This window comes from Rothia sp. HMSC061E04, from assembly GCF_001813685.1.
In the GTDB taxonomy this organism is placed as follows: Bacteria; Actinomycetota; Actinomycetes; order Actinomycetales; family Micrococcaceae; genus Rothia; species Rothia mucilaginosa.
Genome location: NZ_KV813690.1, coordinates 1 through 57671 on the forward strand (window position 1 = coordinate 1; position 57671 = coordinate 57671).

General features: G+C 60.3%; 46 protein-coding genes (1 of these 46 running past the window's edge). 21 read left to right on the forward strand and 25 right to left on the reverse strand.

Annotation, left to right across the window (positions count from 1 at the left end; all coding sequences use genetic code 11):
- Positions 1-259 precede the first annotated feature (259 nt).
- The 4 genes from HMPREF2927_RS09345 (at position 260) to HMPREF2927_RS00580 (ending at position 4046) form a co-directional block, all read left to right on the forward strand.
- Entirely contained in the window at positions 260-685 is a 426-nt protein-coding gene (locus HMPREF2927_RS09345) for a metal-sensitive transcriptional regulator (protein ID WP_070684671.1), read from the forward strand.
- A 63-nt stretch (positions 686-748) separates the two neighbouring features.
- Complete coding sequence (locus tag HMPREF2927_RS00570) at positions 749-964, forward strand: heavy-metal-associated domain-containing protein (RefSeq protein ID WP_070684673.1); 216 nt, start codon at positions 749-751, stop codon at positions 962-964.
- Between the two features lie 29 nt (positions 965-993).
- Positions 994-1380 carry a chorismate mutase gene (locus HMPREF2927_RS00575; RefSeq protein WP_070684675.1) on the forward strand — a complete coding sequence of 129 codons (387 nt, stop codon included), beginning with the start codon at positions 994-996 and terminating at the stop codon, positions 1378-1380.
- A gap of 146 nt (positions 1381-1526) precedes the next feature.
- Entirely contained in the window at positions 1527-4046 is a 2520-nt protein-coding gene (locus HMPREF2927_RS00580; RefSeq protein WP_070684677.1) for a heavy metal translocating P-type ATPase, read from the forward strand.
- A gap of 287 nt (positions 4047-4333) precedes the next feature.
- Here the strand turns inward: HMPREF2927_RS00580 and HMPREF2927_RS00585 are convergent, their stop codons facing one another.
- From HMPREF2927_RS00585 to HMPREF2927_RS00595, 3 genes are all read right to left on the reverse strand, one after another.
- Positions 4334-4990 (reverse strand): NAD(P)H-dependent oxidoreductase, encoded by a 657-nt coding sequence (locus tag HMPREF2927_RS00585; protein ID WP_070684679.1) that lies wholly within the window; start codon positions 4988-4990, stop codon positions 4334-4336.
- Between the two features lie 213 nt (positions 4991-5203).
- Positions 5204-6652 (reverse strand): MATE family efflux transporter, encoded by a 1449-nt coding sequence (locus tag HMPREF2927_RS00590; RefSeq protein ID WP_083311132.1) that lies wholly within the window; start codon positions 6650-6652, stop codon positions 5204-5206.
- A gap of 88 nt (positions 6653-6740) precedes the next feature.
- Positions 6741-7133, reverse strand: coding sequence for an RNA-binding S4 domain-containing protein (locus HMPREF2927_RS00595; protein WP_005504266.1), 393 nt, complete (start codon positions 7131-7133; stop codon positions 6741-6743).
- Between the two features lie 292 nt (positions 7134-7425).
- On the opposite strand from HMPREF2927_RS00595, the gene HMPREF2927_RS00600 reads away from it, so the two are divergent.
- Positions 7426-8253 carry a UDP pyrophosphate synthase gene (locus HMPREF2927_RS00600; protein ID WP_070684681.1) on the forward strand — a complete coding sequence of 276 codons (828 nt, stop codon included), beginning with the start codon at positions 7426-7428 and terminating at the stop codon, positions 8251-8253.
- Between the two features lie 132 nt (positions 8254-8385).
- Here the strand turns inward: HMPREF2927_RS00600 and HMPREF2927_RS00605 are convergent, their stop codons facing one another.
- Entirely contained in the window at positions 8386-9603 is a 1218-nt protein-coding gene (locus tag HMPREF2927_RS00605) for an ABC transporter permease (protein ID WP_233992306.1), read from the reverse strand.
- A gap of 158 nt (positions 9604-9761) precedes the next feature.
- Here HMPREF2927_RS00605 and HMPREF2927_RS00610 point away from each other — a divergent pair, with 158 nt between their 5' ends.
- A complete protein-coding gene (locus tag HMPREF2927_RS00610; RefSeq protein WP_070684683.1) occupies positions 9762-10385 on the forward strand; it encodes a TetR/AcrR family transcriptional regulator in 624 nt (207 codons plus the stop codon).
- Between the two features lie 113 nt (positions 10386-10498).
- Positions 10499-11659, forward strand: coding sequence for a sucrase ferredoxin (locus HMPREF2927_RS00615; RefSeq protein WP_070684685.1), 1161 nt, complete (start codon positions 10499-10501; stop codon positions 11657-11659).
- Positions 11660-11831: 172 nt separating this feature from the next.
- Here HMPREF2927_RS00615 and HMPREF2927_RS00620 read toward each other — a convergent pair whose 3' ends face one another.
- From HMPREF2927_RS00620 to HMPREF2927_RS00630, 3 genes are all read right to left on the reverse strand, one after another.
- Complete coding sequence (locus HMPREF2927_RS00620; protein ID WP_070684687.1) at positions 11832-13499, reverse strand: NAD-dependent succinate-semialdehyde dehydrogenase; 1668 nt, start codon at positions 13497-13499, stop codon at positions 11832-11834.
- Between the two features lie 419 nt (positions 13500-13918).
- Positions 13919-15523 (reverse strand): glycerophosphodiester phosphodiesterase, encoded by a 1605-nt coding sequence (locus HMPREF2927_RS00625; RefSeq protein ID WP_070684689.1) that lies wholly within the window; start codon positions 15521-15523, stop codon positions 13919-13921.
- Positions 15524-15913: 390 nt separating this feature from the next.
- A complete protein-coding gene (locus HMPREF2927_RS00630; RefSeq protein WP_044150002.1) occupies positions 15914-16426 on the reverse strand; it encodes a PTS sugar transporter subunit IIA in 513 nt (170 codons plus the stop codon).
- Positions 16427-16764: 338 nt separating this feature from the next.
- On the opposite strand from HMPREF2927_RS00630, the gene HMPREF2927_RS00635 reads away from it, so the two are divergent.
- A complete protein-coding gene (locus tag HMPREF2927_RS00635; RefSeq protein ID WP_044150000.1) occupies positions 16765-17346 on the forward strand; it encodes an arsenic metallochaperone ArsD family protein in 582 nt (193 codons plus the stop codon).
- A gap of 183 nt (positions 17347-17529) precedes the next feature.
- Here the strand turns inward: HMPREF2927_RS00635 and fbaA are convergent, their stop codons facing one another.
- Complete coding sequence (fbaA, locus tag HMPREF2927_RS00640) at positions 17530-18555, reverse strand: class II fructose-bisphosphate aldolase (RefSeq protein ID WP_070684691.1); 1026 nt, start codon at positions 18553-18555, stop codon at positions 17530-17532.
- A gap of 263 nt (positions 18556-18818) precedes the next feature.
- On the opposite strand from fbaA, the gene HMPREF2927_RS00645 reads away from it, so the two are divergent.
- The 3 genes from HMPREF2927_RS00645 to HMPREF2927_RS00655 all read left to right on the forward strand — a co-directional run bounded on the left by HMPREF2927_RS00645 (position 18819) and on the right by HMPREF2927_RS00655 (position 22435).
- A complete protein-coding gene (locus tag HMPREF2927_RS00645) occupies positions 18819-19205 on the forward strand; it encodes a cobalamin ABC transporter ATPase (RefSeq protein ID WP_070684693.1) in 387 nt (128 codons plus the stop codon).
- Positions 19206-19511: 306 nt separating this feature from the next.
- Positions 19512-21107 carry an amino acid permease gene (locus tag HMPREF2927_RS00650; RefSeq protein WP_070684695.1) on the forward strand — a complete coding sequence of 532 codons (1596 nt, stop codon included), beginning with the start codon at positions 19512-19514 and terminating at the stop codon, positions 21105-21107.
- 275 nt (positions 21108-21382) lie between these two features.
- Positions 21383-22435, forward strand: a complete 1053-nt coding sequence (locus HMPREF2927_RS00655; protein ID WP_005504242.1) for an ornithine cyclodeaminase — start codon at positions 21383-21385, stop codon at positions 22433-22435.
- 231 nt (positions 22436-22666) lie between these two features.
- On the opposite strand, the gene HMPREF2927_RS09175 is transcribed toward HMPREF2927_RS00655, so the two are convergent.
- The 7 genes from HMPREF2927_RS09175 to HMPREF2927_RS00685 form a co-directional block, all read right to left on the reverse strand.
- Entirely contained in the window at positions 22667-22918 is a 252-nt protein-coding gene (locus tag HMPREF2927_RS09175) for a hypothetical protein (RefSeq protein ID WP_246827311.1), read from the reverse strand.
- Between the two features lie 176 nt (positions 22919-23094).
- Complete coding sequence (locus HMPREF2927_RS09180) at positions 23095-23505, reverse strand: hypothetical protein (protein ID WP_246827312.1); 411 nt, start codon at positions 23503-23505, stop codon at positions 23095-23097.
- A gap of 88 nt (positions 23506-23593) precedes the next feature.
- Positions 23594-24409 (reverse strand): hypothetical protein, encoded by an 816-nt coding sequence (locus tag HMPREF2927_RS00665; RefSeq protein ID WP_070684697.1) that lies wholly within the window; start codon positions 24407-24409, stop codon positions 23594-23596.
- Between the two features lie 266 nt (positions 24410-24675).
- Positions 24676-25422, reverse strand: a complete 747-nt coding sequence (locus HMPREF2927_RS00670) for a TrmH family RNA methyltransferase (RefSeq protein WP_141754860.1) — start codon at positions 25420-25422, stop codon at positions 24676-24678.
- 123 nt (positions 25423-25545) lie between these two features.
- A complete protein-coding gene (pyrE, locus tag HMPREF2927_RS00675) occupies positions 25546-26127 on the reverse strand; it encodes an orotate phosphoribosyltransferase (protein WP_005504234.1) in 582 nt (193 codons plus the stop codon).
- Between the two features lie 65 nt (positions 26128-26192).
- The gene (locus HMPREF2927_RS00680; RefSeq protein WP_070684699.1) at positions 26193-27797 is read right to left on the reverse strand and encodes an anthranilate synthase component I family protein; all 1605 of its coding nucleotides are present in this window, start codon (positions 27795-27797) and stop codon (positions 26193-26195) included.
- Between the two features lie 27 nt (positions 27798-27824).
- Entirely contained in the window at positions 27825-28157 is a 333-nt protein-coding gene (locus tag HMPREF2927_RS00685; protein WP_070684701.1) for a rhodanese-like domain-containing protein, read from the reverse strand.
- A gap of 308 nt (positions 28158-28465) precedes the next feature.
- Here HMPREF2927_RS00685 and HMPREF2927_RS00690 point away from each other — a divergent pair, with 308 nt between their 5' ends.
- From HMPREF2927_RS00690 to HMPREF2927_RS00715, 5 genes are all read left to right on the forward strand, one after another.
- On the forward strand, positions 28466-29926 hold the full coding sequence (locus tag HMPREF2927_RS00690; RefSeq protein WP_070616250.1) for a peptide MFS transporter: 1461 nt from the start codon (positions 28466-28468) through the stop codon (positions 29924-29926).
- A gap of 332 nt (positions 29927-30258) precedes the next feature.
- Positions 30259-31449, forward strand: a complete 1191-nt coding sequence (locus HMPREF2927_RS00695) for a Fic family protein (protein WP_070507411.1) — start codon at positions 30259-30261, stop codon at positions 31447-31449.
- Between the two features lie 247 nt (positions 31450-31696).
- A complete protein-coding gene (locus HMPREF2927_RS00700) occupies positions 31697-32221 on the forward strand; it encodes a DUF4242 domain-containing protein (protein WP_070684703.1) in 525 nt (174 codons plus the stop codon).
- 30 nt (positions 32222-32251) lie between these two features.
- A complete protein-coding gene (locus HMPREF2927_RS00705) occupies positions 32252-33337 on the forward strand; it encodes an acyl-CoA dehydrogenase family protein (protein ID WP_070684705.1) in 1086 nt (361 codons plus the stop codon).
- A gap of 1324 nt (positions 33338-34661) precedes the next feature.
- The gene (locus tag HMPREF2927_RS00715; RefSeq protein WP_070684709.1) at positions 34662-35993 is read left to right on the forward strand and encodes a uracil-xanthine permease family protein; all 1332 of its coding nucleotides are present in this window, start codon (positions 34662-34664) and stop codon (positions 35991-35993) included.
- Between the two features lie 290 nt (positions 35994-36283).
- Here HMPREF2927_RS00715 and HMPREF2927_RS00720 read toward each other — a convergent pair whose 3' ends face one another.
- The 3 genes from HMPREF2927_RS00720 to HMPREF2927_RS00730 form a co-directional block, all read right to left on the reverse strand.
- Positions 36284-37096: an HAD-IIB family hydrolase gene (locus tag HMPREF2927_RS00720; protein ID WP_070684710.1), complete on the reverse strand. Its 813-nt coding sequence runs from the start codon at positions 37094-37096 to the stop codon at positions 36284-36286.
- A gap of 92 nt (positions 37097-37188) precedes the next feature.
- Complete coding sequence (locus HMPREF2927_RS00725) at positions 37189-37734, reverse strand: YbhB/YbcL family Raf kinase inhibitor-like protein (protein WP_070684712.1); 546 nt, start codon at positions 37732-37734, stop codon at positions 37189-37191.
- 83 nt (positions 37735-37817) lie between these two features.
- On the reverse strand, positions 37818-38753 hold the full coding sequence (locus HMPREF2927_RS00730; protein ID WP_070684714.1) for a carbohydrate kinase family protein: 936 nt from the start codon (positions 38751-38753) through the stop codon (positions 37818-37820).
- A 288-nt stretch (positions 38754-39041) separates the two neighbouring features.
- Here HMPREF2927_RS00730 and HMPREF2927_RS00735 point away from each other — a divergent pair, with 288 nt between their 5' ends.
- On the forward strand, positions 39042-40478 hold the full coding sequence (locus HMPREF2927_RS00735) for a glyceraldehyde-3-phosphate dehydrogenase (RefSeq protein WP_070684716.1): 1437 nt from the start codon (positions 39042-39044) through the stop codon (positions 40476-40478).
- Positions 40479-40751: 273 nt separating this feature from the next.
- Here HMPREF2927_RS00735 and HMPREF2927_RS08860 read toward each other — a convergent pair whose 3' ends face one another.
- The 4 genes from HMPREF2927_RS08860 to HMPREF2927_RS00755 form a co-directional block, all read right to left on the reverse strand.
- A complete protein-coding gene (locus HMPREF2927_RS08860; RefSeq protein ID WP_246827313.1) occupies positions 40752-41009 on the reverse strand; it encodes a putative glycoside hydrolase in 258 nt (85 codons plus the stop codon).
- Positions 40951-42696, reverse strand: a complete 1746-nt coding sequence (pelF, locus tag HMPREF2927_RS00745) for a GT4 family glycosyltransferase PelF (RefSeq protein WP_070684720.1) — start codon at positions 42694-42696, stop codon at positions 40951-40953. Before pelF ends, HMPREF2927_RS08860 begins: the two co-directional genes overlap by 59 nt.
- A 33-nt stretch (positions 42697-42729) precedes the next feature.
- Positions 42730-44085 carry a hypothetical protein gene (locus HMPREF2927_RS00750; protein ID WP_070684722.1) on the reverse strand — a complete coding sequence of 452 codons (1356 nt, stop codon included), beginning with the start codon at positions 44083-44085 and terminating at the stop codon, positions 42730-42732.
- A gap of 375 nt (positions 44086-44460) precedes the next feature.
- On the reverse strand, positions 44461-49350 hold the full coding sequence (locus HMPREF2927_RS00755; protein WP_070684724.1) for an NAD-glutamate dehydrogenase: 4890 nt from the start codon (positions 49348-49350) through the stop codon (positions 44461-44463).
- A gap of 240 nt (positions 49351-49590) precedes the next feature.
- Here HMPREF2927_RS00755 and HMPREF2927_RS00760 point away from each other — a divergent pair, with 240 nt between their 5' ends.
- On the forward strand, positions 49591-50505 hold the full coding sequence (locus tag HMPREF2927_RS00760; protein ID WP_070684812.1) for a shikimate dehydrogenase: 915 nt from the start codon (positions 49591-49593) through the stop codon (positions 50503-50505).
- A gap of 84 nt (positions 50506-50589) precedes the next feature.
- Here HMPREF2927_RS00760 and HMPREF2927_RS00765 read toward each other — a convergent pair whose 3' ends face one another.
- The gene (locus tag HMPREF2927_RS00765; RefSeq protein WP_070684727.1) at positions 50590-51882 is read right to left on the reverse strand and encodes an MFS transporter; all 1293 of its coding nucleotides are present in this window, start codon (positions 51880-51882) and stop codon (positions 50590-50592) included.
- Between the two features lie 236 nt (positions 51883-52118).
- Here HMPREF2927_RS00765 and HMPREF2927_RS00770 point away from each other — a divergent pair, with 236 nt between their 5' ends.
- The 3 genes from HMPREF2927_RS00770 (at position 52119) to HMPREF2927_RS00780 (ending at position 55330) form a co-directional block, all read left to right on the forward strand.
- The gene (locus HMPREF2927_RS00770) at positions 52119-53105 is read left to right on the forward strand and encodes a glycosyltransferase family 2 protein (RefSeq protein ID WP_070615769.1); all 987 of its coding nucleotides are present in this window, start codon (positions 52119-52121) and stop codon (positions 53103-53105) included.
- Positions 53106-53167: 62 nt separating this feature from the next.
- Positions 53168-54160 (forward strand): glycosyltransferase family 2 protein, encoded by a 993-nt coding sequence (locus tag HMPREF2927_RS00775; protein WP_005507972.1) that lies wholly within the window; start codon positions 53168-53170, stop codon positions 54158-54160.
- A 54-nt stretch (positions 54161-54214) separates the two neighbouring features.
- Entirely contained in the window at positions 54215-55330 is a 1116-nt protein-coding gene (locus tag HMPREF2927_RS00780) for an acyltransferase (protein WP_210399815.1), read from the forward strand.
- A 105-nt stretch (positions 55331-55435) separates the two neighbouring features.
- Here the strand turns inward: HMPREF2927_RS00780 and HMPREF2927_RS00785 are convergent, their stop codons facing one another.
- Entirely contained in the window at positions 55436-56821 is a 1386-nt protein-coding gene (locus HMPREF2927_RS00785; RefSeq protein ID WP_005507974.1) for a hypothetical protein, read from the reverse strand.
- Positions 56822-56937: 116 nt separating this feature from the next.
- Positions 56938-57671: the 3' portion of a glycosyltransferase family 2 protein gene (locus HMPREF2927_RS00790; RefSeq protein WP_070684729.1), read on the reverse strand. It continues 142 nt past the right edge of the window; only the last 734 of its 876 coding nucleotides appear in the window; the start codon falls outside the window, past its right edge — the gene reads right to left on this strand; it ends in the stop codon at positions 56938-56940.

Below are 57671 nucleotides of genomic sequence, written 5' to 3' on the forward strand. Positions count from 1 at the left end.
CTTCTTTGGTGGCTTCTCGAAACACATGTGGCTTTTCGCCGTTCATAGGGGAGGGTCGGGGGAACTTTCGATAGGTTAGTGTCTTTGGTCGTAGTTAAAAGCCATGGCAGAAGACGCTAAACCATGGCACAAATTCTGCACGGGTTACAGCCCCATAGCGAAAATTTTCGGCGTAAAAAGTCTCGGCATGAAAACCCTCACCGCGTAACAACTCGTAACACCCCTTGCGGTATACCCCCCTAGGGTATACACTTAAGCCATGGAAACCACTAGCAACCAGTGCTGCCACAGCACATCCACCCAGGTCAGCACCGCATCCGGAGCCCCCACTGAGGACCCCACCAAGGCACACACCAGCGCATGCTGCGGCGGCGAGGCGCCCGAAACCCAGTACGGTTACGCCTCCAACAAAGAGGCGCACCTCAAGCGCCTGCGCCGCATCGAAGGGCAGGTCCGCGGCATCGCCCGCATGGTCGACGAAGACAAGTACTGCATCGACATCCTCACCCAGGTTGCCGCGGTCTCCAAGGCGCTCCACGCCGTCTCCCTGAACCTGCTCGAAGAGCACATCGGCCACTGCGTGACCGGCGCCGCCGTCGAATCCGAACGCACAGGCGACCCGACCATCGCAGAGGCCAAGGTCAAAGAGGCAACCGCCGCGATCTCCCGCCTCATGCGCAGCTAAACGCCCCATACCTAAACACCGGGCGGCCCCAAGTTTTCAACCCATTACCGAAAGGAAATCATCATGAGCACCACCACCGTTAAGGCAACCGGCCTGACCTGCAACCACTGCGCTATGAGCGTCAGCGAAGAGGTCCGCGAAGTTCCCGGCGTGACCGGCGTGACCGTGGACGTCGTCAAGGACGGTGTCTCCACCGTGACCATTGAGCACGAGGGCACCCTCAACACTCAGGCTGTCGCAGACGCTATCGTAGAGGCTGGCTTCACCCCCGCTGTCTAGCGCGGCAGTCGGCTCGATTAGGAGTCATCATGGCTTACCCTCCGCAGTACATTGCGATGGTTGTTGGCGCGGTCCGCACCCTTGTCGGCACCGAAAATATGCACCTGCGCGACGCGATCACCCATGTGGCCAGGCAGATGAATCTGGATGCGATGCTGGTCGATTCGTGGGTGAAGCAGAGCCCCGAATATACGGCGCGTGAGGATGCGCCCGGTGCGGCACGACGTAGCGGCACGAGCGCGAATAAACGTTCCGCCGAGCACGAGCAGGGCGTGAAGGCGCGTGAGAAGGCGAATGCTTCGCCGTTCCCGCGGGCTGCCGTGAAACGTGCCTACGGCGTGTCTGATCGTGGCGCGAAGGTGACCGGTATTCGCCCACGCACGAGCAGGCCGGATGGGTTGCCCGGCGACCACTGAGCCGCCGCAGCTTTCACCCTCGCGCGCTCTCGACGCCGCGTCCTAATACTGCACCATACACCGTCCGGGGCGGGGTCCTTCGGGGCCCCTCCCCCGGCTTGGTGCGTGCTTTTTTCTACCCTCCCGTTTTTGAGTTTTGAGGAAATATTGTGTCTTCTACACAGCCTTCACCAACCACCCGTGAGCCCTCATTACAGAGTGAGCGCTCTCTTTTTAATTCCACCGGAACGACCGTAAAATCAACGGAGTCAACCCGAATCATCCACGTGAATATTCAGGGTATGACCTGTGCATCCTGTGTGGGTCGTGTGGAGCGTAAGCTCCGCAAAATCCCCGGCGTTGACCCGGCGGTGAACCTGCCGCTGGAGTCGGCGCGCGTCATCGTGCCCGATGGTGTGAGCGACGAACAGATCGTTGAGACCATCAACAATGCCGGCTACACGGCGCACCTCAAGAACGGGCCACGCGCGGGCGCTGGAACGAACGCGAGCGCATCCGGCGGCGGCAACCAGCACAGCACCCCGAGCATGAACGGCGGCTTCACTGACCGCATTATTTATGCGGCGATTTTGGGTGTGCCCATCTTCCTGATTTCCATGTTCCCGGCGTTCCAGTTCCCGAACTGGGGCTGGGTCGTGGCGATTCTGACCGCGCCGGTCGCGTTCTGGTGCGCCGCGCCGTTCCACCGCGCCGCGCTCATCAATGCCCGTCACGGCTCCTCCACGATGGATACGCTCGTGTCCCTCGGCGTGGTCGTGGCGTACTTCTATTCGCTGGCGCAGCTGCTCATGAACCCGGCGTTGACGGCGCACGTGCACCATGCGGGCGGCAGCTTCTGGTCGATGTTTACCGGCCACCATGCGCCGCTGTACTTCGATTCGGCGTCCATGGTGACGCTGTTCCTGCTGATTGGCCGCGCAATTGAGCACCGCACCCGCCACCGCTCCTCGGATGCGCTGCGCACCCTGCTGAGCATGGGCGCGAAGGAGGCGACCCTGCTGCGCACCGATAAGCAGGGCGTGACCAAGCAGGTGCAGGTTCCGGTGGAGGACCTCATGCCGGATGACCTGTTCCTGGTGCGCCCGGGCGAGAAGATTGCCACGGACGGCGTGGTGGTCGAGGGTACCTCCGCGGTGGATGCGTCCCTGCTGACCGGCGAGTCCGTGCCGGTTGAGGTGCATCCGGGTGATGCGGTCACGGGTGCGACGGTGAATACGTCTGGTTCGTTGACGGTGCGTGCGACCCGCGTGGGCGCTGAGACGACTCTGGCGAAGATGGGTGAGCTGGTGGCGAGCGCGCAGGAGACGAAGGCTCCGATTGCTCGTCTGGCAGACCGTGTTTCTGCAGTGTTTGTGCCGGTGATTTTGGCGATTTCGGCGCTGACTCTGGTCGGTTGGTGGCTGGTGTCTGGTGATGGTGCTGCGGCGTTTAATGCGGCGGTGTCGGTGCTGGTGGTGGCGTGCCCGTGCGCCTTGGGTTTGGCGACTCCGACGGCGCTGCTGGCGGGTACGGGTCGCGGCTGGCAGTTGGGCATTTTGATTCGTAATGCGCAGGTGCTGGAGGCGACGAGCACGGTTGATCGTGTGGTTCTGGATAAGACCGGTACCGTGACGACTGGTGAGATGTCTGTGGCGTTCTACGGCACTTTTGACGACTATGAGTCGGCGGGTGACTTTGCCGGTATTTCGCCGGAATCCGCAGATTCCAAGAATGAGCGTTCCCTGTCTGTTCTGCGTGATGCCGCCGCCGTGGAGGCGCTGAGTGAGCACCCGATTGCCCGCGCGATTGCCGGTTTTGCCCGTGAGCAGGGTGTGCTGGCTGAGGGTGCTTCGGCGCCGAGTGTGAGCGGCTTTGAGGGTGTTCCCGGAGGCGTGCGCGGCGTGCTGAGCGGCGCGGGTGACGGTGCCAAGGAAAGCACCGAGAATGGCGCCTCCCGACTGGTTGTTGTGGGTACTCCCGAGTACCTGCAGGCGGCAGGTGCGCAGCTGAGTGAGGGTCAGTTGGCTCTGCTGGATCAGGCTCGCCGGGCGGGTCTGACGACCGTGGTGGTTGCCCGCGGTGAGGCACCTGATGAGGCCCCGAACACCACCTCCTCTCTGCAGCCGGTCGGCATGATTTCGGTTGCCGACACCCCCAAGCCGGAGGCTGCAGAGACCATGGCACAGCTGCGTGAGCTCGGCCTGGAGCCGATCCTGCTCACCGGTGACGCCCCGCAGGTTGCGCAGGCGGTCGCCTCGCAGGTCGGCATTTCGGCTGAGAACGTGTACGCCGGCGTGACCCCGGAGGGTAAGTCGCAGGTGGTTGAGAAGTTGCAGGCCGCCGGTCACCGCGTGGCGATGGTCGGCGACGGCGTGAATGACGCCCCGGCGCTGGCTCTTGCGGAGCTGGGCATTGCGATGGGTTCGGGCACGGACGTTGCCGCGGAGGCTGCCGATATTGTGCTGACCCGCTCGGATATTGCCTCGGTGGTGACGGCGCTGCGCCTCTCCCGCGCTACGCTGCGCACCATTAAGTCGAACCTATTCTGGGCGTTCGCCTACAATACGGTGGCTATTCCGGTCGCCGTGGCGGGCCTGCTGAACCCGATGATTGCGGGTGCGGCAATGGCGTTTAGTTCGGTGTTTGTGGTGCTGAATTCTATGCGTCTGACGGCGTTTAGGAAGTAGCGAAACATAACGCGAAATTGCCCAAACATTAGCTATTGAAATAGCCTGAACGAAAAATTCAAAAGCATATCTCGCCGTGCTTTTCGCACGGTAAAAGATATAAAGAAATGCACCGCCCGTGTAAAGGCGGTGCATTTCTTTATATTCAGTTTTCACGGGCGGCGGCTTGAACGCCTAGCTTGAACAACGAGCTCAAAAGCCTGGCTCAAACGCCTCGCCCGAAAGCCCGAGCTCAACAGCACGAGCTCAGCAGCCCGGCAAAACCTCGCCGAGAACCGGGCAGAACCTTAGGCCCAGGTCACCAGGTCCTCGATGGAGCGGCGGCTCTTCGGGGCAATCTCGCGGGCACGGTAACCGAAGGTCACAGCAACGGACACGCCGTACTCCTCCGGGTCGAACAGGCCGGCAGAAGTGAGCAGCTCGTTCACTGCCTCGTAGTTCATACCCTCAATGGGGCAGGAGTCGATGCCGAGCATTGCGGCGCCGGTCATCATGTTGCCCAGGGCGATGTAGGTCTGCTTGGATGCCCAGTCGAAGAGCGCGCGGTCGCTTTCCAGGACCTTCATGTCGTTCTTCTGGAAGTTACCGTAGCGTTCGAGTGCGGCCTCCATCTGATCCTCGGTGAGATTGCGGCTTTCGAGGGTGCGGCGCATCCACGGGGTGTCGTAGCGCAGGCCCTTCTTCGCCAGCAGTACGACCAGGTGGCTTGCGTCGTCGAGGGCGCCCGCCATGCCCCAGGCGATCGGCTTGAGCTTTTCGCGCAGTTCGGGGTCCTGGATGACCAGGAACTTCCACGGCTCGGTGCCGACAGAGCTGGGCGACAGGCGCGCAAATTCGAGGATTGCGGCGAAGTCTTCGTCGCTGATACGGCGGTCGGGGTCGTAGGCGCGGGTTGCGCGGCGGCGGGCGAAAATTTCGAGGGCTTCTTCGCGGGTTACGGTCACGGTTTCATCCTTTGCATGAGGGTTTCAATACCCTGTCATGCTACACCCGCGGAGGGTGCGGGCGGCGGAAAATGTGATTAGTTACGCCCGCAGGAAATACGCCCGCGAGCGGCGGGACCGTATTGCCGGTGTCGTATTACAGGGTGTACGAAGCCGGTGGGCTGGTACCCAAGGCGCCCAGAGCGCACCTGCCCAGCACCTCCTATGATGCCCCTACTCGGCACCGGCTTTCATCCACACATCCGAGCGGGCGCGGCGGCCGAAAATGACCGCGCGGATTCCCTGGAAGTACAGAATATACGCCGCCCACAAGCCGCAATACCCGGCGAGCGCATCCATGGCACCGGCGCCAACAGCCCAGTGCAGGCCGAGCATGACCGGCACGTACATAACCAGCATGATGAAGCAGCCAATCGCCAGGTATTTCACGTCCTGCGCGCCCATGAGGATGCCGTCCAGGGTGAACACGTAGGCGGCGATGGGCTGGCCGAGGGCGATGATGACGGTGGCGATGGTGAAGAGGAACGCCACCTGCGCATCCTTAGTGAACAGCCAGGAACCGAAGAAGCCGATGAGAGGGCAGATCAGGCCGGTAATAACGCCGTAGATGAGGCTCATGCGCAGCAGCCGGTTTTTCAGCTGACGCACCTTCACGCGCTCGGATTCTACGTTCAGGTCGCGTTCGCCGAGTTCTTTGCCGAGTAGCGCCTGGGCGGCGATGGCGAGGGAGTCCAGGGCGTAGAGGAAGAGGTTAAACACGCCCATGCCGAGCTGGTAGGCGGCGGTGTGTTCGGTGCCGAATCGCGCCACAACGAACACGGTCAGCAGGGAGGCGATGCGCATGGATAGGGTGCGCAGCATGAGCCAGGAGCCGAGCGAGAGCACCGAGCGCATGCCGGCTACGTCGGGTGCCCAGCGGACGGCGTGCTCGCGGGTGCCGCGCATCATGACCACGCCGAGGGCGGCAGCCATGCCCCACTGGGTGAGGGAGGTGCCGGTCGCCGAACCGGCAACGCCCCAGCCGACCGGGTAGATGAGCAGCCAGTTCAGCACAATGTTCACGAGCGTGCCGACCGTGGCGACTTTGAGCGGGGTGACGGTGTCTTGCAGCCCGCGGAGCGTGCCGACCTGCGCGAGGATAATCATCATCGGCGGGATGCCCCAGAGCGAGTGGTGCAGGTAGTCGAGGGCGTAGCTGATGGTTTCGTCGGTCGCGCCGAGGCCGCGTAGCAGCGGGTCGGCGAAGGCGTATCCAGCGATCATGAGGAGCATGCCGAGGCCGAAGGCGACCCACACGCCGTCCACACCGATCTGCCAGGCGCGGCGCAGGTTCTTCTCGCCGAAGGCGCGCGCCACGGCGGGCGTAACGGAGTAGGCTAGAAAGTTCATGAGACCCACGACCGTGGTGACGAGCGTGGCGGCGATGCTCATGCCCGCGAGTTCTGCTTTGCCGAGTTGGCCGATGAGGGCGGAGTCGGTGAGCACGAAGATGGGTTCGGCGATGAGCGCACCGAAGGCGGGTACGGCGAGGGCGAGGATGCGTCGGTTCAGCGAAGGCTCGGCAGTATTCTTCACGGGCGCGCCGGGCGCAGTGCTACCGGGTTCGGTGCCGCCGGGTTCGGTACTACTGGATTCAGCCATAAGGTGCTTCTGTGTGCTCATCCTTCTAGGCTACTCCCCGCCGCCGCGGCGGGTGCCTGCGCGCGGGGCGGGGTGCACTCTACGAGATGGGCGTGCGAGACGGGCGCTGTTAGGCGCCTCGGCCGCGTAGTTCGTCGAGGGCGCGGCGTTCCTTCTTGGTGGGGCGGCCGCTGCCTCGTTCGCGTTTGGCGACCGGCGGCATGGAGAGGTAGGCGGGGCGCGGGCCGGAGAGGTCTTCGTAGCAGGTGACGGCAATGGGCGCGCCTACGCGTTTGACGAGGAGTTTTTCGACTTTGAAGACGCGTTCCCAGCCGGGGTAGCGGACCTTGACGATGTCGCCTTTTTTGAGTTTTTGGGAGGGTTTGGCGGGGGCGTCGTTGACGCGTACGTGGCCGCCTTTGCATTCGTCGGCGGCGAGGGAGCGGGTTTTAAAGATGCGCACTGACCAGAGCCAGAGGTCGAGCCTGGCGCTGGTTAGTGCGTTGGTGTCTTCTGCGGTCATGTGTTCATTGTGGCGCGAGGCGGGCGGGGCACCAAATCAGGTGCGCCCACCTATCCTGCGCAATCTCACCGTAATCTCACCAGGCAAATCCGCAACCGGCACCAAACCTGCCATGCGGCAGAAAATTTTCTGCTGCACGCACCAGCCTATTGAGCACAAACCCGCATCCACTAGGGGTATTGTTAAGTCACCTTCTCAAGAAGTGTTCTCAAGGCCACCTAGTTCGCGTGGTCTACGGGGGGGGTTGTGGCCGCGACGCCACGGGCTCCCCGTAACAGATTGGATATACACCATGTCAGCTTTGAAAAAGCTCCTGGCGGCTGCCCTCATCAGCACCATGCTGTCCTCTTGCTCCTTCGGTCCCACGTTGGAGAAAGATGAAAGCGCCCGCGCGATTTTCGACGTAGAAAATGATCGGGTGATTCTACCCTTGGACGCATACGACACCACCGGCAAGGACGAATACTACACCAAAGCCCTTGAGCTCGCCCGTAAAAAGTGCTTTGCCGAACACGGGCAGCACTACAAGATGTTTGTCCGCACCGAGGGGGCCGGCAGGAACTTCGGTAGGACCTACGGAATCTGGAACGTTGAGTACGCCCAAAAATACGGCCTCCACGAGCCCAATGAATCGAATACGCTGGACCTCTCCGCCCCTGCACCCTCATCCGACCCCGGGAAGGATGTCAGCACCGAATGCTATCAGCGAGCCAGCGATGAGATGAAGCAAATTGGAGAGATACCATTCGGCTCCGCCACGTATAGGCGTGTGGAGAACGACGTTCGAAACGCCGCTGGGGATAGACAGCTCAAAAAGTCCCTCGACGACGAATGGAAGCGATGCGTCAAGGATAAAGGCCTCACCCCCGATAGTGAGATGACCGTCAAGGAAGAAAAGAATATTCCTCAGAGCACCACCCCCTCAGAAGAGGAAATTCGAATCGCCGTCATCCAGGCGCAGTGCAATCAGGATGTAGGCCGTTCACAGAAGCTCTACGACCTGGAGGCGCAGTACCAGAAACCGCTCGTCGACAAGAACCAGGCAGCCCTGGAGAATGAGCTTAAAGAATTCAAGCGCCGGGACGAGCAGTTCAAGCAGTACGTCCTCGACAACCAATAACAGCGAATAACAGCCGGTTGGCCGACAGAAAAGGGTGTGTGCCGTGTTCAGTGAACACGGCACACACCCTTCATACGTTGCACCGGCCATATTGTGCCGGCTACGTTGCGCCGGTTATCCAACCCGCGGTGGTTATGCCTCCACCGTTGCGGTGCGGCGCTCCTTGAGAGCCCAGCCAATCACGCCGGTCAGCAGACCGAACGCAATCCAGGAACCAAGCACCAGCCACTGGTCACTCGTTGCAACCTCCGGGAAGTACGCAATCGAACGCAGCAGAGTCGAGGAGGCACCCGGCACCAACATCTGACCAATCTGCCCCCACACACCGGGCAGGAACACGCTCGGCATACTTGCGCCCGAAATCGGGTTACCAATGAACATGGTGATGACCGCGCCTACTGCGAGACCAATCAGCGGCGAAGACAGTGCACCCACACCCACAATGAAGAAGGCGGTCGCCAGGTAGGTAGCGCCGAACGCAGCCCACAGGGTTGCGAAGTCGCCGGGGATGATGCCGAACCAGACGTTCAGAATCAGGGCGGTCAGTGCACCACCGATGACGGAGTACAGGGTTGCGGTGGCGAAGCGGCGCCAGGTGCCGTTCACGCGCAGTACGGAGAAGGAACCGCCGAGAATACCGCCAATGACCAGCGGAAATGCGGAGATAGCGATACCGGAACCGGAGGAGTCATTCTCACTCAGGGGTACCACGACGGTGGTCTTCACCGCCATTGCGGATGCCTGCTCGGCCTGCACCTTCATCTGCTCCAGCTGGGCGGCGGCCTGCGCACCCTGTTCACCGCCCGTCTGCACCGCCTGGGTGAGGGCTTCCGTCTTAGCGGCGAGTGCCTTCTGCTGAATCTGCGCGTTCAGCTGGGTGGCAACACCGTTGAGCATCTGGGTTGCTGCGGCGTTTGCGGCTGGTGCGGTCAGCACTTCGGGGGCGGCGCCTTCGGTGAAGATGATTGCGCCGTAGGTTTCGCGCTGCTTGATTTGCTGTTCAGCCTCTTTGCGGGAGGATGCCTGCTTCAAGTCGAAGGTTTCAATACCTTGGTCTTTGAGGGACTGTTCAAACTGACTGACGGTCACCTCGGGGCCTGCGATAGAGACGGGCAGGTTCTTTGCTTCCATGGTCTTGGTGGGCCAGGTGAAAGCTAGGACGATGAGTGCTACCACCAAGGATGATAGTACGGAGGTGGTGATGACCTTGAGCCAGGAGGAACGGTCGGTGGTTTCTTGCGTGCTTGTTTCTGCAATGCTCTTTGCCGCGATCTTCTGGGATGCGGCAGCTTGGGTGGCTGCGGCGGTCACTGCTTCTGCGGTGACTGCGGTGGCGGTTTCGTTGTTCATGACAATCTCCAAACAAAATGCTTATTTCGTTTACGAGTCAGAACTCTACTCTCGATTTTTACCGAGTGCAAACAAAATAGATATTTTGTTTGTAAAGTCACAAAAAGAATCAGTGTTGTGTTTACGCGTTCTTTAGCCCCACCCCCTAGACTGGAACCATGCCCCGACTAACAGACGCCACCAAAGCCGCACGCCGAGCCCAAATCATCGAAGCCGCCATTAGCTGCTTCCTCGAAAAGGGCTACACCAACACCTCCATGAGCGACATCATCAAAGCCTCCGGACTGTCCTCCGGGTCCATCTACTCGCACTTCTCCGGCAAAGAAGACATCCTCATCACCGCCATCAACGAGCGCCTCAACAACGTCAAGGAGCTCTACGAAACACTCCCCGAAGGCGCAGGCCCCCAGGATATTCTCGAAACCATCCACACGAACCAGCTGGTAAACGACAATTTCTCCGCCATGCTGCGCATCCGCGCCAAATCGCTCCACGCACCCGAAATCGCCAGGGCAACCGCAGACACCATGCCTCTATTGCAGGGCATCATCGTAAAGACCCTCACCCCCTGGGCAGCCGAACAGCTCAGCGTTCTACACGAAATCAACCCCAATTCAGTGCAGCGCACCCCCGAACAGGAGGCGCTCATCGCCGACTACGCCCGCGACACTGCAGACGCCTTCATGATGGTCTTCCAGGGGTACATGCTCCGCTCCTTCTTCGGCACCCCCAAGGAAAAGGACCGCCTCTACCGCGTCGCCTCAGCACTTCTTCCTGAGTAGTTGACCGCCCGCTAGTCCCCAAAAATCACCCTTGAGCGGTTGTTTTTCAGCATTTAGACCATACAGGGGCAACATAGGTCATTCACATCCTGCAGGCGTAGAATCAAGGAACCATGACTGAATCCTGCACCCCCGCAACCCCCGAGCCGCGCGCCACCAACCCCACCGAGCTGAACAACCTGCGTGCCGCACACGCCGATGAGCTCTCTTCACGCACCCGCGCCACGAGCATCCCGACGGATTCCTGCTCCCTCTACGACGACGAGGCTCTCGGCGGCACCGCCGGACGCGCCACCGCTTGGCTGGCTCTCGAGCACGTGGGCCAGTGGGGCCGCGACGTGCTGGACGGCTCCGCCCTCGGCGAGGAGCTTTCGGAGGCGTTGGGTGAGGCAGTCTCGCAGGCGGGGCTGAAGTTCCTGCTGATCCGCCAGACGGGCAGGGCGGGCCGCGTGCTGCACGGTGCGCCGGATGCATCCGGCAACCCGACCCACCGGGTGCTCTACGCGCTCTGCACCCCGGGTGAAGAGAAGCTCTACTCGTTCAGCGTGAGCACCCCCGAGCAGCTCCTCGACCTACCCCTGGGCAACCCCCAGGAGTTGATTCAGGTGACCGGCGCGGAGCTCATTGATTCCCCCGCCATTCTCGTGTGCACCCACTCCAAGCGTGACCGCTGCTGTGCCCTGCGCGGTCGCCCCATTGCGGCGCACCTGGCGGATATCCTGCCGGCAAACGCGGTCTGGGAGTGCTCGCATACGGGCGGTCACCGCTTTGCCCCGGTCGGCATTATGCTGCCCACCGGCTACACCTACGGTCGCCTCTCGGAGCCTTCGGCACTGGCGGCGTACCTGTCACTGGCGGGTCGCTCCATTCCGTCGCTGCACGGCCTGCGAGGCCGCAGCACGGATACTCCAGTGGAGCAGGCGGCGGAGGTTGCCGTACGCCTCGAGCTGGAGAAAAAGGGCGAAGAAGTAACCTCTGGAGGTTTGGTTTCACGTGAAACATCGGGGCGGGAGGCATTCATTGCGCTCCGCGAGGCGGGCATCGATGTGAACGTTGAGACAAGCACTGAGTTCTCCCCTGAATTTTTTGCGGCGTTCTCGCCTAAAGATTTCTCCGAGCACCCCACCATGGAGGCGGCACTCACCTCCCACACCGACGGACGCACCTGGGTCACCTTCTTCGAGCGGGTCACCCTTGAGCCGCGCCCCAACTCGTGCGGCAAGGGTCCCGCAGATGCTTTCAGCCGCGAGCTGCTCGCGCTGCATCAGATATAAACCCTGTGCCAGCTATAACCCCTGCCCCAGCTCTAGCACCCGCGCATGATGTAGACAGCGTAAAGCCCCGGCGGGCACCTTCTCGGGTACCCGCCGAGGCTTCGCCGTATTCAGGGTTCGACATATCCAGGGTTCGGCGTAGCTGACATCTCGCCGCCCCCGGCAAACTGGCTTATCCGGCGAACGGGTTCGGCGTGCCGATGTACTGCAGCTCGGTGTACTCCTCCAGTCCCTCGGGGCCGCCCTCGCGGCCCATGCCGGACTGCTTCACGCCACCGAAGGGTGCCGCCGCGTTCGAGATCACGCCGGAGTTGTAACCGATCAGGCCGAATTCCAGCCCAGCAGCCATGCGCGTAAAGCGCGGGTGGTTGCTCGTGTACACATACGCCGCCAGGCCGTACTCGGTGTCGTTGGCGAGCTTCAGGGCGGTGCGTTCGCCCTCCTCGCCGTAGCCGCTGAACGTGGCAATCGGGGCGACGGGGCCGAAGATTTCCTCACGCCACACGCGCATCGAATCGGTCACGCCGGTCACCACGGTGGGGCGAATGAAGTTGCCCTTGTTGAGGTTCCTGGGCATGCCGCCGGTATCGCTCGGAACGTTCTCCTCAAGCTCGGGAATGTACCCGCCGCAGGCGAGGAGCGCACCCTTGCCCAGGGCGTCTTCGACCATAAAAAGCATGGATTCAACCGCTGAAGGTTGAATTAGCGGGCCGCATTCGGTTCCGTCGATGGCTCCGTCACCCACGACGGTCGCCTCCATGCGCTCCACGAAGGCGCGGGTGAACTCTTCAGCAATGTCCTCGTGCACAATGAATCGGTTGGCGGCGGTACACGCCTCGCCCATGTTCCTCATCTTCGCTGCGTAGGCGCCCTCCACGGCGGCGGGGATGTCCGCGTCCTCAAAGACGATGAACGGTGCGTTACCGCCCAGCTCCATGGAGGTGCGCAGAACGTTCTGCGAGGCCTGCGCGAGCAGGGTGCGGCCCACGGCGGTGGAGCCGGTGAACGAGACCTTCCGCAGGCGCTCATCAGCCATCAGCGCCGAGACAACCTCGCCGGTGCGGGAGGTAGTCACCACATTCAGCACGCCGTCCGGCAGGCCCGCCTCATGCATCAGGGACGCGAAGTACAGGGAGCTGAGCGGAGTCAGGGAGGCGGGCTTAAGCACCGCGGTGCAGCCCGCCGCGAGCGCCGGGGCGACCTTGCGTGCCGCCATGGCGAGCGGGAAGTTCCAGGGGGTAATCAGCAGGCAGGGGCCGACGGGGCGGCGTACGGTGGTGATCTGCAGCCCGGATTCGGGGGCAACGGCGGTGCGGCCGAAGTTGCGGGCGGCTTCTTCGGCGTACCAACGCAGGTAGTTTGCGGCGTAGGCGACTTCGCCGCGGGACTGGTCGAGGGGCTTGCCCATTTCGAGGGTCATGAGCCGGGCGATGACTTCGGTGCGCTGCATCATGAGCGTGTAGGCGCGGTTGAGGATGTCGGCGCGTTCGCGGGCGCTGGTTGCCGCCCATGAGGTGCGGGCGTCGCAGGCGGCATCGAGGGCTTCGATGCCCTGTTCGACGCTGGCGTCGGCAACGTGCGCGAGGATTTGGCCGCAGGAGGGGTTGTGCACGGGGAAGGAGCCGTTGTCACCGGTGACCCAGCTGCCGCCGATGAGCAGGTCGGTGGGCACGTAGAAGAAGGGGTAGGAGGGCCGCTCGTAGGGGTCGATGGGTTCGCGCTGCGGCATGTTGATGCTTTGCATGTGCGGTTCGGTGCGGCCTCGCAGCTGGGCGGATTTCGCGGCGGGCTTTGCGGAAGCGGAACTCTCGGCGGCGGAGCTTTCGGGTGAGGTGGTCATGGCGTGCCTTTCGGGTTGGGGCGGCCGGTGCGGTCGACTCTGACGCTTTTAATTCTAGTCCTGCACGCTCCCCTACCCCTCAAACCTGCTCCGCGCGCCTACACGCCCTTGCGTGCCTCGAACCGACCCAGCGGCTCTCTCCCCTGCCCCGCGCGCCTACACGTCCCCGCTCGCCCTCTCCCCACCCAAAAGACCGCAGGCACGCCGAAGGGGGTCGCCTCCGCTGTGGATACGACCCCCTTCAGGTGGATTCTTCAGGTAGATTCTCGCTCGGTGCGCGAGAGTCCTAGCTGGGGATTATGGAAGGCGTTGCCCGGAAGGGATGCTCGGTGTTGCATCCGCTCTGCCCGGTACCCGTGCTCTCGCCGCTTAGCGAGCGGTGAGGCGGGCACCCAGGTGGACTAGGCCCACCGGTTCTCTCAGATCCAGGACTGACGTGCTTCGATTCGAGTCAGCTCCAGGGGACCGCCATCGTTGGTGCCGTGGAAGCGGCCGAAGTGTACGTACGGACCGCGGTAGGCACTGTGGTTGATGGGGCTGGAGTACTGGCCGTTGACCGTGTAGTAGAAGCTGTTCTTGTTCAGCACGATCTTGCAGTTCAGTGCCTGGCCGGTGGTGACCTTCTGGCGCAGCTTCATGGTGTGCAGTACGCGCGGGCTGGTCTGCTTGGGTTCGAAGCAGAGGATCTGCGCTACGGAGTTACCGCGGTAGTTGGGGCGGATGGCGAGCACGTAGGTGCCGTCTTCCTGGTTTGCGGCGAACTTCTTGCCGATGCCGAAGGGGCCGTCGTGTTCGCGACCGAACGCAATGTAGCCGTAGTGGCCCGCCTGCTGCGGCAGTGCACCGGTCCACTTCATGGAGAAGTCGAGGGTGTACTTTTCGCGGGTGGTGTAGTTCGCCAGCGGGCCGAGCAGTACGGATTCGTCGTAGCGCTGGTTGTGCACGATGGCGGTGCCGGTCAGGTCGGGCATGTCCGCTGCGACGGAGGGGTCGGCAGGCAGCATGCCGTGGGGGCGCTTGCCGGTCTTGATCTTGACGCTGGAGTCGAAGGGGTCACCGATTACCCAGTAGGGGTCGGGGCACATGAAGCCCTTCACGCCCAGTGCCTTGTACTTTTCGTAGGCGGAGCGGCGGTGGATTTCCCAGACAATGACTGCCTTGCCGAGGCCGGTGAGAGCGCGTACGTTCTCTTCGCTCATGGAGCCCTGGGAAGCGCCGGTCGGCTTCTCGTAGTAGGGTACGCCGATGGCGTCCACGTTTTCGTGGCGTGCCATTGCGGAGATCTTGTCGATGGGGTCGCCACCGTCGAAGTAGCACCAGGTGGCGCAGCCTGCGGAGTTGGCAAGCTTCAGGTAGCGGGAGGTGGGCTTGAAGCCGCCGCTGCCGTCGCGGTACATCTTGATGACGGTGCGGCGCTGCAGGCCGCGTTCGGTGATGAACTTGACGAGGCCTGCCTGTGCGGGGCCGTCCTTCGCTTCGAGGAACAGTACGACCTTCTTGCCGCCGACGGAGGCATATTCGCCGCCTGCGGGTACGGCGTCAACGGCTGCGATGGCTTCTTCGAGGGTGGGGATGTTGTACAGGTCGGTCTTTTCGCCCAGGTTCTTGCGCATGTTGACCTTGTGCTGGCGCAGTTCGGCGAGGGTGTGGCCGCGCACGTCCATGGATGCGCCGGTGGTGCGCTTGATGTTGGTGTCGTGCATGCAGACGAACTGGCCGTCGCTGGTGGTGCGTACGGAAATTTCGACGGCGAGGGCGCCGCGGCGTACGGACTCTGCGTAGGCGTAGGCGGTGTGCTCGGGGCTGATGTTGCCGGCACCGCGGTGGGCGATGAAGAATTCATCGGTCTTGTAGAGCAGCTGATGTGCGGGGGAGCCGCTGTGTACTGCCGCGAGCTGTGCGCGGGTGTTGGCTGCGGCGTGGGCTTCGCCTGCCTGGAGCATGAGGGCGGCGGGCGCCAGAGTGGAGGCGCCAATGAAGCCGCGGCGGCTCAGATTCTTGGAGATCTTCGGGAATGCAGTCACCGTAGTGGTCCTTTTTTCGTTTATGAGTTGAGCGTAATGTGTGTGGTTGGTCATTGAAGTTTTGGTTTATAGCTGAGGGTCCGGATTCTCTCAACTCAAACTGCAACTTCTATGTAGGATAACGATTTTTTATCGGTGATTCACTGCGTTCACAAGCAAATAGGGTATTATGTGCGCCTCATTCTTACCCGCTGTGCAATGCGGGTGAATGTGTTCCTCCTTTTCCGCCGCTTTTAATAGCGGCATTTCATGCGGCGTTAAAAAATTTCTCGTGTAACGAAAAAAGCCGCGCCTGTAGCCCGATTGAGCCTGCAGGACGCGACCTTTTGCGTTAAGTATTTTCGCGGGTTTTCACCGCTGTTGAAGCTGAGCTATTTTCGCTGGTTCAGCTTACTTCTTGGATGCCTGAGCGACGCGGTCACCGGCTGCAACGGGGCGGCGGGACTCAGAGTCCTTGGAGATGTTGAACTTTGCGGTGTTGGTAATCATCACCATGGTTTCCTTGGAGGGGATGCGACCCTCGATAGCTGCCCAGTCGACCTCGATAATGGGTGCGCCTGCCTCAACCTTGTCACCTACGTTAGCGAGCTTGGTGAAGCCGTCGCCGCCGAGCTCAACGGTGTCGATACCGATGTGGACCAGTACCTCACCGCCGTTTTCGGTGCGGAGCATGAATGCGTGCAGGGTGTCCTGAATCAGTGCAATGGTGCCTGCAACGGGTGCGACGATGGTGCCTGCGGTGGGGTTCACTGCGTAGCCGTCGCCCATAACGCCCTGAGAGAAAACGGGGTCGGAGACTTCGCTCAGCGGCAGGTACTCGCCGGTAGCAGGTGCGACGTAGACGTCTGCGGACGATGCTTCCTGTGCGGCAGCTTCCTTCTTCTTCTTGCCGAAACCGAACATGTATGCTCCTTCTGGTCGTGTTGCGCTATGAATAGCGTGTATTTGTAGCGCTGATGCGTCCGCGTCGGATGCGGGCGTCGTTGCCTTCTTGGTTTCACACCGGGCGGCGCCTGCCTGAATTGCAGGGTTCGCACACTCCGGTGCATATGCACTCAGAATACAACACCTAAACCCGTAGCTCACGAGCTGAGGGTCATTCGACTCGAATTCTGCAAATATTCCGCAAATCTGGAACTTCAACTCACACTTCTGCACTCTTGAGGTCGCGAGTACACTTAGTGAAGGACTGGCACCCCTCCCCCGAGCCGGTGCCCATAAGAGAGAAAAGGCTGAAACTGATGACTGAAGCGGCTGAGACCGTTCTTGAAGTATTTATTCCGGGTCCCGGCGAGAACCCGGAGGATCCGCAGGATATGGAGCGCTCCGAGTTCCTGGGTGCCGCGCAGGAGGCGCTGGATTCGGGCGTGGACATTGAGGTGTACTCCACCGACTCCTACCCTTCCGCATTTGAAGAGTGCGCACCCGTGGCGGAGCAGATTGAGATGAACGGCCGCGAGGTTCTGCCGCTCATGCTCGTCAACGGTGAGGTGAAGGTGTCCTTCTCCTACCCGACTGCCGAGCAGATTAAGCGATTCTCCCGCGCACACCTGGTCGCCCAGCCGAAGGCGAACGCGGCAGCGGCTGCGTGCGGCCCGTCCGGTTCCCCGGCGGCGTCGATGATCCCGAACCTGAGCGGCGAACCCGCCGGTTTCGCGGCAACCCTGGCGGGTAAGGCACCCCAGCCGGTCGGCGGCCCCGAGATTGGCAACCGCGTGAACCTCATGGGTGGCGACACCGGCGACGGTATCCCCACCTCCGGTTCGGTGGCTGTGAAGTCCGGCGGCTGCGGATGCGGTGGTTGCGGCTGCGGCGGCAAGTAAACCCACCCCTGCCGGCAACGAGCGCCCGACTCACCCGGTTCTAAACTGCGCACCCAAAGAACTGCATAAACAAAGAGCGGTGCCCGCCTCCTCATGATGAGGAAGCGGGCACCGCTTTCGCTTAACGAAGCTTAGGTTCACACCCGGCAGCACCTACGGGAGCTGCGGCGGGCGAACAGCACCTTACTTGATGGAGGTACCGACGGAACCGAGCTGCTGGCAAGCCTCGACCACGCGTGCGGCCATGCCTGCCTCTGCAGCTGCACCCCAAACGCGGGGGTCGTAGGTCTTCTTGTTGCCGACCTCGCCGTCAACCTTCAGCACACCGTCGTAGTTGCTGAACATGTGGCCAGCAACGGGGCGGGTGAATGCGTACTGGGTGTCGGTGTCGATGTTCATCTTGATAACACCGTAGGACACTGCGTCTGCAATCTCCTGCTCGGTGGAGCCGGAGCCACCGTGGAAGACCAGGTAGAAGGGCTTGTCGCCCTTGCCGTACTTAGCGCCGACCTCGGTCTGGATTTCCTTGAGCAGCTCGGGGCGCAGGTGAACGTTACCGGGCTTGTACACGCCGTGAACGTTACCGAAGGTCAGAGCAGCCATGTAGGTGCCCTTCTCGCCCAGGCCGATTGCCTCAACGGTCTTGATTGCGTCTGCAACGGTGGTGTACAGGGAGTCGTCGATAGCGCCTTCAACGCCGTCTTCCTCGCCACCAACGGCACCAATCTCAACCTCGAGAACGAGCTTTGCCTTGGAGGTACGCTCGATCAGCTCAGCAGCAATCTTCAGGTTCTCGTCCAGGTCGATTGCGGAGCCGTCCCACATGTGGGAGTTGAAGATGGGGTCTTCACCGCGAGCAACAGCCTTCTCGGACTCTGCCAGCAGGGGCAGGACGAAGCCTTCCAGCTTGTCCTTGGGGCAGTGGTCGGTGTGCAGTGCAATGTTCACGTCGTACTGCTTAGCAACTTCGCGTGCGTATGCTGCGAAGGCCAGGGAGCCAACGACCATGTCCTTCTTGGAAGCGCCGGACCAGTATGCTGCACCACCGGTGGATGCCTGGATGATGCCGTCCGAGCCAGCCTCTGCGAAGCCGCGGATAGCAGCGTTCAGGGTCTGGGAGGAGGTCACGTTCACTGCGGGATACGCGAAGCCCTTTTCCTTCGCGGTCTCCAGCATTTCTGCGTAAACTTCGGGGGTTGCAATAGCCATATGCTGACTCCTTGGATAGATGCGACCGGTTACCGATGTTGGGCCGGTTCACCATTTTTTGTTGGCGCGCGAGACGCCTCCTACTCGCACTATTTTACCAAGATACGACTTATTTATCGTTAATTTTTTGTGGGTTTTTTTGGGTTTACTGCAGCGAAATTTCCGCGAAATACCGCGGTAAAGTAGAGGTGTTAATGACTTGATGTCTTCTGTGCGTGCAGGCCAGCGTACACATCACCCGGACGCGACGAAAGGATCCTCCTATGAGCAAGGCGAGCGCTAAAAATAATCCGAAACAGCTCGACGCAAAACGTGAGAAGCGTGCCCGCCAGGCACAGCGTCGTGCTGAGCGTGAGCATCCGAATGCGGCGGCTATTGCCCCGGTGCGCGCCCAGTTGGATGAGGTTCTGGAGCGTAAGAGTCTGCATGTTTTGGGGCATGGCGATATGGCGAAATCCCTTGAGTTGATGGAGAAAATGCGTGATGAGGGTGCGAGTGACCACGAGATTGATGTGGCGCTTGCGGAGGCGAAGCTCCCCTCGGTGGTGCAGGTGGGCCGTAAGTCGTTGATGCGTTGGCCAAGCTGGTGGTGGTTGAATCGTCGCGAGCGTGCATTGCGGGCGAAGATTGATCGCCTCATGGATGGCTAGACCTCCGTTCTGAATAGGTTGTGAGAGCACCCCGTTGTGGGTGCTCTTGTGCTGTGTACTGGTGGGGGAATTGATTTTTTGGACTCAGAGTTCAATTAATCTATTTCACAAAACAATGAAAACCACACAATACAACATGAACCAAATATATTCATAAGATATGCATTATATGTATATAAATTATTACGTGATGTGAGTTATATTTACCTAAATTACCGTGCTATAGTCATTACAACCCATAGACGTGTTCCCAACCACATTTCGTGTAGCACGTGCTTTAGACGTAACTATCCAAGGAGGTATAGCGTGAGCACCTCACCGAACAAGAACCCGCAGACTTCTGCAGCGGATCAGTACACTAAGCCCCCCACAGATGACCCGTTCGCACACGAGCAGGAAGGCTTCCACAAGGGGCTTGGCGCACGTCAGCTCCAGATGATTGCCATCGGTTCCGCTATTGGTACCGGCCTGTTCCTGGGCACCGGTAGCCGCCTGCAGGACGCAGGCCCCATGCTCGCCGTCATCTACGCCGTCATCGGCTTCTTCGGCTACCTGATCCTTCGAGCCCTCGGCGAGCTGATCCTTCACCGCCCCTCCTCGGGCTCCTTCGTCTCCTACACCCGCGAATTCTACGGCGAAAAGGCCGCATTCGTATCCGGATGGCTGTACTGGCTGAACTGGGCAATGACCGCCGTTGCAGACGCCACCGCTATCGCCATCTACATCAGCTGGTTCGGTCGATACAACCAGTTCTTCGCAGACATTCCCCAGTGGCTTAGCGCATTCATCGTCGTTATCATCACCGTGGCTCTAAACCTCATCTCCGTGAAGCTCTTCGGTGAGCTGGAATTCTGGTTCGCACTCATTAAGATTCTTGCCCTGCTGTCCTTCATGGCGGTAGGTATCTGGTACCTGGTCTTCGGTGAGCCCATCAACGGCGTCACCCCCGGCCTGAGCCTTATTGCAGCCAATGACGGCTTCTTCCCCAACGGCATTCTTCCCGCTCTTATCGTGGTTCAGGGCGTTGTGTTCGCCTACGCCGGTATTGAGCTGGTCGGCACCACCAGTGGTGAAACCAAGAACGTTGAGAAGGTTATCCCTCGCGCTATCAACACCGTGATCTGGCGTATCGCGATCTTCTACGTTGGCTCCGTGGTTCTGCTCTGCCTGCTCATGCCCTACACCGCATACAAGGACGCAGAGTCGCCGTTCGTGACCTTCTTCGACGCTATCGGTATTCAAGGCACCGCACCGATTATGCAGCTGGTCGTTATTACCGCGGCTGCTTCCTCGCTGAACGCTGGCCTGTACTCCACCGGTCGTATCCTCCACTCGATGGGTGTTGCAGGTTCGGCACCGAAGTTCACCACTAAGGTGTCCCGCTCCGGCGTTCCGGTGGCAGGTATTCTGCTGACCGGTGTGATTGGCCTCTTCGGTGTTGTGCTGAACTTCTTCGTTCCCGAGCAGGCGTTCGAGGTCGTGCTGAACATCGCCTCGGTGGGCACCATGGCTAGCTGGGCGGCTATCGCAATGTCGCACCAGAAGTACCTGAAGCTGGTCGGCGAGGGCAAGTACAAGCGCCCCAACTACCGTGCACCCGGCGGTCGTTTCAGCGACTGGGCTGTGATGGTCTTCCTGGCTGTTGTGCTGGTGCTGATGGCACTGGATTACCCGGTCGGCACCTACACCCTGGCATCGCTGTTGCTGGTTATCCCGCTGCTGATTATCGGCTGGTACACGGTTCGTGACCGCGTCAACGAGATTGCTCGCGTCCGTGAAGGCTACACCGGTTCCGTGCCCGTGATTGCTGCCCGCCCCGTGGTGAAGAAGCTCGTTTCGGAGCCTCGTACCCACATTGACCTGGGTGACCTTGAGGACGAGGGCAAGCCGAAGGGCAACTAACCCGACGGCAACCTCCGATCCCGTGATATCCCAGTGAAATCCCGGTGAAGGCGAATGAGGGGGTTCTAGACCCTAGCCCTAGACTCTAGAGCCCCCTCCCTGCACGTCTTTTCGTGTTCGCTTCCGTATTACATCCGTGTAATACATAAAGCAAAGTACATATCTACAGCATTTCTAATACGGTGTGTCCTGCAATATATTTTGAGATAATAGATATCCGCAGTGACCACCAGATGCACAAAGAAGTTTTGTGCAGATATTCAAAGGAGAAAATCATGACTGAACGTCCTAGCGCACACGCGGTGGAATTTGTTGACGTCGCCTCGATGGCGAAGTGGATTCAGAAGGACGGCGTAGGCAACATCATTGCCGGCATGGTCGACTTCCTCGAAGAAGACTTCAAGAAGTGGCAGAGCTTCGACAAGATCCCGCGCGTCGCCTCCCACACCCCCTTCGGTGTAATTGAGTTGATGCCCACCTCCGACAACATCACCTACTCCTTCAAGTACGTGAACGGCCACCCGTCGAACCCGGCACGCGGCTTCCAGACCGTGACCGCGTTCGGTTTGCTCGCTGACGTGGACAACGGCTACCCCGTGTTCCTGGCTGAGATGACCCTGCTGACCGCGCTGCGTACCGCTGGCGTGTCCGCCATGGTTGCTAAGCACCTGGCACGCAAGGATTCGAAGAAGATGGCGATGATTGGTACCGGCTCGCAGTCTGAGTTCCAGGCGCTGGGTATGCGCGCTGTGCTCGGTATTGAGGACCTGTCCGTCTACGACGTTGATCCGCACGCGATGGAGAAGTTCCGCCGCAACCTGGAGCCGCTGGGCTTCCGCATCCACCTGGCTAAGGACGTGGACGAGGCTGTTGAGGGTGCCGACATTATTACCACCTGCACCGCCGATAAGCAGCAGGCGAAGGTTCTGCTGGACCGCCAGGTAAAGCCCGGCGTGCACCTGAACGCTATTGGTGGCGACTGCCCCGGCAAGACTGAGCTGGAAAGCGAAATTCTAGACCGTTCCACCGTGTTCGTTGAGTTCCCGCCGCAGACCCGCATTGAGGGCGAAATTCAGCAGAAGGACCCGGACTTCCCGGTGGTGGAGTTCTGGAAGGTTCTGACCGGCGAGGAGCCGGGCCGCGTGTCGGATGAGCAGATTACCCTGTTTGATTCGGTGGGCTTCGCGATTGCTGACTTCTCGGGTCTGCGTTATGCCCGTGCGGCCACGCAGGACACCGACCTGCAGCAGTTCATTGACCTGGTTGCTAGCCCGGATGATCCGAAGGATCTGTACTCGCTGGTGAACGTTAACGTTCCGGTGGGCTAAAGGGCTCAAGTAACCTAACGCTGAGTGGCTTTGAGCCGGCGAGCCTGTAGGTGCGCTGGCATGGGCTGCGAGGTTGAGAGTGAATAAAGTGAGGGCCGGGGAGTGGTAACACTCCCCGGCTCCTTCTTATGAAATTTTCGTATGCACGGATTCTTGTGCGCGGATTTTCTTATGGGCAACTTGTGAGCATTCTGCGGCTGGTTCACCCGTTCTACCCTTCAGCGGGTGTGGCTACTGGCGGGTGGCAATAATTTCGCGCGCCTTCGCCACACGCTTTTCTTTCTCTTCTTTCAGCTGGTTGAGCTTCGCCTGATTCTTCTCAATCAGCGGCCCCTGGTAGGACGCCTCAAGATCACCCAGACGCTGAGCCATACCCACTTTCTGGTTACATTCAGCTTCGATGGTTGCGAGGCGAATTTCCTCCGGCTTAGATTCTTCGTTATCTTGGGAGGAAGCCATGAGATGTGCGCTTTCTTCGGACATCCAGTCACCTTCTCCTTCTCTGGGGGTTAGCCCGCGTTCACGCAGGCAGATCCACCATTCTGAGCGAATATTTTTCCACTCATCGGTTTGGGAGGCGTAGGTGTATGCCTGTGAGTTTAGCTCTCCTACAAACCGGTATTCTTTTTCGTCCAGTTCGACGTCAGAGAATGCGGTTTTCACCTCTTCTTGGCACCGGGCGTTGATGTCGTCTGATGCTGAATCGTCTGGGCCTCGGGAGATGCTGAATCGTCTGGGCCTCGGGATTCCTTCTGGGAGTACCCGTACTTTTTGGCGTACTCGACGTTCCAGCTACCGTATAGGCCTCCCGGTTGCGGGGTGTCTATTGAGGGCACAGCGTAGGACTGCCCGTGGTGCGCGTAGCATTCGGACATGAGCGTGTGCCACGCCGTGCTCACCGTACGGACTGTTAGTTCATCGAAGGCATACTCGTCCAGTGGAAGATGTATATAGTTCTTTGAATAATCGAGAACAGCTTTTCGTGAGGTGTCCCGCTCGGCGCTGTTGGAGCAGGACACGCACGCCCCCAGCAGGCAGAATACTGCTACCGCAGAGAGAGCCTTACGCATAGGCTTTTCCTCCTCCATACCTCGTTGTAGCGTTCAAACGGAGTTACCCCAATTATCCCAAGGGCTGCTATCTGCTTGTTGCTGATATCTACTGGTGGGTGGCGATAATTTCACGCGCCTTCGCTATCTTCGCATCACGATAGGCCTTCAAATCATTCAGCAGCGCCTGATTCTTCTCAATCAAAGGACCTTGATAGGACGCCTCAATATCACCCAAACGCTGAGCCAACCTCACCTTCTCACTACATTGAGCTTCAATGGTCGCCAGGCGGATAACCTCCTCCAACACTTTGGGATCATCAGCATTCAGACTGGCCAATTCTTTACTCGTCCATTCACCGTCCCCGGTGCGAGGCGTCAACCCTTCCTCACGCTGACAGTCCCACCAATCTGAGCGGGCTTTCTTCCATTCAGGGTCACCCTGCGCACGCAGGTACGCTTCACTACGGATACGACCGACAGGGCGGTACTTTTCCTCATCAGCCACATCAAAATAGAGCATATCCAGCTCTTCCCGATGCTCTTCGCGGCAGCTGGCCCTGACGTCTTCAGGGATGCTCTTATAAATCCTATCCTGCTCTTCTCCGACTTTGAGGAACGTAAAATGATTCGCCACATGCTTCACATTCCAGAGGCCGTACTGGGCGGCCTTGCCAGAAACCCAGCCATTTTCTAGAATTTCAAAATCGTATCCTTTTTTCGCGTAGCACTCTTTACGAATCAACAAATGCGCTCTATATGTTATATCTTGGGCCTGGTCACTCATGTCGTATTCGTCGAGCGGAAGAGTAATATAGTTATTTTCAAAATCCAGCTGGGCTTTGAGGCTAGTATCTTTAGGCGCAGCGGCGCAAGAACTTAAAGCTAAAGCAAAGCAGGCGAACAGAGCAGCAGATTTCTTCATTGTTACCGACTCCTTTCAGGGGAATGACGTCGCGGTCATTCATATGCACAACCCGCAACCATTGGCGAGCCGAAGCCAGGAAATCCATCGCATACCCTAAACCGAAATTGAGAGTGCGATTCTCACATCTCCTGTGATTTGCGTTAACACTAACACGCCTAGGTAATTCCATGCGTGGTTTAAGCCACCCCAACCCCCAACAAAAAAGGTTCCGACGCGCACACAACGCATCGGAACCTTTAAACACCTCATAAACAGCCGCCAGGCTACGACGGAATCTGGCCAAACACATGGCGGCGAACCCACGCATGCATCGCAATACCCGCAGCCGTCGCCGCATTCATCGAACGCGTTGACCCAAACTGCTCAATCGACAGAGTATCCCTAGCCGCTGCATGCAACTCCTCCGACAAGCCCGGGCCCTCCTGACCAAAGACCAGCACACACTTCTTCGGCAGGTCATAGGTCTCCAGGGGCACCGAATCCGGAAAAATATCAATACCAATAATCTCCAGGCCCTCAGCCTGCGCCCACGCCACAAAATCCCCAATCGTCGGATGATGACGCACATGCTGATAACGATCCGTCACCATCGCACCACGACGATTCCAGCGGCGACGCCCAATAATATGGACCTCCTTCGCCAACATCGCATTCGCAGTACGCACCACCGTGCCAATATTCAAATCATGCTGCCAATTCTCAATCGCCACATGAAAATCATGGCGGCGCGTATCCAGGTCAGCAATAATCGCGTCCATCGACCAGTAACGGTACTTATCCACCACGTTACGGCGGTCGCCCTCACGCAGCAGCTCCTCATCCCAGTGGTCGCCCTCAGGCCACGGGCCCTCCCACGGGCCCACACCCACCTCAAAACGGGCAGTACCCTGCTCAGTACCCTCAACAGCCTCAGCTACAGCCGCCTCCGCAGGTACAGCCTCAGCCGCCTCACGATTCTCAACCATCACAACCACCTTCACGCCAACAACCAGCGCCACTCCGGCGCCCACAGAGCCATCTTACAGACAAAAACCCGCGCCACCAGCCACACACAGTAGCCAGCGGCACGGGTTCACCCGCCGCAACGGGATCGTCTTAAAAATTCACGAGGTCCTAGTCCAAGCCAGTAGAGACTAGTCCAGGCCCAGCTCGTCCTTCGAGTACGCGTACAGGCACGGAACGCCCGCAACCTCTTCCACATGCTCCTTAGCGCCGGTCGCACGGTCAACAATCACAGCAACCGCCACAACCTCAGCACCAGCCTTACGCAGCGCCTCAACAGCGGTCAGCGCAGAACCACCGGTCGTGGAGGTGTCCTCAACAGCAACCACGCGGCGACCCTCAACGCTCGGGCCCTCCACCTGACGGCCCATGCCGTAAGACTTCTGAGCCTTACGCACCACAAACGCGTCAATCGCACGGTCCTGATCGCCAGCGGCACGCATAATCGCGGTACCCACCGGGTCAGCACCCATGGTCAGGCCGCCAGCAGCCTCAAACTCGATGCCGTTCTTATCCAGCAGGTCCAGCATGACCTGACCCACCAGGCGAGAAGCCTCGTGGTGCAGAGTGATGCGGCGCAGGTCAACGTAGTAGTCGGCTTCCTTGCCGGAGGCGAGGACCACGTGCCCGCGCACCACAGCCAGCTCCATAATCAGCTGGCGCAGGCGTTCACGGGCTTCTTCAATGGGGAGGTTTTCAGAAAGCTTAGTCATAGTTCAAGTGTAGCGGCTCACGTGCAGGCGGCGCAGGCTATTCCCTGTGCTATTCCAGCGCTAGGCTATTCCACCACGCGGCCCACCGACGGCGGCAACGCGGCGCGCAGCTTCGTCAGCATCTCCTCATACTCGGCGGCAGGATCCGAATCGGCAACCACCGCACCACCGGCGGCAAGAGTCACCGCGCCGTCATCGTGCGCCACAAGCGTGCGAATCACAATCGACAGGTTCGCCGAACCATCCGCCGACACAAAGCCCAAAGCACCCGAATACACGCCGCGAGCGCGACCCTCCAGGCCCTCAATAATCTGCATGGTCGAAGGCTTCGGGGCACCCGTCATCGAACCGCCCGGGAAGCACGCCCGCGCGGCAGCCACCGCGCTCACGCCCTCACGTAGACGCGAACTGACCGTAGACACCAGCTGATGCACCGTCGAATAGCTCTCCACGCCCATGAGCACGGGCACGCGCACGGACGCCGGGTCAGACACCGTGGACAGGTCATTACGCAGCAAATCCACGATCATGAGGTTCTCGGCGCGGGTCTTCTCATCGGTACGCAACCAAGCTGCGGCCGCGGCGTCTTCCTCCGGGGTGGCCCCGCGCGGCACCGTGCCCTTAATCGGCTTCGTCTGGGCATTACGCTGCTCATCCACGCTCAAAAAACGCTCCGGCGAGGAAGAAAGCACCGAAAAATCACCGCACCGCAAATACGCCGCATACGGCGCCGAATTGTGGGCGCGCTGGCGGCGGTACAGCTCAAAGAAAAGCTCCGGGCTCGGGTTGGGGATGCGCGCGTTCGTCTGCGCGGTCAGGCACACCTCATAGCTGTTACCCTCGTAGATTTCGTGCTGACTAGCACGAACGGAGTCCATGTAGGCTTCCGCGGCGGGTGCCGGGAAGAGCAGAAGCTCGGCAAGCTCAGGGGCATTGACGGGGGCGTTGACGGGAGCATTTTCGGAGGCGCGCTCCCCCGCCACAGTCAGAGCCGCATTCAGCACCGGAGTCAGCGCCACGCTCAGGATCTGTTCTGCCGCCTCACACCATGACTCATCACCCACCAGCCAGCTACGCGCCGCAGCCCCCGGGCGGGCATGCTCATGCACCAGGTAGCGGACCGCCGGCAACCACAGAGAATCCGGGGTCGGCGCCTCATGCGCCGGCAGGTAGCCCAGTACCGGGTGGCCGTGCTCCAGACCCATGGCGGCACGCGCCTCATATCCGAAATAGCCCACGTAACCGCCGCGCAAACCCTCGGGCAGACCGGTTGCCGCCGCGGTATCCGGGTGCACGCGCGGTGCGCAGGCGAGCGCCGCCTCCAGCTGGGCGAAGGGGTCTTCCCCGCCGGACTCAGCCGCCGCACGCGCCGAATCCACGCGCAGGGGCGACAGCTGCGCCGGAACCACACCCACATACGAGGCAACCGACATGGGCGACTCCTCGCGCGCGGAATCCAGCCAGAAGGAATACTCAGCGCCACCGCTCAGCAGCGGGTACGCCTCCTCGCAGTTCACCGCGAAAGGAAGCGGGCGCACGATAAGCTCCCGCGTCTGCGCATCCCACGGGATGCTCTGCAGAGTACTCGGCAGGGCATTCGGGGAGGCAGATGCGGGAGCGTTCGGGGTAGAAAAAATACGGTCCGCGGAAGTTTTAGTCACGGACTCCATTGTATGGCGTGCAGACGAATTGGCGGTTTAGTGAACGACTGCGGGTGCTTCGCCGTTTTCGCTGGTCATCGGCAGGCCGGCAGCAAACCACGCACTGGTGCCGCCTGCAATGTTGTGTGCGGCGTAGCCGTGCTCACGCAGGAAGGTTGCCGCGCGGTTCGAACGGCCGCCACCGTGGCAGATGATGTAGAAGTCCTCACCGGGTGCGGGCAGCTCAGCCAGACGCTCAGTAATGGTGCCGAGGGTGATGTGCTTGGCGCCGGTCGCGTGGCCACCCTCCCACTCGTAGTCTTCACGCACGTCGATGATGGTTGCGCCTTCGGGAACGTCGCGGGGGTCAACCTGGGGTACAGCAGTCATGATTTTCTCCTTTGAATTGAACTAGAACGAGCCGGTCGGCACGGCGGGGTGCCGGGTGGGCATAGTTGTGGTTCTACTCTAGCGCTTTGGGGGTGCGTGGCGCATCTAGCCCGGTATGTGGGGGTGTGTGAGATTCGGAAGTGGTGCATACGAAAAAATCGAAATGGTTTTTCATGCACTACTTAGGAGGTAATCATACGTAATACAAGAACATTCATGTATACATATACACCTATAAGGGTATAGACTTAAATACATATTGTCCGGGTCACACAGAACCCCAGGCTTACACAGAAAAGATTTCCGCCATGTCTCACACCATCACAGGTGCCGAACCCAAGGAAACCAAGACCTTCTTCGGCCACCCGCGTATGCTCGCAAACCTGTTCACCGTAGAAATGTGGGAGCGCTTCTCCTTCTACGGCATGCAGGGCATCATGATCTACTACCTGTACTACACCGCCGACAAGGGCGGCCTGGGTCTCGACCAGGCCCTCGCCACCGGCGTTATCGGCGCGTACGGTGCAGTCGTGTACCTCATGGCAATTCTTGGCGGCATCCTCGGTGACCGCCTCCTCGGCCCCGAGCGTACCCTCTTCTACTCCGCTATCGGCATCATGGCGGGCCACATCTCCCTCTCCCTCATCCCCGGCATTCCGGGTGTGGTGATTGGTCTGCTGCTGGTCGCTATCGGCTCCGGTGGTCTGAAGAGTAATGCCTCCGTGCTGGTCGGCTCCCTCTACTCGGACAACGACCACCGCCGCGACGCGGGCTTCACCATCTTCTACATCGGCGTGAACACCGGTGCACTCATCGGCCCGATTCTGACCGGTTGGGGCTGGAGCACCGGCGGTTTCCACCTCGGCTTTGGCCTGGCTGCTATCGGTATGGCAGCAGGTCTGATTCAGTACTCGCTGACCCGCAAGAACCTGCCCGCCTCCGTACACCACGTGGGCACCCCCTTCACCAGCGCTCAGAAGCGTAACTTCTTCCTGGCACTGGTGGGTATCGTGGTCGTTCTCGGTATCCTGCTGGCAACCGGCCTGATGACCGCAGACAACCTCAAGAACTGGGTCATGGGCTTCATCTTCATCGGCGCTATCGCCCTGTTCGCTCAGCTGCTGACCGCTAAGGACGTCACCGCTGATGAGCGTTCCCGCGTCACCGCATTCATTCCCCTGTGGATTGCAAACGCCGTGTTCTGGGCACTGTACCAGCAGCAGTTCACCGTCATGGCGGTGTACTCGGATGAGCGCCTCAACTGGAACATCCTGGGCATGGAACTGAGCCCGAACCTGGTCAACTCCATCAACCCGATTTTCATCATCGTCTTCGGCATGATGTTCTCCGCCCTGTGGACCAAGTGGGGTGACCGCCAGCCGGTCACCACCCTGAAGTTCTCCGCAGCGCTGATTATTATTGGCCTGGCGTTCTGGATCTTCCTCGCTCAGGCGGGCGTTCAGAGCGTGAACGTCGGCTGGATTGTGCTGATTCTATTCGTCTGCACCATCGCTGAGCTGATTATTTCCCCGGTGGGCATTTCGCTGGCGACCAAGCTCGCACCGAAGGCGCACCGCGTGAACATGATGGCGCTGTACTTCACCTCCGTGGCAATGGGTACCGTGCTGTCGGGTTGGTTGGCTCAGTTCTACAGCATGGAAACTGAAGTTCCCTACTTCACCTGGATGGGTATTATCACCATCGCGACCGGTGTGCTGCTGTTCCTGGTGCACAAGCCGGTTCAGAAGATGATGCGCGGCGTGAAGTAGCCACAAAGTTGCTTATCTACACTGCCAACTCGCTGCTTCGGGCAGCGTGAGCGTGTAGATGTGAGGGCCCCAAATCCTTGAATTACCAAGGGTTCAGGGCCCTTGCTGTACGCCCTGGTACATGCTCCAGTGTATGCCCCGGTGTATGCTCCCGGCAGTCGGAGCCCCGGAATGTCGAGGGGGGTTCAGGAGGGGCGTTCGGAGCATGTTCCTTAATGAGACAATCCGCGCAGATTTTCTTATTAAGCGCCTTAATAAGAAAATTGAAGTGTATTGTCTTATTAAGACCCCTCAAGCACGACCAGCATTAACGACACCCAGGAGGAGGAACCATGCCCTCAGCCACCACCTGGCCCGCCCTCACATGGGAGCCGCAAACCCCCTGGGTTCACCGGGACGCCCTCGCCTCCCGACGCGCAACGCGCCGCAACTCCGGCACCTTCTCCAGCGCCGTACCCGCTTCCATTGCCGCACTCAACGTCGAACTCAGCCCCGCACTGCGAGCGCGCCTCCAGGAGAACGCCACCGCAATGACCCGCTTCGATGAGCGGCTCCACCACATCGGCGGCATCCCCTTCTCTGCGGTTCTTCTGCGTGGCGAATCCGCCTCCAGCTCGCAGATCGAAAACCTCACCGTTAGTGCCCGCAAGCTCTCACTGGCTGTCCTGGGTGCAAGCGGGTCGAAAGTTGGCGTTAACGCCGAGCTGGTGGCACGCAACGTTCACGCCATGCGTGCAGCCTTGAACACCGCAGAAAACATTAGCGTCGATAACATCCTCGCGATGCACCGCGAACTGACCCGCGGCCTACAGCAGGACTCCGGCGTACTCCGCACCCAGTGGGTGTGGATTAAGGGCGATTCGCCGGTAACCGCCGACTATGTGGCGCCGCATCACGAGAGGGTTCCTGCCGCCCTCGAAGACCTTGTAGCCTTCATGAACCGCCGCGATATTGACCCCCTCGCGCAGGCGGCTATCGCGCACGCCCAATTTGAAACGATTCACCCTTTCACTGACGGCAACGGCAGAACCGGGCGAGCCCTCATCTCCGCGCTCCTGCTCGCCTGCGGCGTCACCCGCCACGTGATTCTGCCCGTCTCCTCCGGGCTGTTGCACGATACCGATGGGTACATTCAGGCGCTCACCGACTACCGTGCAGGCGATGCCGAGCCCATCATCGAGCTCTTCATCGACGCCACACAGAAGGCAATTACCAACGCAGAAATCCTGGCGCAAGACATTGAAACCCTGCGCGATGAGGTGCTGTCCATTGCCCAGCGTAAAACCCCTCTCCTGCGTTCCCTCACCGACCTGTGCTGTACCGAGCCCGCCTTCACCGCACGCATGGTGGAGGAACACACGCGGGGGTCCCGGGCTAGTGTGTATCGCCTCCTCAACCGCATGGTGGAGTTGCAAATTCTGCGTGAAGAACGCGTCAAAATTCAGGGGCAAAAAGTGTGGACTGTCCCCGCTCTCAACCGCGCCCTCGACGACTTTGCAGCACGAGCGGGACGGCGCGGATAGATGCGCCTCCGGGTTCGATAACCCACGCGAAAATTCTGCGGCTGTAGGCGGGTTCCCATGCACGGAACTGTGACGATTTATGTCTCCGCATGAACACACATGACGAACATTAGAGTCAAAAAGGACGTATTAAGCCACGAACAGAAATCTACTAGACAGCCCTCAACCACGGGTCTAAGGTGAATCCATAACAAACCGGAAGGCCCCTTCCGGAACAACCCTTCAACCCTAAGCCGAGGAGAACATCATGGCACTTTACCTGGTAGAACTGACCCCCGCGCAGCCGTCCAAGGACGAAGCAACCGCACTCATCGAGACCGTCAACTCGTCCCTGAGCCACGGCGCAGAGCTCATCGAAACCCAGGTCTCCGCAGACCACAAGATTGTCTTCGTCATCGTCGAATCCGAGAACACCGCATTCGGCCCCGACCTCACCGCAGCCATCGGTGAGCGCGCAGCCGTCGCAGGCCCCGACGCAGTCCGCCTGGTCGGCGCAGAGCTCGAAGACATCAAGAAGCTCAAGAAGGACGCAGACTACCTGGTTGAGTGGGACATCCCCGCAGAAATCACCATGGAACAGTACCTGACCCGCAAGAAGGCAAACGCCCCCAAGTACGCTGAAGTACCCGAGGTTTCCTTCCTGCGCACCTACGTTCGCGAAGACACCGCAAAGTGCCTCTGCTTCTACGACGCACCCGACGAAGAAGCTGTTGTTCGCGCCCGTAAGGCCGTCAGCACCCCCATTGACCGACTGTTCAAGCTGCACGCATAGATGTGACACTCCCCGCTTAGGAGAAACCCCATGTCCGAGTTCACTCTCGAACCCCTCTACGACTACCCCCAGCGCGAGCAGGTGCTCGCACTCGCCCGAACCCACGCTAGCGCGGTTGACCGTGGCGAGCGTTCCCCCTTCGAGAACCTGCGCGAAATCGCTAAGGACGGCCTGATTACCCTGGGCCGTGACGGCGGCTCCCTGGTCCCCCAGGTGTCGGTAGCGTTCGACCTTGCCACCGAGGATGCCTCCACGGCGTTCTCCCTGTGGGCTCACCGCTCCACCATCGCGTTCTTTGACGCTGTGGGCCGCGAGCTGCCCGAGGGTCTGGCGGATGCAACCGTCAGCGGCACCACCGCGATGGCGGCAGCGTACAAGGAGGCTTCGGGCCTGGCACCGATCAAGGTGGAGGGCACCCTCGTTGAGGGCGGTCTGAAGCTGAACGGTTCCGTGTCGTGGGCGTCGAACCTGTACCCGGGCGGCGTGATTGTTCTTCCGGTGGCTGTGCAGAACGCCCCGGAGAACCACCCGAACCGCTACATTGTGACTGTCCGCCAGAACGTTGAGGGTCTGAGCGTTGACTACCACCGCAACCTGCTGGCACTGAACGGCACCGAGTCTGGCACTCTGAAGTTCGAGGACGTTTTCGTTCCGAGCGAGGACATTCTGAGCGACAATATTGAGGCGTTCCTGCACGATGTGACCGCGCCGTTCCTGCTGGTTCAGTCGTCGTTCTGCCTGGGTCTTGCCGCTGGCGCCCTGCAGGAGGCTGCTAAGCACCTGGACGTCTCGCAGGGCGTGTTCCGTCCTGAGTTCCCGCTGATTCTGGCGGAGTACCAGAGCCTGCGTGAGGAACTGGTTCGCCTGGCCTCTGAGCCGGAGCGTGCTGAGCGTCGTGACCTGCTGAGCTTGCGTTTGGGTGTTTCGCACTTTGCAACCATTGCTACTCACTTTGAGCTGCAGGTTGTTGGAGGCGCCGGTTACGTGGCTGACTCCCCGACTGCTCGTCGCCTGCGTGAGGCGTCGTTCCTGCCGGTTCAGTCCCCGACTGAGGGTCACCTGCGTTATGAGCTCTCAAAGTACGACCACTTAGAGGATTTGCAGGCAGCGCTGTAGCGGTTCCCCTTTGCTAAATAGGCTCTTGGTGTGAATAAAGCGGTGAAAATCCGTTTATTCACACCAAGAGCCTATTTATCCATTTTTTACACACGTGTATACATCATGAATTCTTTGCTTTACCTATTCGCAATGCTGTGAAGATATATCCAGTAGGAGCATCCCGGGTTCGGCACGGGGTAAACCTGACCCTTGAACCCGGCGAGTCTAGCGCTGGGTATCGGCTGGGTTATTATTGTCCGGGTTGAAATGCTCGGTATTTCCACCGGCCTGGGCTACGAGATTCTCAACGCCCGCTGAAATGCTCACAGCGACCCTGGTGATCGGACTGCTCGACATTATTCTGGATGCGCTTGCCTCCCGCCTGCTACGCCAGTGCCGAAGGCAGTAAATTCTTCTAGCTGATTCTCCCCGCCTATTTAATTTGAAACTCGCATACTTTTACCCCTATATATATTTAAGAATGAAAGCTTTTTCATAAGGAAGGTAGGCATCATGAAAACCGAAAAATCGAAAGAAATTTTCTGGAGCATCATCTCAATTCTCGTAGGCGGAGTAGCCTGGCTAACCATGCAGAATATTTCATGGGGTGTAGTAGACCCTGCGAAAGTCGGTTTCGTATTCGCAGTAATCGGCCTCATTTCGCTTATCTGGGCTCTCTTCAATAAAAACTCAGATAGCTCACGAGCGTACGAGACTATACGTAACGCCAATAGGTCAAAGGAGGATTAAGGAGGGTTATTCATTAGGGGTATAACACCCCAACCGCCTAACCACTCTTCACCACACCGAAAAACAACGGCCCCTCACCTCTTGTCCACGTATGATGGTGAAATACAAAAAACCAACCACCAACCATACACGCACAGGTAGGAACCGTTGCCTTCTCACCGTACTACCTGCCTGACCCCAGCACAATTCACGACCCTCCTAGCACTCCTGCTACTCACTTTGAGCTGCAGGTTGTTGGAGGCGCCGGTTACGTGGCTGATTCCCCGACTGAGGGTCACCTGCGTTATGAGCTGGCGCGTTACGATCACCTGGATAACCTGCGTGACGCTCTCTAAGCCATTGAGCTGTGTGTAGCGAGTGTTTTTATTCGCTCTTTGCATTAATACCCCGTATATGCCTAGAACTGCATATACGGGGTATTAATGCATTCTGGGCTATATATTAGGGGTTTGGGGCTCATTATAAGAGAATATATGCCCCACTCAACGTATCCCTGCTCATATTTATAGCCGTTTAGCTGTGACCCACACCCGCATACGCGTAGAATTATGTGGAATTTTATACACCACCACATTCACCTCAGGAGCTCCCTTTGAGCATCTCTAAACTTCTCGGCTTTGACTGGTTGATTCACGGTGATGGCCGCACCGTCAAGCCCGGTTCTGTTGTGGCACCGAGCGAACGCCTCGCATGGCCGATCACCATCGGTATCGGCGCGCAGCACGTGGTTGCTATGTTCGGCGCAACCTTCCTCGTGCCGCTACTGACCGGTTTCCCGCCGGCAACCACCCTGTTCTTCTCGGGTATCGGCACGGTCCTGTTCCTGCTCATTACTCGCGGGCGCGTCCCCTCCTACCTGGGTTCTTCCTTCGCGTTCATTGCACCCCTCGCCGCTGCGGGCTCCTCGCACGGCCCGGCGGGTTCGCTCGGCGGCATTGTCATGGCAGGTATCGCCCTGTTCCTGGTCGGTCTGATTGTTCAGTTCGCTGGCACCGGCTGGCTGACCAAGCTCATGCCCCCGGTTGTGACCGGTTCAATTGTGGCGCTGATTGGCTTCAACCTGGCACCCAGCGCTAAGGACAACTTCATGAAGGCACCGATTACCGCACTGGTGACCCTGTGCTCTATCGTGCTGATTTCGGTGCTGTTCAAGGGCATCATTGGTCGCCTGTCCATCCTGCTGGGTGTGGGCATCGGCTACATCACCGCTGTGATTCGCGGCGAGGTGGACTTCTCCACCATCCACAAGACCGTTGAGACTCAGGGCATCATTGGTCTGCCGCACTTCCAGACCCCCGAGTTCCACTGGGAGCTCGCTGGCCTGTTCATCCCCGTGATTCTGGTGCTTGTGGCTGAGAACATTGGCCACGTGAAGTCCGTTGCGTTGATGACTGACACCAACCTGGACGACTACTCCGGCCGTGCCCTCATGGCGGACGGCCTGGCAACCACCATCGCCGGTTTCGGTGGCGGTTCGGGTACCACCACCTACGCTGAGAACATCGGCGTGATGGCAGCGACTAAGGTGTACTCCACTGCGGCGTACTGGGTGGCGGCTATCTTCGCAATTGGCCTGTCCATGTTCCCCGCGTTCGGTGCCGCTATTGCTACCGTCCCGGCGGGCGTTCTGGGCGGTGCCGCAACCGTTCTGTACGGCATGATCGGTATGCTCGGTGTTCGTATTTGGAGCGAGAACCGTGTTGATTTCTCGAACCAGATCAACCTGACCACCGCTGCTGTGGCACTGATTGTTGGTATTGCGGACTACACCTGGGTCTTTGAAGAACTGTCCTTCGCAGGTATTGCTCTGGGTACCGCAACGACTCTGATTGTTTTCCACTTGATGACCTTCATCGCGAAGTACACGAAGGCTGCTGGCGATCCGTTGGAGCCTTTTGACCCGTCGAAGTCTGAAGGACACTAGGTTTTAGCTCCTCACGCTTACGTCCGTTGGGAGTGATTCTCTCCTGAGGCGTAGGGTGTAAAAAAGCGGCCCGGATGGATTGGTTTCCATCCGGGCCGCTTTTGCCTCTTCTGGACGTTACATACAACTGCCACCCTGCTTAAACACAAATCAGATATAAATCAGACTCAAATTTTTTATGTGTAGACATAAAAGTTTATGTCTGAGTTATGTCTGCGGAGGCTCACCCAGCCGCTAGCGCTGGATAGCTAGCACCGGATGGCTCGTGCTGGATAGCTAGGGCTAGGCGGCTAGGACCGTTCGGCGAGCATCGCCTCAATCGTCTGCGCTACACCGTCCTCATGGAAGGGCGGGCAGGTACGGCCCACCTTCGCAATGAGCGCCGGCTGACCCGAGGCCATGGCGAAGCCCTCTCCCGCCCAGCAGAGCATCTCCGCGTCATTCGGCATGTCACCAAACGCCATCACCTCGTGCGCCTCAATGCCGTGGCGTGCCGCGAACTTCTCCAAAATCCGCCCCTTATTCACGGTCTTAGAGCCCATCTCGATGAGCGGCTCACCGACCACGCCGCGGGTCACCGACACCAGCGAACCCACCGCCTGATGCACGCGCGCCTGCAGAATATCCGGGTCCATGCCGGGCACACGAATCAGGTACTTAATGACCGGGGTTGAACCAATACGTTCGAGCGCATCGGCGATTTTCGCCTCCACCACGCGGGCACCCTCAAGCACCTCACCGCCCTCGTGAGGGCCCTGAACGTAGACAGTGTCCACGGTTTCGAGGGTGTAGGTGGCGTCGGGGAACATGGGCTCCAGCAGCTCGTGAGTACGGGCAATCACCGCGGGATCAGCGCCGTTGACTTCTTCCACCTCGTTCGCGCCCAGGTGGTACACCACGGCACCATTGGAACAGATGGCGTAGGAGTCGAAGTCGGTCTGCTCGCGCAGGGGCGTGAGCCAGCGGCTCGGGCGGCCGGTGACAAAGACGATATCAATCCCGGCGGCACGGGCGGCCTCAAGGGCGCGCAAGGTACGCGGACGGAACCGGAAGTCGTGCCCGATGAGGGTGCCGTCCAGGTCGCTGGCGATGAGTTTAATCATGCAGATATGCCTTCAGTGGTGGGGTGTATCGGTGCTGGTCAGGGTGCAGGGCTGGCAGGGTGCGGGTCTGGTGAGACTGTGCCGGTGTACCGCTATGCCGCCGGTTCCGCGTAGGTGACGGTCAGGAACGCACGACCCAGACCGTGGCCGAGCAGGTTAAAGTTCACGACGGCGGGGCTGGCGTTCTCGTCAATGTCGAGCTTCTCCACATCCACGGCGGTGACGCAGAAGATGTAGCGGTGCGGGCCGTGACCAGCCGGAGGGGCAGCACCCAGGAAGCCCGCCACACCGGCGTCATTGCGGTGCGTCAGGGCGCCGGCGGGTGCATCTGCGTCAGTGTCAATGCTGGTCACAGTGGCGGGAATATTGGAGACAGTCCAGTGCCAGAAGCCGCTGGGGACCGGCGCATCCGGATCGAAGCAGGTCAGCACGAAGGACTTGGTGCCCTCGGGGAATCCGCTCCAGGACAGCTGCGGGGAGCGGTCCTGACCGCCCGCCACGCCGAAGAGGGAGGAGAGCATCCATTTGGGGGCGGTGCCGCCGTCCTGAATGTCGGTGGAGGTCAGGGTGAATTCGGGCAGTTCGGGCAGGCCCGCGTAGGGTTCGCGGGGCAGGGGTGCGGTACCGATGTTGGTCATGATGTTCCTCAGCGTTGGGGTGCGGGTGGATATGGCGACGCCGGCGGACAGAGTGAGCTATCCGCCGGCGAGGCGTAGATTATTTAGCCGTTGAGTACGGCGTCGAGTTCTTCGCGGGTGGGCGGGTTAGCGCCCGCGCGGGAGACGGTGATGCCGGCTGCGGTTGCAGAGAAACGCAGCAGGTCGGCGATGTCTTCGGCGGTCAGTGCGGCGACCTTGGTGCGCGCCTCAGCACCAGCGATACCGCGGTCGAGCAGACCCGCGATGAGTGCCGCCATGAGTGAGTCGCCGGCACCGACGGTATCCGCAACCTCAACGCGGTGTGCGAGCTGGCTGATGCCCTCGGGGTACTTCTTGGTGAAGGCGATGGGGCCGTCCTCGCCGCGGGTGATGACCATCAGCTCGGCGCCGAGGCCAAGCCATGCGCGTGCGCTGTCGTCGAGGGAACGGTCGGGGTAGAGCCACTGCAGATCCTCGTCGGATGCCTTCACGACGGTGGAGAGGGACACGAACTTTTCCGCCCAGGCGCGGCCCTCGTCAACGTTGTGGATGAGGGTGGGGCGGCAGTTTGGGTCGTAGCTGAGCAGGGCGCTGTCACGGGCTGCTTCGAAGGCTGCGGCGACCACGTGCGCGCCGGGTTCGAGCATAGCGGCGATGGAGCCGGTGTGCACTGCATCGGAGGTGCGTGCCAGTTCGGTGAGCTTCTCGGCGATGGAGTCGAGGGACCAGGTGATGTCGAATTCGTACTCTGCTGCGCCGTCGGCACCGATGGTTGCCTGAGCGACGGAGGTGCGTTCAGCACTGTGCTCGAAGGGCAGAGTCACCTGAGATGCTTCCAGGTGCGCGTCAATGCTCTTGCCGTAGGCGTCGGGGCCGTAGTGGCCGACGAAGTTGGTGAGGTGGCCGAGGCGGCGTGCACCCACGGCTACGTTCATGGGCGATCCGCCGGGGTAGGCGCGGGTTTCTCCGTCGTGCTGGTGGACGACGTCTACGAGTGCTTCACCGATTACAGTCAACATGGTTTCAATTCTACCTATGTTTTCCGGGGCATGGAGTGTGTTTTTGTGGGTATTTAAAGTGGTTTTACTTTTCTTTTTGAGGGCTTGTGTTGGCTTGCCAGGCGGGTGCGGGAACTGACTTCTACCTCTTCTGAGTTTTAGCCCCAATAACACTAATTTTGAGGCTCCGGAGGGGTTCACACGGGTTAGACTTAAACCGACGCCGGGTCTTTAACGCCCGGCACGGTATTGACGCGACAGCACCGTCGCGCCTACCCTCCAACGACGAAGTTAGGAAGAAGGTCATACGTGACGACTGCAACCGCTACCTGGGTTAACCGTGAGGCTACCGCAGAGGAGCTGATTCCCCTCATCGGTAAGCTGCACCGCGAAAACGGTGTGGTGCTGAGCATTCACGGCCGCAGCCTGGTCAACAAGTCTGTCATTGAGCTGCTGAAGCTGCACGATTTCGTATCCCAGATTGATGGTGCACCCCTGAACCCCGCGCACTCCCTGGAGCTCGTTCGTGCTCTGGTTGAGCTGAACCTGGGCGCGTGCTCGATCAACATTGCTGCCCTGCACAAGGCACACCACGAGGCTGGCTCCCCCGAGCTGTCCATGTGGCTGCCCGAGCAGCTGGGTTCCTCCGTGAACCACCAGGGCGACCAGCCCAAGGAGCAGGACGTTGTGCTGTACGGCTTCGGTCGTATTGGTCGCCTGCTGGCTCGTATTCTGCTGGAGCGCTCCTCCTCGCCGCTGGGTTCCGGTCTGAACCTGCGCGCTGTTGTGGTCCGTAAGAACGGCGATCAGGACCTGGTCAAGCGTGCATCCCTGCTGGAGCGCGACTCGGTTCACGGTCCCTTCAAGGGCGTTATTGAGGTGGACGAAGAGAACAGCACCATCATCGCTAACGGTGTTCCGGTTCGCTTCATCTACTCCTCTGACCCGACCACTGTCGACTACACCGAGTACGGCATCAAGGACGCTCTGCTGGTGGACAACACCGGCCGCTGGCGCGACGTTCCGGGCCTTGAGCAGCACCTGAACTGCCCCGGCATTTCTCGTGTTCTGCTGACCGCTCCCGGTAAGGGCGACATGAAGAACATCGTGTTCGGCGTGAACGACAACGTCATCACCGATGAGGACAAGATTGTTTCCGCAGCATCCTGCACCACCAACGCGATTACTCCGGCACTGAAGGTTCTGGATGACGCATACGGTGTTGAGCGCGGCCACGTTGAGACCGTTCACGCATTCACCAACGATCAGAACCTGATCGACAACTTCCACAAGGGTGACCGCCGCGGTCGCTCCGCTGTGCTGAACATGGTCATCACCGAGACCGGTGCAGCTAAGGCTGTTTCTAAGGCTCTGCCGCAGCTGGAAGGCAAGCTGACCGGTAACGCTATCCGCGTTCCCACCCCGGACGTCTCCATGGCAATCCTGAACGTGAAGCTGACCAAGCCCGCAGGTTCCGCTGAGGAACTGAACGAGCTGTTCCGCCGCGAGTCCATCGACGGCGAGTTGCGCCGCCAAGTGGGCTACTCGGATTCCCCCGAGGCTGTTTCCACCGACTTCGTGGGTTCCCGCACCGCAGGTGTTGTGGACTCGCTGGCTACCGTGGTGACCGATGACTCCGCAATTGTCTACGTCTGGTACGACAACGAGTTCGGTTACTCCTGCCAGGTGATTCGCGTTCTGGAGCGCATGGGCGGCTACGAAGTGCCCTCCTACCCCGCTAAGTAAGCTACCCCAGCTCATCTAGCACACATATAACAAACCCACCGGTATATATAGCCATTTGGCTATATATACCGGTGGGTTTGTTTATAAGGTTATATACGCAGATGAGCGGTGCCGCGCAGAAGCTCAGAAGAGCTACGCGAGCAGTAAATTACGCCTTACGGCGATACACCACACCCTGATGCGCCCGCAGCGTGAAGCTCAAGGGCACCGGGCGATTTGCCGCATCCACCAGGCCGGAGGGAACCTTCACGGTCACATCCTTCGAGCCGGTGTTCAGAGCAGCCCAGCCACGCGTAAAGGCACGAGTCTGAGCGTCCTCTGCGCGATAATGCCGCCGACCGGATCCCCCAGGTAATAGGAGAGCTCCGGGGCGTGCGGAATCTCGTCGTAGGCGTCGTGGTGGGTTGCGCTGATGCCGGTGAAGGCGCCTCCACCGAACACCCAGAAGCCCACCAAACCGTAGAGGAAATTCTCATCCGTGCCGGTAGTCGGAGCCTTGCGGTCGCTGAGCGGGGTACGCAGAATCGTCACCTTCTTCTGCGAGGGGCAGCTTACCCAGCTCGCGGTAGATCGTGTTGTAGCGGTCCATGACCAGTCGCAGCTGGAATAAGCTGACGATACGGTCGTAGGCGTTCACACAGTAGCGTTCGTAGATGCTGGGCTCCTCCATGAGGATGCGCAGTGCCGCCGCGAAGCCGTGAATATCGCCGGGGATGGTCAAGATACCGCAGTTACCGATTTCGTGGCCATCGGGGGCGACCAGCACATCGTCGATAAGCTGGGACATGCCGCCCACGTCGGTGCTGACCAGCGGGATGGACGCAGCCATCGCCTCGAGCGCCACAATCGGCTGACCCTCATTGTAGCTGGGCATGAGCAGCAGGTCGAAACGGTCGAGCATCGCACGCACGTTCATGGTGCCGTGGAAGGTGATGTACTCACCCATGTTGAGCTCTTCGATGGTGCGCAGGCACAGTTCGTAGTACTCGGGCAGGTGGTCCTTGGGGCCGAGCACGTCCAGATGGAAGTTCACCAGACCCTGATCGCGCAGCACCGCGAGGGAGCGAATCAGGTCAGTCAGGCCCTTAATGGGCACCACGCGGGCGATGAACACGAAGCGCCACACGTGGCCGCGGCCCTCAGCGAGGATGCGGGCACGCGCCGTCTGGCGGGCGTAGTAGGCTTCAGCCACGGACTCGATGAGCATGCCGTTGGGCAGGATGATTGCGCGGTCCTTCTCGCCCTCGTTCATCTGGTCGATGGGCGCGCCAATACCGCGTGCCTCTTCCAGAGCCTTGGGGTACAGGTAGGTTGCCATGTCGGCGCTGGGGTAGCAGAAGCGTCCCAGTTCGACGAACCAGACGGACCAGGCACGCTCGTCGAGGGTGACCGGGCCCAGGCCGGGGTGCTCACGCTCCTCGTTGAGGAAGGCGTAGTCGGTGGTGACGGGCTTCGCCATGTTGCGTTCGAGCCTGGTGTTCACGGTGTCGCGAATGTACAGGTTGTGCTCGGTCAGCAGGAAGCTGGTGCCGTGGTCACGTGCGGCTGCGGCGGCGATGAGTGACGCGTAGCCGGTGGTGTGGGCGTGGTAGACGCGGGCGTGCGGCATCCGCTCGCGCAAGAGCGCAAAGAGGATGGAGACGAAGTCGCGTACCTTCCAGAAGAGCTCACCGAAGGGCACCTCGGACAAGAAGCCCAGGCCTGCAATCGCCTGCATGAACTCGCGGGTTCCGAAGAGGCCGAAGAGGTTGTAGCTGCGGGTTGCGGGGTTGATGCCCTCGTCGTAGAGCTTCCAGAGGGGGTTCACGTCACCGGCGATGAGGGCGCTGAAGCCGTCCATGAGGCGCTGGGTGAGCTGCTGACGCTGCGCAAAGTTCATGCGCAGTGCGGAGGGGTCGCAGGCTTCCGCGAAGGCGTCGCGGTTGACTTCCAGGCTCAGGTACAGCACCTTGACCCACTTGACGTTCTCGGGCATGCCGTAGAGGTCTTCGTGGGGGGAGTTCTTATCCCAGGCGATGTGAATAATGCCGTAGGTCAGATCCGGGTTTTCGCAGACAATATCGTGCACCACCGCGGAAACACCACCCTTGAGGTAGGGGTAGGTGGATTCCATGATGATGGCGACGTCAACGTCCGGGTATTCGGGGTCGCTGTAGTGGGGGCCAGGAGCCGGAAGCTGCAGCGGCGCGTAGTGGTTTCGGTACATCTGTTCAGTCATTGTCGTATGTATCTTTCGCGGACCGTGCGGTTCTTACCAGGCGAGGGCTCGACGCCAGAAGAGGGAGTACTCGGGGGCTGCCCACGCCTGACGGTAGACGCGGTAGCATGCGAAGGCGAGCACTGCCTCACCCACGATGACGGGCAGGTAGCCGGTCTCGTTGGGCAGAATCATGAAGGAGATGAAGAGCAGCACCAGGTGCACTACGGAGAGCAGCTGCACGGTGACGTACATGGTCATGTACTCGATCTGGTAGATCAGCACTGCCACAGCAACGAAGAGGAACGCCACGACCAGGCCGGAGAGCGCCAGCGGGTAGGACTGCGGCAGGAAGATGTACATCAGGATGCCGGTGACGATAGCGCTGGCGATGTAAATCAGCAGGGAGTTGCGGATAGCGTGGTTGGAGGCGCGCAGAGCCTTGGAGGACTCCTCCCGAACGCCCTTGTAGGGTAGACGGTCGAAGATGGTCCACAGGTGCTGGATGCTTGCGTTGACGCGGTCTGCCTCCACCACGAAGAAGTAGTTGTAGGCGATAACGCAGGGGATCAGGCTCAGGTAGATTGCCACGACGTTGATTTCGCCGCCGGTGACCAGGAAGAGCATGTACTTATCAGCCCAGATGATGGAGCCGGTGAAGAAGCCGCGCAGGGCATCGAGCGCAATGTCCTTGAGCGGGATACGCGCGAAGTGCAACAGGTGCACCAGGTCCTTACCGAGGCTCACCAGCAGAATGAGCGAACCAACCAGCGGCGGCAGGAACCATTCCTTCGGGAAGAAGAACAGCGCAAGAGTGTAGCCAAGCCACGCGATGAACCAGATGATGCGGTTCTTCGCGAGGTTCGGGATGACCAGCAGCTGCGCGAACGCAATGTTGAGAACGCCCAGGACGAAGAACGCACCGAATGCAGTCGGGGTCCAGTGGAGGACGAGGGCGACCGGCACGGCGAAGAGCAGCACCAGCGGCATGGTCATGAAGAAGAGGTAGAGCCAGTTGCGGGTGAACCCGGTCAGGTCGGTAATGTCCTGGAACTGCGGTTCGGACATGCGTGCGCGTACGGCTCGTGCTTCGGCGCGCTTGAGCTGGTGCTCAAGGGTTTCAGCATGAATACGCAGGCCTTCGCGGGCGTCCGCAATCTTCTTGTGCTCCATCTGGATAGCACGGTAAAGGGGCAGGTAGGCTGCCTGACTGAGCCAAGGAACGGTAATGGACGTTGCCAGAATCACCTGGATTAGGGGCACGCCGTCGAGGTTGTACCGGTTAATGGTCGGGGTGACCATGGGGAAGACGGTGGTCAGCAGGACAACCGGAGAGACGTAAAGCAGAAAGTTAATGAGGAGGCGCCATGCGCTGTTGCTTTTTTCCTCAGTACCGTGGTTGGTAGACAATCTTGCAGACTTTCAGTCGATAATCGTAAAGATTAGGGGCAGTGTGTTTGAACAGCACCGTGTGACGCGCCAGGGGAAGACTCGTCATGCCAAGAAGTGCCGGGTCCCCATGGCTTGCGCTGATGCCGCCGTGAATCAATATACGGCATATATCAACTAAAACCTTTGGTTTCCTTAACCCTCTACTTGATATTTGGCGGAATTTAGAGCACATTCCCACACTGCATTTAGTGTAAAAACGTATCGCTCCTTGTCAGAGGAGGTTTTTCTGCACAGAGTTTGCGGCATCTTCCCCCCTGCACAAAAGCATCCCGGCCCCTCCGATTGGAGGGAACCGGGATGCTCTAAGCGGCGACCCGTAAGGGTCTTAGCTGATTAGGATGCGCTCGAGAGAGTACGCAGTGCCACAGACACTACAGCCAGGCGCGGGTGACCGGATGCGTCGGGAGCAGCTTCGCGAATCTCCTTCAGAACGCGGTCGATGTTGCCGACGCGGGTCGGGTGCTCCTCAACCCAGGTTTCCAGAGCCTGCTGTGCACCTTCCACGGTGGAGAAGTCGCCCTTGGCGCCCTCTGCCACGGACAGTGCCAGCTCTGCTGCGGTCTCGTAGAGGCTGCCGCGCAGTGCCTGACGTGCCAGGATCTCCCAGCGGTCGTTGCGGGGCAGGTCGGAGATGAGGCCGAGCAGCTCGTCCACGGTGAAGCGGTTGTAGGTTGCGAAGTAGACCGGTGCCAGCGAGGTTGCTTCGAAGTCATGGTCGCGTGCCGCACGGATAACGTCCAGCAGGGCGTAGCCCTCAAAGCCGCGGATCCAGATAACGATGAGTTCCTCGGGCAGGCCCCATGCCTCGCCTGCGTCGCGCTTTGCACGAACACGGTCGCGGGAGGCGCCGGAGAGGTACTCGGGCAAGTTACGGCGCATCTCGACAACGGAGCCGAAGATCTCCAGCAGCTCAGAGATGCTGGTGCCAGCAACCACGCCACGCTCGGTGATGAACCAGCGGACTGCACGGTCCAGAATGCGCTGGTTGTCGCGCAGAACGGTGAACCATGCATCCAGCGGGGTCTTCGGGGGCAGTTCGCGGTGCAGCTTAGCTGCGGTGCCCAGCTCGAAGAGCTCGCGTGAGACGATGAAGGCGCGTGCGACGGAATCGATACCGACGTTGAACTCCTCCATCACGCGGTATGCGAAGGTGATACCGCCGATGTTGACCAGCTCGTTAGCGACGCGGGTACAGATGATTTCCTTACGCAGCGGGTGCGAGTCCAGGTGCTGACCGAAACGCTCAACCAGTGCTGCCGGGAAGTAGCTGCGCAGAACGCCTTCCAGGTAGGGGTCGTCCGCGAAGTCGGTCTGCTCCAGTGCGTGGGTGAGGTAAATCTTCACGTACGCAGCCAGTACGGACAGCTCGGGGCGGGTCAGACGCTCACCGGTGTTCTCCAGGCGTGCATCCAGCTCCTCGTCGGTGGGCAGGAACTCGACGGCGCGGTTCAGGCCGGCGTGCTCTTCCAGGTCGTGCATGAGGCGCTTGTACAGGTTGAGGCCCAGGAAGGAACCGTGGAACTCACCCTGCAGCAGCACGTTCTGCTCAACGTTGGTCTCGAGGACCTTGCCGCCGACCTCGTCCTGCAGGGACTCAATGAAGGAAGCACGCTCTTCAACGGGCAGTTCGCCGTGTGCCACGAGGCGGTCCACCAGAATCTTGATGTTGACCTCACGGTCACTGGTTTCCACACCTGCGGAGTTGTCGATTGCGTCGGTGTTGAGGATAACGCCGTTGAGTGCAGCCTCAATACGACCCAGCTGGGTGAAGCCGAGGTTACCGCCCTCGCCAACAATCTTGGCGCGCAGGTCCTTGCCGTTGACGCGCAGTGCGTCGTTAGCCTTGTCGCCTACCTGTGCATTGGTCTCGGTGGAGCCCTTCACGTAGGTGCCGATACCGCCGTTGTAGATCAGGTCGACCGGTGCCTTGAGGATGGCAGAGATCAGCTCGGTCGGTGCCAGCTCGGTGACGGATTCGTCCAGGTCCAGAACCTCGCGCACCTCGGGGGTGATCTCGATGGACTTCAGGCCGCGAGAGTACACGCCACCACCGGCGGAAATCAGGTCGCGGTTGTAGTCCTGCCAGGAGGAACGGGGCAGGTTGTACAGGCGCTGACGCTCATCGAAGGACACTGCCGCGTTCGGGTTCGGGTCCAGGAAGATGTCGCGGTGGTCGAATGCTGCGACCAGGCGGGTTGCCTTGGACCGGAGCAGACCGTTACCGAACACGTCACCGGACATGTCGCCAATGCCGACTGCGGTGAACTCTTCGGTCTGAGCGTCGTGGCCAAGCTCAGCGAAGTGACGCTTGACGGACTCCCATGCACCGCGTGCGGTGATGCCCATTGCCTTGTGGTCGTAGCCGACGGAGCCGCCGGATGCGAAGGCGTCGCCCAGCCAGAAGCCGCGCTCCAGGCTGATTGCGTTTGCGGTGTCGGAGAATGCTGCAGTGCCCTTATCCGCTGCAACCACCAGGTAGTAGTCGTCAGCGTCGCGTGCTACAACGCCCTCGGGGCGGACAACAGTCTCGGAGCCGTCAGCGCCAACGGAAAGGTTGTCGGTGACGTCCAGCAGGGAGCCGATGAAGACCTTGTAGGACTCGCGGCCCTCGGTAATCCATGCGTCACGATCCACAGCGGGGTCGGGCAACTGCTTGGGGAAGAAGCCACCCTTCGCGCCGGTGGGGATAATGACGGAGTTCTTCACCATCTGTGCCTTGACCAGGCCCAGAACCTCGGTGCGGAAGTCGTCGCGGCGGTCGGACCAGCGCAGGCCACCACGTGCGACGCTACCGAAGCGCAGGTGAACACCCTCAACGCGCGGGGAGTAGACGAAGATTTCGAACTTGGGGCGGGGCAGGGGTGCGAAGTCAATCTCCTGCGGTGCCACCTTGAATGCGAGTGCGGGGCGGTCAGTAAGGTATGCATTGGTGCGCAGGATAGCACGGATAACCTTGCCGAGGGAGCGCAGGTAGCGGTCAGCGTCCAGGGTGGGGATCTGGTTCAGTTCCTCAGCCAGTGCTGCTTCGATTTCCTCGCGGCGTGCGTTGCGCTGCTCGTCGTTCAGGCCGTTGTTCGGGTCGAAGCTGATCTCGAAGAACTCGACCAGGTGCTTGGTGATGGCCGGGTTAGCGAGCAGGGTGTTCGACATGAAGGACGGGGTGTAGCCCAGGCCCAGCTGAATCAGGTAGTGGTTCAGGGCACGGAACAGGCGTACTTCCTGCCAGGTCAGGCCCTCAGCCAGGATCAGGCGGTCCAGGGTATCGGACTCGCGCTCACCGAGCAGGTAGGCGTTCAGGGCATCCTCGTAAAGGGAAGCCACAGTGTTTGCGTCCACGCCCTCGGGGAATTCAACTCCGAAGTCATAGAGGTAGCCGTAGTCTTCGCCATCCTCAGGCTTGAACTCGTAGGGCTTCTGATCAACAACGACCAGACCCATATTCTGCATAACCGGCAGAAGCTCGGTGAGGGTGTGAGGTGCGGACAGGTAGGTCTTCAGTCGGGTAGTGTTGGCTTCGCCGGCTTCAACCTTGATTGCGGCGGGCTTCTGGCCCGAGAGAGATTCAAGAATCACGATATCCTCGATTGCTTGTTCTACTGTGTAATCGGCTCGGTAGGCTGCACTAGTCGCATCTGCCCAGGCTGATGCGAGTCGGCGGCCTGCCGCTCCGGGTTTCCATGCCTCAATAGCAGCTGCGGTTGCTTCCACCCAGGAGCGGGCGGCTTCTTGCAGTCGCTTTTCGAGAGCTTGATGATCCGTCTTCGGCACATCATTAGGGTTGGTGAGCCGAATGCGGAAAAATAGACGCGCCAACGATGAGGAGGACAGGTACACCTCATGGTCGATGGCACTAAGATCAAATTCCTGTTGGAACACCTGCTGGATACGGGAGCACACGTTCGTGTTGTAGCGGTCCCGAGGCAGATACACCACGGCGGAAATAAACCGGTTGAACTGGTCGGCACGCAGGAACAGGCGGGTCTTGCGGCGCTCCTCCAGGCCCATGATGCCGCCGAACGTATCGGTCAGATCATTAGCAGAAGCGTGCAGCAGCTCCAGGCGCGGGTAATCCTCCAAGGCACCCAGAAGCGCCTTGTCAGAGTAAGAACCGGGGTGGTAGCCGAGGCGGCGGCGCACCATCGCGATACGCTCACGCACCAGCGGAGTCTCAATGGCGGGCAGCGCGTACGACTGACGGGTGAACAGACCCAGAATGACGTACTCACCAATCACGCGGCCGTTCAGGTCGAAGCGGCGCACACCAATGTAGTCCAGGTAGTCGTTCCGTGCGACGGTGGAGCGGGAATTCGCCTTCGTGATGTACAGGGGGCGCGGGAACAGGGCACGCTCCAGGGTCTCGCCCGAAAGGGGGATGCGGCTCTTACCCTCCGTGGTGCGCAGAATACCGAGCGCCGAACCGGGGCGGTCCACCAGCGAAATAGCGCCGGAGGTGCCGTCCAGCACACGCTCCTTAACGCCCATGAACACGAAGTTGCCGCGGGTCAGCCAGCGCAGGAAGTCCTGTGCCACCTCCACACGGGAGGCAGGCTCCACACCGCGCGGGTTGGCGGCGTAGGATTCCTCGCCGTGACCCAGGGTTGCGCCGCGCAGGTCGTACATGGACTGCGCCAGGTCGAAAACGCGGGTGACCATGGCATCCAGGTCGGTGTGGCAGGCGCGAACGTCAGCGAGGACGCGCTCAACTTCCTTCTCGCAGCGGCGCTGCTCTTCCTCTGTGAGGTAGCGGGTCAGACGAACCGCAATCCAGGATTCAATAGCGACAGTGGTATCCGCCGGGGCGTTCTCGCTGAGCTTCAGGGAGGGCACGCCAAGAGTGGCGGGGTCGCCGCTGGCGAGGTTGCCGCGCATGCCGGTGCCGCGCAGGCTCAGGAGGGTACCGTCCGGGCCGCGTTCAGCGAGGAAGGTGGGGTGAAGAATGGTGACGAAACCACCAAAGTGCGCGGCAAGGCATGCGGTTAGGGAGCTGACGATGTGCGGCATGTCGTCGGTCGCGACGTACAGGGTGGTGTTGTACTCGTCGTTGCGTGCGGCAACGACAGCGGTCTTGGGCAGACGGATTTGAGCCAGCGCACGGTGGGTGCGAGCCAAATCCTCTAACTCTGCCGGGGTGAACTCTTCACGCTCATCTTCGGGGCTGTTCAGGAAATACTGCTCGACCCATGCATCGGCGCCAGCGAAGTGTGCCATAGCCTTGTCAGTCATTGACAATCTATCCTCCGAATATCGGTATCACTTCACTGTGACGGTGTCTGTGTGGTCTCATGTGCGCGCCGTGGCGCGCGAGCACTTATACCAAGCTTATACCTTCGAGATGTTTCTGTCAGACATATCGCTCTTGTGGGCGTAGAAATTATTTTTATCTTCTTCCCAAATCCAGCACGCATTTGGTACGGGTTCAAGAAAGTAGGTGCATCTTGAGGGATGGACACGTACAGTGAAACTATGAGTTTGCGTACTGAATCTTTCCTGGTGGGTCTCATTGGTGACGGCATCACCTCCTCCCTGACCCCTCCCATGCATGAGGCGGAAGCGGACGCGCACGGGGTGCGCTACCTGTACCGCCCCGTCGACCTGGACGCCCTGAACCTGGATGGCTCCTCCGCCCCGGCGCTTCTGGATGCGGCGGCACTGCTCGGCTTTAACGCTTTCAATATCACGCACCCGTGCAAGCAGTCGGTCATGGAGCACCTGCACGAGCTGTCGGATGCGGCACGCGCCCTGGGCGCGGTCAATTGCGTGGTGATTGGCGAGGACGGCAGCTTCTACGGCGATAACACGGACTACTCCGGGTTCATTGCGGGATTGAAGCGCGGCCTGCCGCAGGTGGCGGAGAATCCGGCGCGCCTGGAGCACGTGGTGCAGCTGGGCGCTGGCGGTGCCGGTAGCGCCACGGCGTACGCCCTGTGCCGCCTGGGGGTGCGCTGCCTGAGTCTCTTTGAGCGTGACGCGGCGAAGGCGCAGGGGCTTGCGGAGCAGCTGGGTGGGCTCTTCCCGCAGACCCGAATCGAGGTGCTGAGCGACGATGAACGCTTGATTGAAGCTCTACTACAAGCTCAGGGTTTGGTGAACGCAACCCCGGTGGGTATGCACGTGCATCCGGGTATGCCGTTGAGCGAGTCGGCGCTGAGCGCCGGGGTGTTGCATGAGGGTTTGTGGGTTGCGGACGTCATCTACCTGCCGCAACAGACGCAGCTGGTGCGCGCGGCGTGTGCCGCCGGGTGCGAGGTGCTGACGGGCGGCTATATGGCGGTGGGTCAGGCGGTGGATGCGTTCCGTCTCTTCACCGGGCTGGAACCGAACGCTGAGCGTATGGCGGCGCATTTTGAGGCGCTGATTGCGGCTCAGCAGGGGGCTTAGAAGGTTAAACATACAGGTGGGGTTGGATAGCTAACTATCCAATCCCACCTGTATTTATTCTATATACGGAATATATTGTTCGGGTTATGCATCCAGCTCAGCCAGGGACTTCTTGTACCCCTCACGAGCCGTCAGCGCACCCAACGCCACGAGCACACACATGGCGACCGTGAACACGGCGGGCAGCACCGCGTTATGCAGGTCGGCACCGGCGAGGCTCGTCGCCACGGCGGGCGCCACGCCTCCAGAAATTGCGAAGCCAATCTGGGTACCCAACGCCAGGCCGGTCACGCGCACGCGGGTCGGGAACATCTCCGCGTAGAAGGCGGGCCACACGCCGTTCGCCATGGAGTACAGCGCACCGTGCATGAGCACGCCGTAGGTGAAGATACCCACCCAGTTACCCTCGGTAATCGCGCCGAGGTACGGGAACATCACCAGGGACGAAGCAACCGCACCGGTAATGAACACGGGCTTACGACCGATCCGGTCGGCAAGCATGGCGGCGAGCGGAATCGCAATCAGGCCGAGAGTGTTGGAGGCGACCGGCACCAGCAGCATGGTGCTGCGGTCAAGGCCGTAACCCTTGGTGGCGAAGGAAAGCGCGAAGGTCGTGAAGACCATGTTCACGGTGTTGACCATGGCGCACACGGCAATAGTGAGTACGGCGCGCTTGTAGTGCTTGAAGACCAGCATGAGCGGGGACTCGGTAAGCTTTTCGCGCTGCAGGTAGGCGGGCGGCTCGGAGAGGGTGCGGCGAATCAGCCAGGCGGTCACCACCACAAAGGCGGAGAGCCAGAAGGGTACGCGCCAGCCCCAGCTGAGCAGGTGCTCGTCCGGCAGTGCGGCGAAGGGAATGAACACGGCGGTTGCCAGTAGCGAGCCGAACTGGGTGCCTTGCAGGGTCCAGCTGGTCGTGAAGGCGCGCTGATGCTCGTTGGCGTGCTCCAGGGAGATGGAGATGGAGCTTGCCTGCTCACCGGCGGCGGAGAGGCCCTGAATCATGCGGCAGATGACCAGCAGGGTGGGGGCGAGGATACCCGCCTCGCTGTAGGTCGGCAGGCAACCGATTGCGAAGGTGGCAAAGCCCATCAGGAAGAGCGTGAGCATCAGGACGAATCGGCGGCCGTAGCGGTCACCGAGGGGCCCAACGATCATGGCGCCGAAGGGGCGCACAACGTAGGCGACGCCCACAACCACCATGGACTTGAGGATGCCGATGGCGGCGGTGTCTTCGGGGAAGAAGATGCGGTTGAGCACGATGGCCGCGGCGGTGCCGTAGACGGCGAAGTCGTAGTATTCGAGGGCGGAGCCTATCCAGCTGGCGAGGGCGGCTCGTCGTGGTGATCGGGCGGGCGCGTCGGTGCGTCGGCTCATGGGTGGCTCCTTCGGTGCTATACCCGTTGGGAGGGGCGGGGCCTTGGTGTGGGCGGCCCGTGCGGTCTGTCAATGTGCCCTTCCAGTGTAGGGAGCACACCACCTGTTTTCCATAGGGTTACCTAAGTTCCCAGAGTATGAAGACAGTATGAAGTAGGAATAGCAGGCTGATACCCCCAGCCCCCGTATGATGTATCTGTATGTAGTTCCGTCACCAATGTTCTCTAAGAGGTACCATGTCTTCACCGCGCACCAGCATTATCATGCCGGTCTACAACACGGCTGACACTGTCATCGCCGCGATGGAGTCCGTTCTGGCGCAGACCGACCCCGATTTTGAGTTGCTGGTAGTAGTTGACGGCTCCCCGGATTGTTCCTCGAAGGTGATTCGCGAGTTCCTGCAGAACACCCCCGACCCCCGCATCCGTCTGTTCGACAATGAGCAGAACGCCGGCGTGTCTGCAGCACGCAACCAGGGTCTGGATGAGGCGCGCGGCGAGTGGATTACGTTCATTGACTCTGATGACACGTACCGCCCCGAGTTCCTGGAGCGCCTACACGCCGCGGCGGCACGTAACGGCGCGGATGTGGCAACCTGCGGTCACACCATTGCCCGCGCCGACGGCTCCACGATGGACCGCCCGCAGGATGCGCCCGGTACGTACACGGGTCGCGATATTGCCATCAACTATCTGCTGAACCGTTTTACGGGTTTTGTGCACGATAAAATTTTCCGCGCTTCGCTCTTCTCTTCGGTACGTTTCGCAACCGATATTCACCGCGCCGAGGATGCCCTCGCGGTCTTTGAGTGCCTCATGCAGGCGCAGAAGCTTGAGGTTATCCCGGACTGCCTGTACCTGTACCACATGGGCTCTGAGGGTCTGACGTGGGGCCGCGTGACCCCGGTGGAGGAAAGTATCCGCCACACCCGCTACATGCGTGAAGCGGGTGCACCCCTGCTCTCCTCGAAGGAGGGTCAGCAGGCGATGGCGATTTCTTCTGCGGTGACCTACCTGAATAATGCCCAGCAGGCGCTCATGAGCGATAGCGCCGACTCGGACGCGGTAATCCGCGAGTGCCGCCGCCAAATCGAGTGGGGTTGGGTTGTGCCGGCGCTACGTTCTAGCCCGGTGGTGGGTGCGGCGAGCCTGCTGTTGAAGCTCTCCCCCGCCCTGTACCGCACCCTGTACGGCGCGTACGTTCGCCGCGCCTACGGCATGTAACCCCTCAGCGTTTTTATCATCACAGTTCTTATTAGCCCCGTTCTTAAAGGTTCCTGTCTTTCATGTCTGCCATCCCTCGCACGAGCATCATTATGCCGGTCTACAACACCGCTTCCACCGTCATTGCGGCGATTAAGTCGGTGCTGGCGCAGACCGACCCCAATTTTGAGCTTCTGGTCATGATTGACGGCTCCCCGGATCATTCGGCGCAACTGATTGCCGACTATCTGCAGCAGAACCCGGATGAGCGCGTGCGCGTGTTCAATAACCCCAAGAATCAGGGCCTGTCCGCGATGCGTAACCAGGGCCTGGATGAGGCGCGTGGCGATTGGGTGACGTTCCCCGATTCTGATGATGCTCTCTACCCGATTTTCCTGGAGCGCCTGCACCACCACGCGGAGCGTACGGGGGCGCAGGTGGTCAATTGCGCCCACAACATGGTGGCGACCGACGGTTCGACTACGCAGCGCCTGAAGGGTGCCCCCGGCACGCTGACCGGTCAGGAGGCGGCGTTCGCCCTGCTTAAGGATGAGCTGTCTCCTTACGCTTGGGATAAGATTATTCGCCGCGAACTATTTGAAGGTGTTCGATACCCGCAGATTGAACGAGCCGAGGATGAGTGTGCGCTATTGGACTGCTACCTACGAGCACAGAGCGTGACCGTCATTGACGAGCCGCTGTACGCGTACGCGGTGAGCGCGGGAAGCCTGACGTGGAGCCGTATTACTCCCCTGTCTGAGACTCGCCGCCTGCTGGAGTATTTTGAGAAGTCTCTGCAGCGTACGAGCACGTATCATCTGCTTGCCGGTCAGGAGGCGCTGACGATTGCCCGGGTTATTGCGTACCTGAATAACGCGCAGCAGGCGCTGATTGTGGGCGGTGAGAGCGCACCGGCTGTGCTGGCGGGTTGCCGTGCCGGTTTTACGGTGAGCGATGCGCTGCTTGCGTTGCGCATCCGCCCGGTGTTTGGTGCGGCGGGTCTGCTGTTGAAGACTAGCATGCCGCTGTACCGTCTGCTGTACGGCGCGTACGTTAAGCGGGTCTATAACCTTTAGAATTCGGGTGCTTGTACCCATCACACTCACACACATTGATTGGAGCGGATTTTCATGTCCTCCAAACCTGCATCGGCGCAGGTGGCGTCTTCTCAACCTGCGGATGCTCAGCCTGAGTCTCAGGTGCCTGCCGCGCGCCCTAAGCCCGCGCGAAAGGTGTACCTGGACCTTATTAATGGTCTTGCCATTATCTTCGTGGTGGCGTTGCATGTGCGGTTCAACTATCGGGTGGATTACGATTCGCCCGGCTGGGTTCTCGAGAACATTCTTTCGGGTACCGCGGTTGCGGCTGTGCCGCTTTTCTTCATGGCCTCGGGCATTACCCTGCTGAATTTCACGAACCGTGAGAGCGTCGGCACGTTCTATAAGAAGCGTTTCACGAAGATTCTGATTCCGCTGCTGGTGTGGGGTCAGGTGTATCTCTTTGCGCGCAGCTGGTTTAAGCACACTCCCCTGCCTACGGGTGAGGAGATTCTGGCGGTGCTGTTGGCGCCGAACAAGGTGGGTGTGACCCTCTGGTATTTGGAGGCGCTCATCGGCGTGTACCTGGTGTTGCCGATCTTCTCGTACGCCCTGCGTGGTGCCGGTGAGAAGAAGGTGCAGCTGGCGTGGCTGATGGCTGCGCTGGGTCTGCTGATGCCCATTGCGACTGCTACCCTGCAGAAGATTAATCCGCAGTTTATGCCGGAGTTCTCGGCACCCATCGTGGGGTATGTGGGCTTCTGCTTCTTGGGTTATGCATTGGCGAATACGGAGTTTAGCCTGCCGTGGCGTCTGGTGATTTATGTGCTGGGTATTGCCGGTTCTCTGGCGCATATTCTGGTGGGCCCGTACCTGGTACTGAACCACCCGGGCCTGGGCGGTTTGGCGACCGAGTACCTGTCTGTTCCGACAATTTTCTGGGCCGCGGCGGTGTTCGTGTTCTTCAAATCTCTGCCGCTGAATCGCCTGCCGGAGGCGGTTCAGACGGGTCTGCGTAAGCTGTCGGCTCTGACTTTTGGTGTGTACCTGATTCACCTGCTGATTATTCAGGGCCTCGCCGCCTACGGTTGGCCGCTGGTGGATTACCGCCTGGAGGCACCCTACGCGCTGCTGGTGTGGGCTTCTTCGCTGATTCTGGTGTGGCTGCTGCGCTGGATTCCGCCGGTCCGCAAGTGGCTGATTCCCTAGCGGTGAGCCGCTTACCAGGTTTAAACGTTGGGAGGGGCACGTACATCATGTACGTGCCCCTCCCATAGGTTTTTAAGCAGAGGTTTTTAAGCAGAGGTTTTTAAGCTACTCGGCGTGAGCTTCTTCCGTGCGGGATGCCAAAGCCACGCCAACCATGTGCACCACGAAGCCGCAGACCGGGCCGACCGCCAACGCCACAATAGCGCGCGGCACCAGCGGCGCGGGAATCAGGAACGCCAAGCTCAAGGTCACCGCCGCGGCAACCACCCAACCGGCGAGGTAGATGCGGTGCTGGTTCACCGCGAGCGCCATATTGCCCGAGAGGGTCATGAGCGCCAGCAGTGCCGAGGCGAAGACCAGCGCACCCAGGGTGATGCCGGAGGCTGCCGCCTCGTACGCGGACTCTGCACCTGCGGCAGGCGGGTAAATCAGGCGGAACAGCAGCGGACCCACCAGGTACGCCGCCAACGCGCCCACAGCACCCACAGCCACCACTGCGGCGGCAGGCTTAATGAACGCCGCTACGGGGCGGTGGCGCTGCTTCAAGAAGGCAGAAACCGCCACACCCTGGAACGCCTGCAGGGGAATCATGATCGGCGAACGGGTAATGGAAATCGCCAGGATCAGGGTGCCCAACACGACTGGCTCGCTCTCCGCGGCGCCGCTCGCCTTCAGCACGTTCGGGAAGCCCATCATCAGCACCGCCGCGGCGGCAGAGGACAGGAACGACCAGAGAATATTGGTTATCAGGCGCCCCGCGGGTACATCGGCACGAGCGACCCACAGGCGGCGACCCGAGACGGTCACGAACGCCAGGATGAGCCACAGACCCATCGGCACGACGGTTGCCACCTCAAGACCGGCAAGGGAAGGAATCATGAGCGCAGCCGCAAGCATGAGGATGAGGCGCCCGGCAGATTCCAGACCACCCACCGCCGCAAAAAGGTACCAGCGGTCCTCACCGGCGGTCACACCGCTCATAGTCGCCTGCAGGGCGTAGAGGAACACGCCCACCGCCATAACGGTCACGCCCACCGCCGCCGAATGCGGAATCTGCTGGCCCGCCCACAGAGGGGAGCTCACCAACACCAGCGCACCAGCGATAGCACCCAGAGCCGCGGTCACCGTAACCACGCGGGCGCCCTGCGGCGCGGAACCCTCAGCAGATGCAGCCCTGTTAGCTAAAGCCCTGTCAGCTACAGCACGGGTGCGTGCCGTACCCACCGCGCGCGTAATCTCCGGCTGAATACCCGTGATAATACCCGTCACAGTGAAAAGCGCCGCCCAGAACAGCAGGAACTCCGTCAGCTCCGAACCGTTCAGGGCACGCTGAGCAATCATGGTCACCAACAGCGTGGAGACCGCCGCCAACAGGGACGAACCCAAAAGCGCCAGGGACTGGTAGCGGGTGACCGTACCCGAAGACTGGGCCTCCCGAGAGGGGTGTTCCTCCACCCCGCTCTTATCGGGGTGCTGTACCGACTCGCTCACCGCGTCCTCCTCATTCCTAGCCGCCAATATAGCCGCCAACACAAACCATCATTACATACGCAGATGCGCCGCACATCCACCGCAGGATGTACGACGCACCGCACACAAATATAGGTTTACTTCACCACATGCTCGGCAAGGTTCTTAACACCCTGCCACTTCTTCGCCAGGGCCGCCTTCGGCAGCAGAGTCAGCGCGTGAGCACGCGAGGAGAAACGGATACGGGCCACGCGGGCAGCCTTCGTCCAACCCAGGGCAGTCATCTCATCAGCAATGGTGTTCATGTAGCGGCGCTCCTCATCAAAGCGGGTACCCTCCAGGGCACGCCAGGACGAGTCAGAACCACCGTGACGACGGTACATGAACGCAACCTGCGGATCGTAGTACAGGGAGCCGCCGCGCATCGTAATGTCGAGGATCAGCGCCATGTCCTGAATAACGTTCAGGCCCTCACGGAAACCGGTGCCCACGATAGCGTCCTTACGCCAACCCAGGGACGGGAAGTAGAACCACGCGCCGCGCAGCAGGGAGGTAGCCAGCTCTTCACCCTGCAGAACAGCCTCACCCTTGGGACGGTAGAACGCCTTAGTCTGCTCCACCATAGTGTTCGACAGGCCGTTGTTCTCATCAATCACGACCACGCCGGGCTGGAAAATGGATGCCTCAGGGTGCTTCGCCGCCGAATCCACCAGCCACTGCACATAGTTGGGGAGCATGACGTCATCAGCACCCATGACGGTGACCAGGTCATTCTCTACGAAGGTCAAGCACTTGCGGTAATTACCGTTCGCGCCCAAGTTCTTCTCATTACGCATGTAGGTGATGCGCTCATCCTTCAACGACTCGAACC

Coding starts and splice junctions, on each gene's coding strand:
- HMPREF2927_RS09345 (WP_070684671.1), top strand. CDS start 260: ATGGAAACCACTAGCAACCAGTGCTGCCACAGCACATCCACCCAGGTC.
- HMPREF2927_RS00570 (WP_070684673.1), top strand. CDS start 749: ATGAGCACCACCACCGTTAAGGCAACCGGCCTGACCTGCAACCACTGC.
- HMPREF2927_RS00575 (WP_070684675.1), top strand. CDS start 994: ATGGCTTACCCTCCGCAGTACATTGCGATGGTTGTTGGCGCGGTCCGC.
- HMPREF2927_RS00590 (WP_083311132.1), bottom strand. CDS start 6,652: ATGAGCACACAGAAGCACCTTATGGCTGAATCCAGTAGTACCGAACCC.
- HMPREF2927_RS00595 (WP_005504266.1), bottom strand. CDS start 7,133: ATGACCGCAGAAGACACCAACGCACTAACCAGCGCCAGGCTCGACCTC.
- HMPREF2927_RS00600 (WP_070684681.1), top strand. CDS start 7,426: ATGTCAGCTTTGAAAAAGCTCCTGGCGGCTGCCCTCATCAGCACCATG.
- HMPREF2927_RS00605 (WP_233992306.1), bottom strand. CDS start 9,603: ATGAACAACGAAACCGCCACCGCAGTCACCGCAGAAGCAGTGACCGCC.
- HMPREF2927_RS00610 (WP_070684683.1), top strand. CDS start 9,762: ATGCCCCGACTAACAGACGCCACCAAAGCCGCACGCCGAGCCCAAATC.
- HMPREF2927_RS00615 (WP_070684685.1), top strand. CDS start 10,499: ATGACTGAATCCTGCACCCCCGCAACCCCCGAGCCGCGCGCCACCAAC.
- HMPREF2927_RS00620 (WP_070684687.1), bottom strand. CDS start 13,499: ATGACCACCTCACCCGAAAGCTCCGCCGCCGAGAGTTCCGCTTCCGCA.
- HMPREF2927_RS00630 (WP_044150002.1), bottom strand. CDS start 16,426: ATGTTCGGTTTCGGCAAGAAGAAGAAGGAAGCTGCCGCACAGGAAGCA.
- HMPREF2927_RS00635 (WP_044150000.1), top strand. CDS start 16,765: ATGACTGAAGCGGCTGAGACCGTTCTTGAAGTATTTATTCCGGGTCCC.
- fbaA (WP_070684691.1), bottom strand. CDS start 18,555: ATGGCTATTGCAACCCCCGAAGTTTACGCAGAAATGCTGGAGACCGCG.
- HMPREF2927_RS00645 (WP_070684693.1), top strand. CDS start 18,819: ATGAGCAAGGCGAGCGCTAAAAATAATCCGAAACAGCTCGACGCAAAA.
- HMPREF2927_RS00655 (WP_005504242.1), top strand. CDS start 21,383: ATGACTGAACGTCCTAGCGCACACGCGGTGGAATTTGTTGACGTCGCC.
- HMPREF2927_RS09175 (WP_246827311.1), bottom strand. CDS start 22,918: ATGTCCGAAGAAAGCGCACATCTCATGGCTTCCTCCCAAGATAACGAA.
- HMPREF2927_RS09180 (WP_246827312.1), bottom strand. CDS start 23,505: ATGCGTAAGGCTCTCTCTGCGGTAGCAGTATTCTGCCTGCTGGGGGCG.
- HMPREF2927_RS00665 (WP_070684697.1), bottom strand. CDS start 24,409: ATGAAGAAATCTGCTGCTCTGTTCGCCTGCTTTGCTTTAGCTTTAAGT.
- pyrE (WP_005504234.1), bottom strand. CDS start 26,127: ATGACTAAGCTTTCTGAAAACCTCCCCATTGAAGAAGCCCGTGAACGC.
- HMPREF2927_RS00680 (WP_070684699.1), bottom strand. CDS start 27,797: ATGGAGTCCGTGACTAAAACTTCCGCGGACCGTATTTTTTCTACCCCG.
- HMPREF2927_RS00685 (WP_070684701.1), bottom strand. CDS start 28,157: ATGACTGCTGTACCCCAGGTTGACCCCCGCGACGTTCCCGAAGGCGCA.
- HMPREF2927_RS00690 (WP_070616250.1), top strand. CDS start 28,466: ATGTCTCACACCATCACAGGTGCCGAACCCAAGGAAACCAAGACCTTC.
- HMPREF2927_RS00695 (WP_070507411.1), top strand. CDS start 30,259: ATGCCCTCAGCCACCACCTGGCCCGCCCTCACATGGGAGCCGCAAACC.
- HMPREF2927_RS00700 (WP_070684703.1), top strand. CDS start 31,697: ATGGCACTTTACCTGGTAGAACTGACCCCCGCGCAGCCGTCCAAGGAC.
- HMPREF2927_RS00705 (WP_070684705.1), top strand. CDS start 32,252: ATGTCCGAGTTCACTCTCGAACCCCTCTACGACTACCCCCAGCGCGAG.
- HMPREF2927_RS00720 (WP_070684710.1), bottom strand. CDS start 37,096: ATGATTAAACTCATCGCCAGCGACCTGGACGGCACCCTCATCGGGCAC.
- HMPREF2927_RS00725 (WP_070684712.1), bottom strand. CDS start 37,734: ATGACCAACATCGGTACCGCACCCCTGCCCCGCGAACCCTACGCGGGC.
- HMPREF2927_RS00730 (WP_070684714.1), bottom strand. CDS start 38,753: ATGTTGACTGTAATCGGTGAAGCACTCGTAGACGTCGTCCACCAGCAC.
- pelF (WP_070684720.1), bottom strand. CDS start 42,696: ATGACTGAACAGATGTACCGAAACCACTACGCGCCGCTGCAGCTTCCG.
- HMPREF2927_RS00755 (WP_070684724.1), bottom strand. CDS start 49,350: ATGACTGACAAGGCTATGGCACACTTCGCTGGCGCCGATGCATGGGTC.
- HMPREF2927_RS00760 (WP_070684812.1), top strand. CDS start 49,591: ATGAGTTTGCGTACTGAATCTTTCCTGGTGGGTCTCATTGGTGACGGC.
- HMPREF2927_RS00765 (WP_070684727.1), bottom strand. CDS start 51,882: ATGAGCCGACGCACCGACGCGCCCGCCCGATCACCACGACGAGCCGCC.
- HMPREF2927_RS00770 (WP_070615769.1), top strand. CDS start 52,119: ATGTCTTCACCGCGCACCAGCATTATCATGCCGGTCTACAACACGGCT.
- HMPREF2927_RS00775 (WP_005507972.1), top strand. CDS start 53,168: ATGTCTGCCATCCCTCGCACGAGCATCATTATGCCGGTCTACAACACC.
- HMPREF2927_RS00780 (WP_210399815.1), top strand. CDS start 54,215: ATGTCCTCCAAACCTGCATCGGCGCAGGTGGCGTCTTCTCAACCTGCG.